General features: G+C 70.5%; 49 protein-coding genes, 1 tRNA gene and 1 riboswitch (2 of these 51 cut by a window edge). Of the genes, 32 read left to right on the top strand and 18 right to left on the bottom strand.

Translation table 11 applies throughout. The features are described from left to right. Positions 1–3031 carry the 3' portion of a transcription-repair coupling factor gene (mfd, locus tag ABT367_RS05365; RefSeq protein ID WP_352249798.1) on the top strand. The gene continues 515 nt to the left of window position 1, outside the view, so the window shows 3031 of its 3546 coding nt (coding positions 516–3546); its start codon lies beyond the left edge, outside the window; the stop codon is at positions 3029–3031. A 43-nt stretch (positions 3032–3074) separates the two neighbouring features. On the opposite strand, the gene ABT367_RS05360 is transcribed toward mfd, so the two are convergent. Further along, a complete protein-coding gene (locus ABT367_RS05360) occupies positions 3075–3674 on the bottom strand; it encodes a TetR/AcrR family transcriptional regulator (protein WP_352249796.1) in 600 nt (199 codons plus the stop codon). Positions 3675–3770: 96 nt separating this feature from the next. Between ABT367_RS05360 and ABT367_RS05355 the strand changes: the two genes are divergently transcribed. Further along, positions 3771–4652: an SCO6745 family protein gene (locus ABT367_RS05355; RefSeq protein WP_352249794.1), complete on the top strand. Its 882-nt coding sequence runs from the start codon at positions 3771–3773 to the stop codon at positions 4650–4652. A 105-nt stretch (positions 4653–4757) separates the two neighbouring features. On the opposite strand, the gene ABT367_RS05350 is transcribed toward ABT367_RS05355, so the two are convergent. Further along, complete coding sequence (locus ABT367_RS05350; protein WP_352249792.1) at positions 4758–4952, bottom strand: antitoxin; 195 nt, start codon at positions 4950–4952, stop codon at positions 4758–4760. Positions 4953–5209: 257 nt separating this feature from the next. On the opposite strand from ABT367_RS05350, the gene ABT367_RS05345 reads away from it, so the two are divergent. Together ABT367_RS05345 and ABT367_RS05340 are read left to right on the top strand one after the other, a co-directional pair. Further along, a complete protein-coding gene (locus tag ABT367_RS05345; protein ID WP_434975405.1) occupies positions 5210–5872 on the top strand; it encodes an HNH endonuclease family protein in 663 nt (220 codons plus the stop codon). 211 nt (positions 5873–6083) lie between these two features. After that, positions 6084–6833, top strand: a complete 750-nt coding sequence (locus tag ABT367_RS05340; RefSeq protein ID WP_352249790.1) for an N-acetyltransferase — start codon at positions 6084–6086, stop codon at positions 6831–6833. A gap of 98 nt (positions 6834–6931) precedes the next feature. Here ABT367_RS05340 and ABT367_RS05335 read toward each other — a convergent pair whose 3' ends face one another. Then, positions 6932–7705, bottom strand: a complete 774-nt coding sequence (locus ABT367_RS05335; protein ID WP_352249786.1) for a hypothetical protein — start codon at positions 7703–7705, stop codon at positions 6932–6934. A gap of 123 nt (positions 7706–7828) precedes the next feature. Beyond that, complete coding sequence (locus tag ABT367_RS05330; protein ID WP_352249784.1) at positions 7829–8647, bottom strand: hypothetical protein; 819 nt, start codon at positions 8645–8647, stop codon at positions 7829–7831. A gap of 226 nt (positions 8648–8873) precedes the next feature. On the opposite strand from ABT367_RS05330, the gene ABT367_RS05325 reads away from it, so the two are divergent. From ABT367_RS05325 to ABT367_RS05255, 15 genes are all read left to right on the top strand, one after another. Then, on the top strand, positions 8874–10913 hold the full coding sequence (locus ABT367_RS05325) for an N-6 DNA methylase (protein ID WP_352249782.1): 2040 nt from the start codon (positions 8874–8876) through the stop codon (positions 10911–10913). A 231-nt stretch (positions 10914–11144) separates the two neighbouring features. Beyond that, a complete protein-coding gene (locus ABT367_RS05320) occupies positions 11145–11840 on the top strand; it encodes a hypothetical protein (RefSeq protein WP_352249780.1) in 696 nt (231 codons plus the stop codon). Then, positions 11837–13357, top strand: coding sequence for a serine/threonine-protein kinase (locus tag ABT367_RS05315; RefSeq protein ID WP_352249779.1), 1521 nt, complete (start codon positions 11837–11839; stop codon positions 13355–13357). Before ABT367_RS05320 ends, ABT367_RS05315 begins: the two co-directional genes overlap by 4 nt. Before the next feature lie 148 nt (positions 13358–13505). Continuing rightward, positions 13506–14156 (top strand): SurA N-terminal domain-containing protein, encoded by a 651-nt coding sequence (locus ABT367_RS05310; RefSeq protein ID WP_352249777.1) that lies wholly within the window; start codon positions 13506–13508, stop codon positions 14154–14156. Between the two features lie 60 nt (positions 14157–14216). Continuing rightward, positions 14217–14903, top strand: a complete 687-nt coding sequence (locus ABT367_RS05305; RefSeq protein WP_352249776.1) for a DUF4230 domain-containing protein — start codon at positions 14217–14219, stop codon at positions 14901–14903. A gap of 67 nt (positions 14904–14970) precedes the next feature. Further along, a complete protein-coding gene (locus ABT367_RS05300) occupies positions 14971–15969 on the top strand; it encodes a nucleoside triphosphate pyrophosphohydrolase (RefSeq protein ID WP_352249774.1) in 999 nt (332 codons plus the stop codon). Further along, positions 15966–17321 carry a cytochrome P450 family protein gene (locus ABT367_RS05295; protein WP_352249772.1) on the top strand — a complete coding sequence of 452 codons (1356 nt, stop codon included), beginning with the start codon at positions 15966–15968 and terminating at the stop codon, positions 17319–17321. The genes ABT367_RS05300 and ABT367_RS05295 overlap by 4 nt, the downstream gene beginning before the upstream one ends. Before the next feature lie 204 nt (positions 17322–17525). Then, positions 17526–18578: a transglycosylase family protein gene (locus ABT367_RS05290; protein ID WP_352249770.1), complete on the top strand. Its 1053-nt coding sequence runs from the start codon at positions 17526–17528 to the stop codon at positions 18576–18578. A gap of 206 nt (positions 18579–18784) precedes the next feature. Further along, positions 18785–18993: riboswitch (cyclic di-AMP (ydaO/yuaA leader) on the top strand. 3 nt (positions 18994–18996) lie between these two features. Continuing rightward, positions 18997–19686, top strand: coding sequence for a transglycosylase family protein (locus ABT367_RS05285; protein WP_352249768.1), 690 nt, complete (start codon positions 18997–18999; stop codon positions 19684–19686). A gap of 329 nt (positions 19687–20015) precedes the next feature. After that, complete coding sequence (gene eno / locus ABT367_RS05280) at positions 20016–21302, top strand: phosphopyruvate hydratase (RefSeq protein WP_352249767.1); 1287 nt, start codon at positions 20016–20018, stop codon at positions 21300–21302. Positions 21303–21444: 142 nt separating this feature from the next. Beyond that, positions 21445–21936 (top strand): FtsB family cell division protein, encoded by a 492-nt coding sequence (locus tag ABT367_RS05275; protein WP_352249765.1) that lies wholly within the window; start codon positions 21445–21447, stop codon positions 21934–21936. A gap of 48 nt (positions 21937–21984) precedes the next feature. Continuing rightward, on the top strand, positions 21985–22530 hold the full coding sequence (locus tag ABT367_RS05270) for a DUF501 domain-containing protein (protein ID WP_352249763.1): 546 nt from the start codon (positions 21985–21987) through the stop codon (positions 22528–22530). Further along, on the top strand, positions 22527–23468 hold the full coding sequence (locus ABT367_RS05265) for a Ppx/GppA phosphatase family protein (RefSeq protein ID WP_352249761.1): 942 nt from the start codon (positions 22527–22529) through the stop codon (positions 23466–23468). The genes ABT367_RS05270 and ABT367_RS05265 overlap by 4 nt, the downstream gene beginning before the upstream one ends. Before the next feature lie 423 nt (positions 23469–23891). Next, positions 23892–25301, top strand: a complete 1410-nt coding sequence (locus ABT367_RS05260) for an NAD(P)/FAD-dependent oxidoreductase (protein WP_352249759.1) — start codon at positions 23892–23894, stop codon at positions 25299–25301. Positions 25302–27221: 1920 nt separating this feature from the next. Continuing rightward, entirely contained in the window at positions 27222–28505 is a 1284-nt protein-coding gene (locus tag ABT367_RS05255; protein WP_352249757.1) for a cyclopropane-fatty-acyl-phospholipid synthase family protein, read from the top strand. Positions 28506–28572: 67 nt separating this feature from the next. Here ABT367_RS05255 and ABT367_RS05250 read toward each other — a convergent pair whose 3' ends face one another. Both ABT367_RS05250 and ABT367_RS05245 read right to left on the bottom strand, forming a co-directional pair. After that, entirely contained in the window at positions 28573–31125 is a 2553-nt protein-coding gene (locus tag ABT367_RS05250) for an ABC transporter permease (protein ID WP_352249755.1), read from the bottom strand. Positions 31126–31172: 47 nt separating this feature from the next. Continuing rightward, on the bottom strand, positions 31173–31943 hold the full coding sequence (locus ABT367_RS05245) for an ABC transporter ATP-binding protein (protein WP_165336266.1): 771 nt from the start codon (positions 31941–31943) through the stop codon (positions 31173–31175). A 471-nt stretch (positions 31944–32414) separates the two neighbouring features. On the opposite strand from ABT367_RS05245, the gene ABT367_RS05240 reads away from it, so the two are divergent. The 3 genes from ABT367_RS05240 to ABT367_RS05230 all read left to right on the top strand — a co-directional run bounded on the left by ABT367_RS05240 (position 32415) and on the right by ABT367_RS05230 (position 34602). Further along, a tRNA-Leu gene (locus tag ABT367_RS05240) sits at positions 32415–32497 on the top strand. Positions 32498–32621: 124 nt separating this feature from the next. Then, a complete protein-coding gene (locus tag ABT367_RS05235) occupies positions 32622–33830 on the top strand; it encodes an NADH:flavin oxidoreductase (protein ID WP_352249753.1) in 1209 nt (402 codons plus the stop codon). Positions 33831–33939: 109 nt separating this feature from the next. After that, on the top strand, positions 33940–34602 hold the full coding sequence (locus ABT367_RS05230; RefSeq protein WP_352249751.1) for a GOLPH3/VPS74 family protein: 663 nt from the start codon (positions 33940–33942) through the stop codon (positions 34600–34602). A gap of 118 nt (positions 34603–34720) precedes the next feature. On the opposite strand, the gene ABT367_RS41430 is transcribed toward ABT367_RS05230, so the two are convergent. Continuing rightward, positions 34721–34795, bottom strand: coding sequence for a 50S ribosomal protein bL37 (locus ABT367_RS41430; protein ID WP_374194360.1), 75 nt, complete (start codon positions 34793–34795; stop codon positions 34721–34723). Between the two features lie 219 nt (positions 34796–35014). Between ABT367_RS41430 and ABT367_RS05225 the strand changes: the two genes are divergently transcribed. Next, complete coding sequence (locus ABT367_RS05225) at positions 35015–35911, top strand: Bax inhibitor-1/YccA family protein (protein WP_352249749.1); 897 nt, start codon at positions 35015–35017, stop codon at positions 35909–35911. A gap of 95 nt (positions 35912–36006) precedes the next feature. On the opposite strand, the gene ABT367_RS05220 is transcribed toward ABT367_RS05225, so the two are convergent. Beyond that, positions 36007–36237, bottom strand: a complete 231-nt coding sequence (locus tag ABT367_RS05220) for a DUF4287 domain-containing protein (RefSeq protein ID WP_165333705.1) — start codon at positions 36235–36237, stop codon at positions 36007–36009. Between the two features lie 116 nt (positions 36238–36353). Between ABT367_RS05220 and ABT367_RS05215 the strand changes: the two genes are divergently transcribed. After that, complete coding sequence (locus ABT367_RS05215) at positions 36354–36665, top strand: hypothetical protein (protein ID WP_352249747.1); 312 nt, start codon at positions 36354–36356, stop codon at positions 36663–36665. Between the two features lie 114 nt (positions 36666–36779). Here the strand turns inward: ABT367_RS05215 and ABT367_RS05210 are convergent, their stop codons facing one another. The 4 genes from ABT367_RS05210 to ABT367_RS05195 form a co-directional block, all read right to left on the bottom strand. Then, complete coding sequence (locus tag ABT367_RS05210; RefSeq protein ID WP_434975404.1) at positions 36780–37664, bottom strand: hypothetical protein; 885 nt, start codon at positions 37662–37664, stop codon at positions 36780–36782. A 284-nt stretch (positions 37665–37948) separates the two neighbouring features. Further along, positions 37949–39169 (bottom strand): acetyl-CoA C-acetyltransferase, encoded by a 1221-nt coding sequence (locus tag ABT367_RS05205; protein ID WP_352249745.1) that lies wholly within the window; start codon positions 39167–39169, stop codon positions 37949–37951. Between the two features lie 245 nt (positions 39170–39414). Continuing rightward, complete coding sequence (locus ABT367_RS05200) at positions 39415–39831, bottom strand: SgcJ/EcaC family oxidoreductase (RefSeq protein ID WP_352249743.1); 417 nt, start codon at positions 39829–39831, stop codon at positions 39415–39417. A gap of 18 nt (positions 39832–39849) precedes the next feature. After that, positions 39850–40899, bottom strand: a complete 1050-nt coding sequence (locus tag ABT367_RS05195) for an SGNH/GDSL hydrolase family protein (RefSeq protein ID WP_352249814.1) — start codon at positions 40897–40899, stop codon at positions 39850–39852. Between the two features lie 175 nt (positions 40900–41074). Between ABT367_RS05195 and ABT367_RS05190 the strand changes: the two genes are divergently transcribed. Beyond that, the gene (locus ABT367_RS05190) at positions 41075–42469 is read left to right on the top strand and encodes a cystathionine beta-synthase (RefSeq protein WP_352249741.1); all 1395 of its coding nucleotides are present in this window, start codon (positions 41075–41077) and stop codon (positions 42467–42469) included. A 359-nt stretch (positions 42470–42828) separates the two neighbouring features. Here the strand turns inward: ABT367_RS05190 and ABT367_RS05185 are convergent, their stop codons facing one another. Further along, entirely contained in the window at positions 42829–43293 is a 465-nt protein-coding gene (locus tag ABT367_RS05185; protein ID WP_352249739.1) for a VOC family protein, read from the bottom strand. 246 nt (positions 43294–43539) lie between these two features. Between ABT367_RS05185 and ABT367_RS05180 the strand changes: the two genes are divergently transcribed. Further along, on the top strand, positions 43540–43971 hold the full coding sequence (locus ABT367_RS05180) for an excalibur calcium-binding domain-containing protein (RefSeq protein ID WP_352249737.1): 432 nt from the start codon (positions 43540–43542) through the stop codon (positions 43969–43971). 133 nt (positions 43972–44104) lie between these two features. On the opposite strand, the gene ABT367_RS05175 is transcribed toward ABT367_RS05180, so the two are convergent. Continuing rightward, positions 44105–44533 carry a hypothetical protein gene (locus tag ABT367_RS05175; protein WP_352249735.1) on the bottom strand — a complete coding sequence of 143 codons (429 nt, stop codon included), beginning with the start codon at positions 44531–44533 and terminating at the stop codon, positions 44105–44107. A gap of 236 nt (positions 44534–44769) precedes the next feature. On the opposite strand from ABT367_RS05175, the gene ABT367_RS05170 reads away from it, so the two are divergent. From ABT367_RS05170 to ABT367_RS05155, 4 genes are all read left to right on the top strand, one after another. Further along, positions 44770–46407, top strand: coding sequence for an ABC-F family ATP-binding cassette domain-containing protein (locus ABT367_RS05170; RefSeq protein ID WP_352249734.1), 1638 nt, complete (start codon positions 44770–44772; stop codon positions 46405–46407). Positions 46408–46525: 118 nt separating this feature from the next. Next, the gene (locus tag ABT367_RS05165; protein ID WP_352249732.1) at positions 46526–48013 is read left to right on the top strand and encodes an aromatic amino acid ammonia-lyase; all 1488 of its coding nucleotides are present in this window, start codon (positions 46526–46528) and stop codon (positions 48011–48013) included. A gap of 45 nt (positions 48014–48058) precedes the next feature. Beyond that, positions 48059–48898 carry a MurR/RpiR family transcriptional regulator gene (locus tag ABT367_RS05160; protein ID WP_352249730.1) on the top strand — a complete coding sequence of 280 codons (840 nt, stop codon included), beginning with the start codon at positions 48059–48061 and terminating at the stop codon, positions 48896–48898. A 249-nt stretch (positions 48899–49147) separates the two neighbouring features. Then, positions 49148–49576, top strand: coding sequence for a VOC family protein (locus tag ABT367_RS05155; protein ID WP_352249812.1), 429 nt, complete (start codon positions 49148–49150; stop codon positions 49574–49576). Positions 49577–49585: 9 nt separating this feature from the next. Here ABT367_RS05155 and ABT367_RS05150 read toward each other — a convergent pair whose 3' ends face one another. Then, positions 49586–50794, bottom strand: a complete 1209-nt coding sequence (locus ABT367_RS05150) for a hypothetical protein (RefSeq protein ID WP_352249728.1) — start codon at positions 50792–50794, stop codon at positions 49586–49588. Further along, positions 50787–51881, bottom strand: coding sequence for a HesA/MoeB/ThiF family protein (locus tag ABT367_RS05145; protein ID WP_352249810.1), 1095 nt, complete (start codon positions 51879–51881; stop codon positions 50787–50789). Before ABT367_RS05145 ends, ABT367_RS05150 begins: the two co-directional genes overlap by 8 nt. A 317-nt stretch (positions 51882–52198) precedes the next feature. On the opposite strand from ABT367_RS05145, the gene ABT367_RS05140 reads away from it, so the two are divergent. Next, entirely contained in the window at positions 52199–53461 is a 1263-nt protein-coding gene (locus tag ABT367_RS05140) for a M14 family zinc carboxypeptidase (RefSeq protein ID WP_352249726.1), read from the top strand. Between the two features lie 73 nt (positions 53462–53534). Here ABT367_RS05140 and ABT367_RS05135 read toward each other — a convergent pair whose 3' ends face one another. Further along, the gene (locus ABT367_RS05135) at positions 53535–54899 is read right to left on the bottom strand and encodes an APC family permease (RefSeq protein ID WP_352249724.1); all 1365 of its coding nucleotides are present in this window, start codon (positions 54897–54899) and stop codon (positions 53535–53537) included. Positions 54900–55095: 196 nt separating this feature from the next. Here ABT367_RS05135 and ABT367_RS05130 point away from each other — a divergent pair, with 196 nt between their 5' ends. Beyond that, the gene (locus ABT367_RS05130; protein ID WP_352249722.1) at positions 55096–56346 is read left to right on the top strand and encodes an LPXTG cell wall anchor domain-containing protein; all 1251 of its coding nucleotides are present in this window, start codon (positions 55096–55098) and stop codon (positions 56344–56346) included. Between the two features lie 68 nt (positions 56347–56414). On the opposite strand, the gene ABT367_RS05125 is transcribed toward ABT367_RS05130, so the two are convergent. Then, positions 56415–57671, bottom strand: the 3' portion of a protein-coding gene (locus ABT367_RS05125) for a diaminopimelate decarboxylase (RefSeq protein ID WP_352249720.1). 129 nt of this gene lie beyond the right edge of the window; 1257 of the gene's 1386 nt are visible here — the last part of the coding sequence; its start codon lies off the right edge, out of view; the stop codon is at positions 56415–56417.

Raw genomic sequence — 57671 nt, 5'->3', positions numbered from 1 at the left:
CGCGCGGGTCGAACTGGTCGAGAAGCGCGGCGAGTTCGCCGTACGCGGCGGCATCCTGGACGTCTTCCCGCCGACCGAGGAGCACCCGCTCCGGATCGAGTTCTGGGGCGACGACGTCGAGGAGATCCGTTACTTCAAGGTCGCCGACCAGCGCTCCCTGGAGATCGCCGAGCACGGTCTGTGGGCCCCGCCCTGCCGTGAGCTGCTGCTCACCGCGGACGTACGCGCGAGAGCGGCCGAGCTCGCCGAGCAGCACCCGGAGCTCGGCGAACTGCTCGGCAAGATCGCCGAGGGCATCGCGGTCGAGGGCATGGAGTCCCTCGCGCCGGTGCTCGTCGACGAGATGGAGCTCCTGATCGACGTCCTGCCCAAGGACTCCATGGCCGTCGTCTGCGACCCCGAGCGCGTACGGACCCGTGCCTCCGACCTCGTGGCCACCAGCCAGGAGTTCCTGCAGGCCAGCTGGGCCGCCACGGCCGGCGGCGGCGAGGCCCCGATCGACGTGGGCGCGGCCTCCCTGTGGGGCATCGCGGACGTACGGGACCGGGCGCGCGAGCTGGACATGATGTGGTGGTCGGTCTCGCCGTTCGCTGCGGACGAGGACCTCGGCTCGGACACCATCAAGCTCGGCATGCACGCTCCCGAGACCTACCGCGGCGACACCGCCCGCGCCCTCGCGGACGCCAAGCAGTGGAACGCGGACGGCTGGCGCACGGTCTTCGTCACCGAGGCCCACGGCCCGGCGACCCGTACCGCCGAGGTCCTCAGCAGCGAGGGCATCGCGGCCCGCCTCGACAAGGACCTCGCCACGAAGGCCGACCTCGCGCCGTCCGTCGTGCACGTCTCCTGCGGCTCGATCGACTACGGCTTCGTCGACCCGAACCTCAAGCTCGCGGTCCTCACCGAGACCGACCTGACCGGCCAGAAGGCGGCCGGCAAGGACGGCGCCCGGATGCCGGCCCGCCGCCGCAAGGCCATCGACCCGCTGACCCTGGAGCCGGGCGACTACATCGTCCACGAGCAGCACGGTGTCGGCCGCTACATCGAGATGGTGCAGCGCACGGTCCAGGGCGCCACCCGCGAATACCTCGTCGTCGAATACGCGCCCGCCAAGCGCGGCCAGCCCGGCGACCGGCTCTACATCCCCACCGACCAGCTGGAGCAGATCACCAAGTACGTGGGCGGCGAGGCCCCCACGCTGCACCGGCTCGGCGGCGCGGACTGGACGAAGACCAAGGCGCGCGCCAAGAAGGCGGTCAAGGAGATCGCCGCCGACCTGATCAAGCTCTACTCCGCGCGCATGGCGGCCCCCGGCTACGTCTTCGGCCCGGACACCCCCTGGCAGCGCGAGCTGGAGGACGCCTTCCCGTACGCGGAGACGCCCGACCAGCTGACCACCATCGCCGAGGTCAAGGAGGACATGGAGAAGTCGGTCCCGATGGACCGTCTGATCTGCGGCGACGTCGGCTACGGCAAGACGGAGATCGCGGTACGCGCCGCCTTCAAGGCCGTCCAGGACGGCAAGCAGGTCGCCGTCCTGGTGCCCACGACCCTCCTCGTACAGCAGCACTTCGGCACGTTCTCCGAGCGCTACTCCCAATTCCCGGTCAAGGTGAAGGCGTTGAGCCGCTTCCAGACCGACACCGAGGCCAAGGCCACGCTCGAAGGCCTGCGGGACGGCTCGGTGGACGTCGTCATCGGTACGCACCGGCTCTTCTCCTCCGAGACCAAGTTCAAGGACCTGGGCCTGGTCATCGTCGACGAGGAGCAGCGCTTCGGCGTCGAGCACAAGGAGCAGCTCAAGAAGCTCCGCGCCAACGTCGACGTCCTGACGATGTCCGCGACGCCCATTCCCCGTACGCTCGAAATGGCGGTCACCGGCATCCGTGAGATGTCGACCATCACCACCCCGCCCGAGGAGCGCCACCCGGTCCTGACCTTCGTCGGGCCGTACGAGGAGAAGCAGATCGGCGCGGCGATCCGCCGTGAACTCCTGCGCGAGGGCCAGGTCTTCTACATCCACAACCGCGTCGAGTCCATCGACCGCGCGGCCGCCCGTCTCCGCGAGATCGTGCCGGAGGCCCGGATCGCCACCGCGCACGGCCAGATGTCGGAGACGGCCCTGGAGCAAGTGGTCGTGGACTTCTGGGAGAAGAAGTTCGACGTGCTCGTCTCGACCACGATCGTCGAGTCCGGCATCGACATCTCCAACGCGAATACGTTGATCGTCGAACGCGGCGACAACTTCGGTCTCTCGCAGCTGCATCAGCTGCGCGGCCGCGTCGGCCGAGGCCGAGACCGCGGCTACGCGTACTTCCTCTACCCGCCGGAGAAGCCCCTCACCGAGACCGCGCACGAACGGCTCGCCACCATCGCCCAGCACACGGAGATGGGCGCGGGCATGTACGTGGCGATGAAGGACCTGGAGATCCGAGGAGCCGGAAACCTCCTCGGCGGCGAGCAGTCGGGCCACATCGCGGGCGTCGGCTTCGACCTGTACGTACGCATGGTCGGCGAGGCCGTCGCCGACTACCGCCGGCAGCTGGAGACCGGCGAGATCGAGGAAGAGGCGCCGCTCGAGGTCAAGATCGAGCTGCCCGTCGACGCGCATGTCCCGCACGACTACGCGCCCGGCGAGCGGCTGAGGCTCCAGGCCTACCGCGCCATCGCCTCCGCCAACTCGGAAGAGGACATCAAGGCGGTACGGGAGGAACTCACCGACCGCTACGGCAAGTTGCCCGAACCGGTCGAGAACCTCTTGTTGGTCGCCGGACTGCGGATGCTGGCCCGCGCGTGCGGCGTCGGCGAGATCGTGCTCCAGGGCACCAACATCCGCTTCGCGCCCGTGGAGCTCCGCGAATCCCAGGAGCTGCGCCTCAAGCGCCTCTACCCGGGCACGCTCATCAAGCCGACCACGCACCAGATCCTCGTCCCGCGCCCGAAGACCGCGAAGGTCGGCGGAAAGCCGCTGCTCGGGCGGGAGTTGCTGGGGTGGACCGGGGAGTTCCTGACGACGATTCTGGGGTCGTAGCGGGACCGTCTGGCATTCGGGACCGGGCATCCGGTCCCGAATGTCAGACGGTCCGGCCCGGTCCCCCGCCCGGCAAGAGGCCGGTCAGCGACCGGAAGTAGGCCTCGGGATCGCCGCCGGCCAGCGGCCCCTCCAGATTGCGCGTCAGAAGCAGGGTCGTGAAGCCGTGTGCGAGCGACCACGCCGCGATGCCGGCGGCGCGTGCGTCCGCGTCGCCGTCCGTTGCTGCCGTCACGGCCGACCGGAGTTCCGCGCCTGCTCGTTCACGGGCCGCGACGAGCGCCGGATCGTCCGTGCGCAGCAGCTCCGGAGTGAACATCACCTGGAAGTGCGCGGGGTGCTCGATGCCGAACCGCACGTAACGCACGCCCCGTTCGCGCAGCTCCGGCGCATGGGCGAGGGCCTCGGCGAGCAGTTCGTACCCCTGGGCGGCGATCGCCGTGAGCAGCCCGGTGCGGTCCTTGAAGTGATGCGCGGGCGCCGCGTGCGAGACCCCGGCCCGGCGGGCCAGATCGCGCAGGCTCAGCGCGCCGGGGCCGTCGGCGGCGATCACATCGAGGGCGGCCGTGAGCAGGGCCAGGCGCAGATCGCCGTGGTGGTACGCGCCTCGTGAGGGGGCGGGGGACTTCGCTGAAGCGGCCATGGGGGAAGCGTACGCCCAATCTAGGCATTGACAAGTTTGCCGGGCGAGAGGAATCTAGTCACTGTCAAGTTCGTCCGTGCCGTGAGTGGAGGAATCGTGTCCGAAGAGACCCCTGGGATCGCGCTCGGCCGTGTACGGCAGCTCTGGCACCTGACCGAGCCCCTGCACGCCGTCCTCTACTACGCACCCGAGGCCTTCGAGGAGGCCGCCGCGCTCGGCTTCAAGACCGATGAGCGGTGGCCGAGTTACTTCCCCTGGCGCGCGGCTCCGCTCGGGGCGGTGGGCAAGGAACTGGTGACGGCGACGTTCTACAGCTTCGCGCCGGAGATGGTCGCGCGGTACGTCGACGGGGCGTGGGAGACGGCGTCCCCCGAGGCCGTGCTCGCCGCGCGCGTACGGTCCGTGGACCGTGCGTACCGCTCCTTGTTCGGCGACCGCGTCGACAGTCCCGAACTCGCCCGCGCCGCGGCGCTCGCCCGGCGGGCAGCCGAGGCCGCACCGCTCGCGGGCCGGCCGCTCGCCGCCGCCAACTCCGCGCTGTCGTGGCCGGATCAGCCGCATCTCGTGCTGTGGCAGGCGGTCACGATCCTGCGCGAACACCGGGGCGACGGACATCTCGCGGCCCTGACCGTGGCCGGGTTCGACGCGGTCGAGGCGCTGGTGTCGTTCGCGGGCATCGGGGCGGCGTCCGTCGAGCGCTTCGAGAGCCGCGGCTGGAGCGCGCAGGAGTGGGCCGCCGCCCGTGAACGGCTCGTGGCGCGCGGCCTGTTGGACGCCGACGGCATCGCGACCGAGGCCGGACGCGCGCTGCGCGCCGAGGTCGAGCGGCACACCGACGAAGCCGCCGCCGCACCCTGGCGAGCGCTCGGGCCCGCCCAGGTGGACGAACTGGCCGAGCTGCTCGGCGAGTTCTGGGTCGCCGTGATCGGCTCGGGGCTGCTGCCCGGGGAGACGACTCTGGGGATCGGCAAGGTCTGAGCGCGTACGAGAAGGCCGTCCGCGCGCGTACGAGAAAGCCGTCCGCGGTGGTGCTGGACCGCGGACGGCTCTGTTTCTCGCAGTGGTTCGGTGGGGCCCGGTGGATCAGCCCTGCTTGCCGTCGAGCTTGTCGATCTGCTCGGTCGCGGCCTGCTGGGCCTTGTCCACGTGCTCGGCGTACTTGCCGCCGGTCTTCTCGTCGACTTCGTCACCGACGTTCTTGACGACCTCGTTGGCCTTGTCCTCGGCCTGGCCGCCGAACTTTTCCTTCATTTCATTGATCTTGTCGCCGAGACCCATGCCTGGGCTCCCTTCGGGGGCGGGGGGCGTAGGGAAGGTGGCACATATGCCACATTTCGCCCCGTCACTTCCGACCATACGCCCGCCCCGCGAGGAATGCCCACCGATGCCCGGGGAACCCCCGGGGGTAAGGTCTGGCCGGTTGCATGGACGGCGTGACGTCATAGGGAGGGGCAGGGGTGGGGCGGGTTCGTACGGTGCCGGGGTCCGCTCGCACGCGGACGGTGGTGGGGTCGGTGCTGCTCGCGGCGCTCGCCGTGGGCTGTACGCCCGCGCCCGAGGAGCCGGCCGGGGGACAACCGGCCGGGGGCGCCGAGCCGGGCTCCGCACTCGCCGCCGTCGACGAGCTGACCGTGAAGGGCCGCGCGCCCAAGACCGGCTACGAGCGGTCCCGCTTCGGCAGCCCCTGGGCCGACACCGATTCCAACGGCTGCGGGACCCGCGACGACATCCTCGCCCGCGATCTGGAACGCCTGCGCATCGTCGACGACTGCAAGGTCGTCTCCGGACTGCTCGCGCCCGATCCGTACACCGGCAAGGACATCCCGTACGAACGAGGGCGCAGCAAGATCGACGTCGATCACATGGTGGCGCTCTCGGACGCGTGGCAGAAGGGCGCGCAGCAGTGGAAGCCGGGCAAGCGCATCGCGTTCGCCAATGATCCGCTCAATCTGCGCGCGGTCGAGGCGAGCGTGAACCGCTCCAAGCGGGACGGCGATGCGGCCACGTGGCTGCCGCCCGTGAAGGCGTACCGCTGTACCTATGTGTCGGTGCAGGTCGCCGTGAAGCGCAAGTACGGGCTGTGGGTGACCGCCGCGGAACGGGACGCGATGCGCCGTATCCTCGGCGGCTGCCCCGAACAGGCCCTGCCGGTGGGGAAGGCACCCACCATGGCGCCCGACCGGTTCCACGCGGACTGATCGACGACGTGGGCTGACGGCGGGCTGATCGCCGACGCGGACTGATCGACGACGCGGACTGATCGACGACGTGGGCTGACGGCGGACCGATCGACGACGCGGACTGTCCGCCGACCGCAGACCGACCGGAACTGCCGCGGACCGATCGAGCCCACCTGAGCTGCGCGGAAAACCCCTTGGCGGCCCCCGGGGGCCCGGCTACGTTGCCCGCATGAGCGACATCACGGTCACCACCCTCGCCGAACGCCCCCACCTCCAGGGCGCCATGGACGAGATGCCCGAAACCTGGAACGAGTTCGTGCGCCACGACCTCGTCGGCTGGTCGCACTACCCGCGGATCGCCGACGAGCTGCCCGACTACACCCTCGTCGCGACCGACGGCAGCGGCGCCGTGGTGGCCAAGGCCATGAGCGTGCCCTTCGCGCTGAACGCACCCGGGCGCGGGGAGCTCCCGCCGGGCGGCTGGGCCAGGGTGCTGCAGTGGGCGTTCTCCGACCTGAAGTACGGACGCACGCCCGACACCGTGAGCGCCATCGAGATCAGCGTCGCCAACGGGCAGCAGGGCAGGGGCCTTTCGCACACGATGCTCGGTGCGATGCGCGACAACGCGCGAGCCCGCGGCTTCTCGGAGGTCGTCGCCCCGGTGCGGCCCAACGCCAAGCATTTGGAGCCGCTCACCCCGATCGAGGAGTACGCACTGCGCGTACGCGACGAGGACGGCCTGCCGACCGACCCCTGGCTGCGGGGCCATGTACGGGCCGGCGGTGTGATCGAGAAGGTCGCGCCCGTGTCGATGTGCGTGAACGGCACGCTCGCCCAGTGGCGCGAGTGGACCGGGCAGCCCTTCGACAAGGGCGGCGAGATCGAGATCCCCGGCGCCCTCGTGCCGGTGCACTGCGTACCCGAGCGGGACTACGCGGTGTACGTGGAGCCCAACGTCTGGGTGCGGCACGCGCTTTAGGCATACGCAAAAGGCTCCGGGCATACGTGAAGGGCTCCGGGCGTACGGGATGGGCCGCCCTCTCCGCGGAGGACGGCCCTTCCCGTACGTACCGGTGACTACATCTTGTCCAGGTCGAGCACATCACCCGAAGGCGCCTTCGCGTCCACCGGCTTGTCGTAGTCGGTGAAGGTCAGGTCCTCGCCCTCCTTCGCCGCGTCCGAGGTGAGCTTGAGCAAGTACGGCTCGCCCTTCGTCGCCACGTAGATCGTGTAGGTCTCCGAGCCGTCCTTCTCCGTGAGCGTGATGGCCTCCTGGCCGTCGACCGTCGTCACCTTCCCCTTGCGGGCCGCGGAGTCCCCGCCCTTGAACTCGCCGAGCAGCTGGTCGAGATCGCAGAAGGCCTTCAGGTCCTCGGAGCCCTCGCCGGTCGCGGAGGTCTTCACCCAGCGGTCGCCCAGCATGTCGACGGCGGCGTCCACCTCCGCCTTCGCCTCGCCCTTGCTCTGGGCGCGCAGGAAGGCCTCGTCGTACTTCATGTAGACGGTCCTGCCGTCGTTGACGATCTCGGCCTTGCCCTGGCCGCCCACGGACATGGAGCCCGCGCAGACGCCCTTGGTGTCCATGGCCATGTCGAGGGTGATCGCACCCAACTCGGCGTCCGGAACAGTGCCCTTGACGCGCAGGGACTTCGCGGAGCTGGTCGCCTCGACGGCCTGGTCGGCGATCTCGGGCCCTGATACGTCGGCGAACGGCTCCTTGCTCCTGTCGGCGCCGGTGCCGGCGTTCTTGCCCTTGTCCGGCGAACTGCCGGACTTCTCGGACCCGCAGGCGGTGAGCGCGAGAGCGGCGCTCAGAGCGAGGGCGGCGGTGGTGAGGACGGTGCGGCGCATGGTGGTTCTCCCCCCGGAGAAAGTGGATGTGGGGTGGGTGAGCGGGTGTGGGGTGGTGGGACGGCGAGGGACGGGGCTCCGGGTGAGGTGTTCAGCCCGTCCGGTCCGGTCCGGCCGGGCTGATCAGCCCGTCTTCTTCCAGTCCTGGCAGCCGGTCGTCTTGAAGTAGGCGTCCTTCGCGGTGATCGTCACGATCCCGTTGCCGTTGACGTTCTCGTTGGCCGCGATGGACTCCAGGCCGTGCTCGGCGTCCTTCGAGCGCTCCCAGTAGCACATGTCGTCCGTGTTCCCGCTGGACTTGTACGTGCCCGGGGCGATGTCGACGCCGACCTTGAACATGCCGCCGTCGCCCTTGATGCCCCCGCCCTTCGGCGAGCCCTTGGCGGCCTCGTCGACCGCGGTCCAGCCGTTGCAGTCCGAGGACTTGAACAGCTTGTCGCCGGGCTTGATCGTCACGTACGACGTGCCGGTCACGTTGTCGTTGGCCAGGATCGACTCGAGTTCGCCCTTGGAGTCCTTGAGGCGCTCCCAGTAGCACATGCCGTCGTCGTTCCCGGTCGTCTTGTACGTGCCGGGCTTGACGTCGGCGCCGACCTCGAAGTCCCCGTCGCCGTCGATGGCGACCTTGTCCTTGGCGGCGTCCTCGGCCTTCTGCGGCTTGTCGCCGTCCTTGGCCTTGCTGTCGCCGCCGGTGCCGGACGACACCGAGGCGGAGTCCTTCGAGCCGTCCGAACCGTCGTCGCCACCGGCGCCGAGCGCCCCGCCGATCCCGACGACCACGACGATCGCGCCGATCGCGGTGAGCACCTTGTGGCGGGCGACCCAGCTCCGTCTGGGCGGCGGCTGAGGGGCGGCGTGCTGGGGGCCGTACGAACCGTGCGAGCCGTACATCGGCTGCTGAGGCTGCTGGGACTGCTGCGACCACTGGGGCTGCTGAGACATGTGAAGCACCTTTCGTGCACAAGGGGAACAGTCGTAGACCGGCTGTGAGCCCGTGAACTCGGTGGGCTGTGAACCGCTGGGTCAATAAGAGCAGAGGCTGTGAACCGAGTCAACACGGTTCACGGGATCTGGTCCGTTCACGGGTGTGAGCGATAGGATCCAGCGCATCCGCAGCGCCGAGCCGTATCGATGCGCATGGGGCCGTATCCAGAGGGGAGCCAGCCGGGTGCCTACGAGTGCGACAGAGGTGACCGCCGCCGGAATCGCCCGGCTCGCCGGGGTGGGCCGGGCCGCCGTGAGCAACTGGCGCCGCCGGCATGCCGATTTCCCCAAGCCCGTGGGCGGCACCGAGACCAGCCCGTCCTTCGCACTCCCCGAGGTCGAGGACTGGCTGCGCCGCCAGGGCAAACTCGCCGAGGTCCCGCTGCGCGAGCGCGTCTGGCAGCAGCTCACCGGACACCCCGAGGGCCCCGCCACCGCGCTGCTGCACATCGGCTGTGAACTGCTGCTCGTGCACGAGCGCCCCACCGACTGGCTCGACCTCAACGCGCTCTCCGACCGGCGCCTGGCCGAACTGCTCCCGGACGCGTACGACAAGGTGCTCACCGACCGCTTCGGCGCCGGGCGCCACCGAGCGATCCAGGTCCCGTCCACCGAGGCCCTGCACGCCTCCGTACCGCTGCTGCGCGCGACCGCCCACCTCGCCGCCGAACTGGGCACCCGGCAGACCTTCGAGTTCCTGCTCGGCCGCCATCTGGACGCCAACTCCCGCCAGTACACGCCCACTCCGGCAGGACCCGCCGAGCTGATCGCCCGCCTCGCCGGGCCCGTACGCTCCGTCCTCGACCCGGCCTGCGGCACCGGCGCCCTGCTCAGAGCCGTCGCCGACCGCCCCGACCTGGAGCTCCACGGCCAGGACTCGGCGCCCGAACTCGCCGCGCTCACCGCCCTGCGCCTGGCACTCGCCGGCCACGCACGCATCCGCACCCGGGCCGGCGACACCCTGCGCGCCGACGCCTTCCCGCAGCTCAGGGCGGACGCGGTGGTCTGCCACCCACCGTTCAACGAGCGCAACTGGGGTCACGACGAGCTGGCCTACGACCCCCGCTGGGAGTACGGCTTCCCCGCCCGCACCGAATCCGAGCTCGCCTGGGTCCAGCACGCGCTGGCCCGGCTCGCCGACGGCGGCACCGCCGTCCTGCTGATGCCGCCCGCCGCCGCGTCCCGCCGCTCGGGCCGCCGCATCCGTGCCGACCTGCTGCGCCGCGGAGCATTGCGCGCCGTGATCGCGTTGCCCGCCGGCGCCGCACCCCCGCACAACATCCCGCTGCACCTGTGGGTGCTCCGCCGCCCGGGCCCGGCCACCCGACCTGCCGCCGAGCTGCTCCTGATGGAGACCGCCTCGCTCGTACCGGAAGGGCAGCCCGAACTGCCCTGGCCCGCCCTGCAGTCCGCGGTCACCGAGGCCTGGGAGGCGTACGAACGCACCGGCACCGCCGAGGAGCAGCCGGGCCTCGCCCGCGCCATCCCGGTGATCGACCTGCTCGACGACGACGTGGACCTCGCGCCCGCGCGCCACCTGCCCCCGTCCGCGGCCGGCGGCGGCATCGAACAGCTCACCTCCGTACGGGAGAAGCTCACCGACACCCTCAGGCTGACCGCCGAACTCACCCCGCCCGCAGCCGAACCGGCCCCCGACGCACGCTGGCCGCTCACCACCATCGGCGAACTCGCCCGCGCGGGCGCCCTCACCCTCAGAACCGGCAACGCGGCCGTGGCGCTCGGCGGCACCGTCCCCGTCCTCACCGACCACGACGTGTTCACGGCCGCCGCGCCCTCCGGCACCCTGCCCGAGGACCATGAAGCCCCCGAACTCACCGAAGAGGGCGACGTCGTCGTCCCCGTCCTCGGCGCCGGCAGCGTCACCCGGGTCATCGACGCCGCCACCGCCGGCGCCGCACTCGGCCGCAATCTCAGCCTGCTCAGACCCGACCCGGCGGCGCTCGACCCCTGGTTCCTCGCGGGCTTCCTGCGCGGCACCGCCAACAACCGCCAGGCCAGCAGCTACGCCTCGACCGCCACCCGCCTCGACGTCCGCCGCCTCCAGCTGCCGCGCCTGCCGCTCGAGCAGCAGCGCGCGTACGGGGAGCGGTTCCGCGCCCTCGCGGCCTTCGAGGACACCCTGCGGCAGGCGACGCGGCTCGGGGAGCAGCTGGTCCAGGGGACGTACGACGGGCTGACGGACGGGACGATCGCGCCAGGGTGAGCCGGACAGACCCCTCCCTCCCGGGGGCCGAGCCCCAATGAGGCTATCGAGCCCCACCGACAAAGCGGACTCGCAGACTCCGTGGCCGGATCGTGCCCGCCGTGACCGGATCGATTTCCTCGATCACGTACAACCCCGGGCCGGTTGTCCTGGTCGCCTTATACGCTCGTCTCTGCACGTCCCGACTCGGCATCCCGTTCGGTTCCGGAATTCGCTTTCAGGAGCAGCCCCATGCACGGCCCCGGCTACGCACCACCGCCACGCCGCCGTCCCTCAGACGCGGCGCTGGTGACCCTGCGCGTGGTCTTCGTCGTGCTCGCCATCGGCTTGTGCGGCATGCTCGCCTGGGCGCCGCTGATCCGGGTCGCCGTCCTGACCAAGAAGGCCAAGGACTGGGTGCTGTTCGCCCTGGCCCTGGTGGTGGTCGTGCTGTCCCTCTACCTCATCGGCAACGAACCGACCGATGACATCGACACCAACCAGGAGTGGTTCGGCCTGCTCCTGCTGCTCGGCAACCTCATCGCCTGTGTCACGTACTACCTGTACGCCGACATCAAGCACTTCCACGGCTGGAGCGGCCCGGCCACCCTCGGCTACCCCTCCCTGCAGAAGCAGCCCCCGGCCTACGGCTACCCGCCCACCGCCCCCACCGCGTACGGGCAGGGCCTCCCGCACCAGGGGGTCACCGCGCCGATGCACCCGCAGCAGCAGCAGCCGCCGCCCCTGCCGACCCCGCCGCAGCAGCCGATACCCACCCCGCCGCCGGCCGCGCAGCGCCCCGCGCCCGCGCGTATCGACCAAGTCCGCGCCGAGCTCGATGAGTTGAGCAGCTTCCTGCGCGGACACGACGAACCGTCGAACGGGCGTGATTTCCCGCCGCCGAACAGCCCCAACGACCGTGACCGCCGCCCGGAGGACAACAGGTGAGCGTTCCCGGACGCGTCATCGCCGGCCGCTACGAACTGTCCACGCTCATCGGTCAAGGCGGCATGGGCCAGGTCTGGACGGCATACGACCAGCGCCTCGACCGCCGCGTCGCCGTCAAGCTCCTGCGCCCCGACAAGGTCGCGGGCCAGGAGGCCGACGAGCTGCGCCGCCGCTTCGTGCGCGAGTGCCGCGTCACCGCCCAGGTCGACCACCCCGGCCTCGTCACCGTGCACGACGCGGGCAGCGCGGACGACGACCTCTACCTCGTCATGCAGTACGTCGACGGGTCCGACCTCGCCGACCACCTCGCCGAACACGACCCGTACCCCTGGCCCTGGGCCGTGGCCGTCGCCACCCAGCTGTGCGCGGTGCTCTCCGCGGTGCACGCGGTGCCGATCGTCCACCGCGACCTGAAGCCGCGCAATGTGATGGTCAAGCCCGACGGCACCCTCACCGTCCTCGACCTGGGCGTCGCCTCGGTGATCGACTCCGACACCACCCGCCTCACGCACACCGGCTCGCCGATCGGCAGCCCCGCGTACATGGCACCCGAGCAGGCCATGGGCGGCGCCGTCGGCCCGTACACCGACATCTACGCACTCGGCGTCCTGCTGCACGAACTCCTCAGCGGCAACGTGCCCTTCGCCGGCACCACCGCACTCGGCGTCCTGCACCGGCACCTGTACGAACCCCCGCTGCCCGTACGCCAGTTGCGCCCCGAGACCCCCGAAGCGCTCGAAGCCCTGGTGCTGCGCATGCTCGCCAAGGACCCGCAGCACCGCCCCGCCTCCACCCAGGAGGTGTACGAAGCGCTCGTCCCGCTGCTGCCCACGCGCGGCAACCCGAGCGGACCGCTCGACCCGACCCGCCCGTTCCTGCGCCCCAGCGCACCCTGGCCGGACCGCGCCCGCACACCCGCCGCGCAGCCCACGCCCATGGAGTCCACGAGCAAGCGCCCCGACGTCGCCCAGGCCGTGGACGACGTGAAGCGGCTGCTCGGCGAGGGGCGTATCACCCAGGCCGTCGACATCCTCGGCGCGATCCTGCCGGCCGCAGCCGCGCAGCACGGCGAGCACTCCCCGGTCGTACGCACCCTGCGCAAGCAGTACGCGGCGACCCTGATGGACGACGGCCAGTACCGCCGCGCCCTGCCCGAGCTGCGCCGCCTCGCCGACGAACGCGCCGCCGAGGCGGGCGTCGCCGATCCGGCCGCCCTGCAGTTCCGCTATGACGCCGCCCAGTGCCTCGAGCAGCTCGGCGAGCCGGCCGCCGCCCTCACCGAATACCGGGCGCTCCTTCCGTACTACGAGAACCAGTACGCGACCACCGACCGCGAGATCGCCCTCGAAGTCCGCCGCCGCATCGGCCACTTGCTGCTCGCCCTCGGCGACCGCGCCGCCGCCCACGACATGCTGCGCGCGCTCCTGTACGACGCGGAACGGGTGCACGGACCGGCCCACGCGTTCCCGGGCGAGATCCGCCGCACGCTGCACTGGCTGGGGCAAGTACGGGGCTGACAGCGCACCGGTATGGACGCGCATCCCGAACTGCCCATGAATCGTTGGTCGAACCAGTGGCCGAACACCAGGTCCACTGCCTAACATCGATCACCGCAAGGCTTGTGCACTGACGCACAATCTCGCCGCAGCCGCCGGGAGGCCCCCTTTGCACCGCCGCCGTCGCACCGCGCTCACCGTCTCCGCTGCCCTTCTGGTCGCGGCGCCCCTCCTGGCCGCCTGCTCCAACGAGGCCCATCCCGGCGCCGCCGCCGTCGTCGGCGAGGAGCGCATCTCCATGGCGCAGCTCCAGTCCCGGGTCAACGAGGTGCGCAGCGCCCAGCAGGCGGCCACGGCCAAGACGGACAACTACGCCCAGGCGGTGGAGAAGACCGGCGGCCTCACCCGCGACACCCTCCAGTCGATGGTCCTCGACCGCGTCCTGCACCAGGCCGCCGAGGACGCGGGCGTCACCGTGACCCGCAAGGAGATCCAGGGCCTGCGCGGCGAACTGGTCAAGCAGGCCGGCAGCCAGGAGGCCCTGGAGGCGGGCTGGCTGCAGCAGTACAACATCCCGCCGTCGCGGATCGACGACTCCCTCCGTACGGAGATCGAGGCCCAGAAGCTGTACCAGGCCCTGGGCGCCGACCCCCAGACCGAGACCGGCCAGCAGGCCTTCTGGAAGGCACTCTCGGACGCCTCCCGCTCCCTGGACGTGGACCTCAACCCCCGTTACGGAACCTGGGACATGACCAAGAGCCGCCGCGCGGACACGGTGACCCCGTGGCTGCGTCAGGTCTCAGGGGCCAAGGAGGCGTAAGCGCCCGCTGCTGCGGCCCGCCCGCGGTGTGCCCCGGCCCACCGCGGGAACCCGGCCCGTATGACAACCACCGAGACCGAGCCCCGGCGGCCGCTCGGCAAGGAACGCTCCGCACGCAGGCTGCCTTGGTGGATCAAACTCCCGGCCGCGCTCGTCGTGGTCCTCGTCCTCGTCCTGCTCGCCGGACAGCTGCGTCTGCTGCCCGGCCTCGACGACATCTTCGGTTCCGAGACCAAGGACCGCTCAGGACCCGCCGTGCTGAAGTCGCTGCGGGACATGAGCCGTTACGAAGGGGCCGCCGGCTCCTTCCAGGTCGTCGTCGACCTGGAGAAGGACGCCAAGTTCCTGCCCGACGCGATCCGCGGCACCCGCACCCTGTTCGTCGGCTCCGGCACCGCCAGCGCCTACGTCGACCTCGGTGCCCTGAAGGAGGACAACGTCCGCGTCGACAAGGAACGCACCGCGGCCACCCTCGTCCTGCCGCACGCGAAGCTCGCCAAGGCCACGCTCGACCCCGACCGCTCCTACACCGTCTCCAAGCAGCGCGGACTCCTCGACCGGCTCGGTGACCTGTTCTCCGACAACCCGGCGGGCGAACAGGCCGTGAACAAGCTCGCGGTCCGGCATATCTCCGCCGCCGCGAAGGACAGCGGTCTGACGGCCCGCGCGGAACGCAACACCACCGCGATGCTGGAGGGCCTGCTCACCTCGCTCGGCTTCGAGAAGGTGACGGTGCGCTACGCGTGAGTGCCTGGCGAAGGCGGCTCAGGGCACGGGTGAATCCCCGACGCGGGCGCGGGGTACGTTGGCCGACGTGAACGCTCCCGACGCCCCCGGCCGCCTCGTCCTGCTCACCACGACCCATCGCGTGGCCCCCGGCCTCCTGTCCTGGCCGGCCTGGCAGGCCCTGCACAGCGCCGATCTCGTCCTGTGCGCCGACCCGGGCCACCCCCAACTCCCGTACCTGCGCGAGGCGGGCGTCACCGTGGAGCAGCGCACCCCCACCGCCGAGGAACTCGTCGACGCCTGCGCCGGCGCCCGCACCGTGATCGTGCTCGCGAGCGGCGAGGGCGACCCCCGGCTCACCGACGGGCTTGCCCGGCTCGCGGGCTCGGGCCGTGTGCAGATGCCCGACCTCGAGCTGCTCCCCGGCTCGTACGACCTGCCGGGCGCCCGACTCCTCGACCTCGTCCAGGTCATGGACCGTATCCGCCGCGAGTGCCCCTGGTCCTCGCAGCAGACCCACAAGGGCCTGGCGAAGTACGGCATCGAGGAGGCGTACGAACTCGTCGAGGCCATCGAGGACGGCGACCGTACGGAGCTGCGCGAAGAGCTTGGTGACGTACTCCTCCAGGTCGTCTTCCACGCACGCATCGCCGCCGAGGACGAAGAGGAACCCTTCGACATCGACGACGTCGCGGGCACCATCGTCACCAAACTGATCCACCGCCACCCCCATGTCTTCGGCGACGACACCGCGCAGACCCCCGAAGAGGTCAAGGCGCACTGGCTGCGCACCAAGGCCGAGGAGAAGCAGCGCGACTCGGTCACCGAGGGCGTCCCGCTCGGCCAGCCCGGCCTCGCCCTGGCCGCCAAGCTCGCTTCACGCGTCCGTACGGCAGGGCTCGACGTCCCGCTGCCGCAGGGCGCGGGTCTCGGATACGAGCTGCTCGCCCTGGCCGTACGCGCGGAAGCCGAGGGAATCGACCCGGAGGCCGCACTGCGGGCTGCGGGACGGGCGTACCGGGACGCGATCAGGGTCGTGGAGGCCGGCGAGAAGGGGAGCGAAGGGGCGGATACGGTCGAGGGGTGACCAGCACCGCCCCTGACGGAACCGCCCCGACCGGAACCACGCCGACCGGAACCGCCCCGACCGGAACCACGCCGACCGGAACCGCCCCGACCGGCAGCACTCCGCCCGAACTCTTCACCTGGGAGTTCGCCACCGACCCGTACCCCGCCTACGCCTGGCTGCGCGAGCACGCCCCGGTGCACCGCACCACGCTGCCCAGCGGGGTCGAGGCCTGGCTGGTCACCCGGTACGCCGACGCCAAGCAGGCGCTCGCCGACCAGCGGCTCAGCAAGAACCCGGTGCACCACGCGGGCGATGAACAGACCAAGGGCAGGACGGGCATCCCCGGCGAACGCAAAGCCGACCTGATGACCCATCTGCTCAACATCGACCCGCCGGACCACACCCGGCTCAGGCGGCTGGTCTCGAAGGCGTTCACGCCGCGCAGGGTCGCCGCGTTCGCGCCCCGGGTGCAGGAGCTCACCGACCAGCTCATCGACTCCTTCGCGCAGAAGGGGAGCGCGGATCTGATCCACGAGTTCGCCTTCCCGCTCCCCATCTACGCGATCTGCGATCTGCTCGGCGTACCGGCCGAGGACCAGGACGACTTCCGCGACTGGGCGGGCATGATGATCCGTCATGGCGGCGGGCCGCGCGGGGGAGTGGCGCGCAGCGTCAAGAAGATGCGCGGCTATCTCGCCGAGCTGATCCACCGCAAGCGCGCCGAACTGCCCGAACACCCCGCGCCGGACGAGGACTTGCTGTCCGGTCTCATTCGCGCGAGCGACCACGGCGAGCACCTCACCGAGAACGAAGCGGCCGCGATGGCCTTCATCCTGCTGTTCGCCGGCTTCGAGACCACGGTCAACCTGATCGGCAACGGGACCTATCAGCTCCTCCGTCACCCCGAGCAGCGCGCCCGCCTCCAGGAGGCGCTGGCCGCGGGGGAGCGCGGCCTCCTGGAGACGGGAGTCGAGGAACTCCTGCGCTACGACGGGCCGGTGGAGCTCGCGACCTGGCGTTTCGCCACGCAGCACCTGACGATCGGCGGCCAGGAGATCGCCGTCGGCGACCCCGTCCTCGTCGTCCTCGCCGCCGCCGACCGCGACCCCGAGCGCTTCGAGCAGCCGGACACGCTCGACCTCTCCCGCCGTGACAACCAGCACCTCGGCTACGGGCATGGCATCCACTACTGCCTCGGCGCACCCCTGGCCCGACTGGAAGGACAGGCGGCGCTCGCCACTTTGCTCACGCGTCTGCCGGATCTCCGGCTTGCGGGAGAAGAGGGTGATTTGCGGTGGCGTGGGGGACTCATCATGCGTGGATTGCGGGCGCTACCGGTCGAGTTCACCCCAGAACGCCCTGCCTCGTAACGCGCTGAAGACGCCTCGTAACTGACGGACCGTCAAAACTGTGACTTTCACGTGATCTGCGCTGCATCGACTTGTGACTGACGTTCGAATGCGGCTACGTTCACCGCTTAGCTCAGCTACCACTGGGGACCCAGGACCTGACGTACGTACGGGCCCGAATTCCCCGTGGTCCCTCAGCAGTGCAGTCACGCGAAAGGCGTTCACATGCTTTCCGGGAACGGTCGTCACCGTCGGCCCCGCCAGGTCCCCGGCCTGGTCGTCGCAGCCGGCGTCACCGGCTCAGCGCTCGCCCTGCCGCTGTTCGGCGCCACGGGCGCGAGCGCGGCCGACGGCTCCAGCTGGGACCGTCTCGCCGAGTGCGAGAGCGGCGGCGTGTGGAGTGCGAACTTCGGCAACGGGTACTACGGCGGGCTGCAGTTCGACCAGGCGACCTGGGAGGAGTTCGGCGGGCTCGACTATGCGCCGACCGCCGATCTGGCCAGCCGTGGCGAGCAGATAGCCGTGGCCGAGAAGGTCGTCGCGGCGCAGGGCCCGCAGGCCTGGGCCACGTGCGCGCCGATCGCCGGGCTCGTGACGTCATCGCCGAGCGCCACGCCGGACAGCGAGCGGGGCAAGACCCAGGACGGCAAGGGCGAGTCCGGCAAGCCGGACAAGTCCGAGCAGGCGGACGGCGGCGCGACCTCGGATGCGGACGGGTCGACCGCTTCGCCGGAACCCTCCGCCTCGACCTCTTCCGACCCTTCCGCCTCGGCGACGCCCGACCCTTCCGCCTCGGCCACTCCCGGCTTCGGTGACCTGCCGCTGTTCGGCGAGAGCGACTGGAACCTCGGCGGCTCCTCCGTGTCCCCCTCGTCCCCCTCGGATGATTCCGGCATTCCGGATGGCCTGCCCACTCCGGGCACCACGGAGGGCGGCGGCGCGGCCGGAAGTGACGAAACCGACAACTCCGGCGGCGATTCCACCACTTCGCCCGACGGGTCCTCCGGCCGCCACCGCGGCGACCGCGCTCCCGACGACACCGCCGAAGCCGACCGCGGCTCCTCCGGCCGGCACGCCTCGCGTGACGACGCGGCGCGCGATGAGGGCGCCGAGGGTGACGCGTACACCGTGCGGCCCGGCGACAGCCTCTGGGGCATCGCGGACGACCAGCAGGTCGAGGGCGGCTGGACTTCCCTTTACGCCGGCAACCGCATGGTCATCGGCGACGACCCGAACTTCATCGTGCCTGGCCAGGACCTCGCGCTCGGTCAGAACTGACGCGATAACAGGGGTGTGGACATAGGCGAGTTCGGCCGCGAATGTCCGTAATAAAGGAGCTTCGGGCGAAGTGAGAGATGGGTCTCACCACCCCTGATCCTCTTTGAAATTCGGGCGTTTGCCTGTTTACGGTCGTGACCGCTCGCCATTGGTGAGCCCCGACGACCGCACGCCGAATCCTGCCGGCGGACGTACGGGAACAGTCGTCGCGTCATGCGCCGTAGGCAGGAGCGGGGGACCCAAGGTTTGCGCCGTGGGCGGCGGTTGAGAGACCGCCAACCCGGCTTGGGGTGAAGTGTCCGATATCGATACGTGGATACACGTGCATTACGTGGATACGCGTGCATATCGGACACCGGGTACTCACTGCACCCGAACCCGACAGCTCACCTCGCAGGCGTCGGTGAGGGGAAACTCCATGCTGTTTTCGGGCAAGGGCACTGGCAAGCACCGTCGTCTGACCAAGGGCGAGAAGGCCGTTCGCGCCGTCACGCTGGCCGGTGTCGCCGGCACCGCGATCGCCGCGCCGCTGATGACCGCCGGCACCGCCTCCGCCGCGACCACCTCCGAGTGGGACCAGGTCGCCCAGTGCGAGTCGGGCGGCAACTGGTCGATCAACACCGGCAACGGCTACTACGGCGGCCTGCAGTTCTCGGCCTCCACCTGGTCCGGCTACGGCGGCACGGCCTACGCGCCCACTGCCGACCAGGCCACCAAGGAGCAGCAGATAGCCATCGGGGAGAAGGTCCTCGCGGGCCAGGGCAAGGGTGCCTGGCCGAGCTGTGGCGTGGGCCTGTCCAACGCCTCGAACGACGCCGGCGCCGCGCAGGAGGCCGCCCCGCAGCAGGAGGCCCCGAAGCAGGAGTCCGCGCCGCAGCGCGAGTCCGCGCCGAAGGCCGACCGCTCGCAGCGCACCGTCGAGACCCCGACCGGCAAGAAGGTCAAGAAGGGTGACGGCGAGTACAAGGTGAAGTCCGGCGACACCCTCTCGAAGATCGCCGAGGCGCATGACGTCAAGGGCGGCTGGGAGAAGCTCTTCAAGCTGAACGACGACATCGTCGACGACGCGGACTTCATCTTCCCGGGGCAGCAGCTCCACTTGAGCTGAGCCGTCGGCTCCACCTGAGCCGGCCACCCCGGGCGATTCCCCCCACGCCCCCACACTCCCGCCCCGGCGCGCTCTCCCCCGTGCGCGTCGGGGCGGGTTCCTTTTGCGCGCCAGGCGAACAAACCCCTGCCCGATATGCCCGGCCCGTTCCGTACCGGCCGGTAATAAAGCCGCCCGACCAGAGGCCCTTCTGCCCCGTATTACGGGCCTTCGGGCCTCTTTTCGTCCCAGGGGACGGGCGGTCGGCTGGCCGATGCCTCAGAGCCGGTTAGGCTCTTGTCGCAAGGCCAAAGCGACCCTGCACTTCTAGCGTCACATCCCAGAAGGAGATGCTCGTGCCGTCCATCGACGTCGTCGTAGCCCGGGAAATCCTGGACTCCCGAGGCAACCCCACGGTCGAGGTCGAGGTTGGCCTCGACGATGGCAGCACCGGCCGTGCTGCCGTTCCGTCCGGTGCCTCCACCGGTGCGTTCGAGGCTGTGGAGCTCCGTGACGGAGACGCCAACCGCTACCAGGGCAAGGGTGTCGAGAAGGCCGTTCTGGCCGTCATCGAGCAGCTCGGCCCGGAGCTCGTCGGCTACGACGCCACCGAGCAGCGCCTCATCGACCAGGCCATGATCGACCTGGACGCCACCGACAACAAGGGCTCCCTCGGCGCCAACGCCATCCTCGGCGTCTCGCTCGCCGTCGCGCACGCCGCCTCCGAGGCCAGCGACCTTCCGCTGTTCCGTTACCTCGGCGGTCCGAACGCGCACCTGCTGCCCGTTCCGATGATGAACATCCTCAACGGTGGCTCCCACGCGGACTCCAACGTCGACATCCAGGAGTTCATGATCGCCCCGATCGGCGCGGAGTCCTTCTCCGAGGCCCTTCGCTGGGGCACCGAGGTCTACCACACGCTGAAGTCCGTGCTGAAGAGCAAGGGCCTGGCCACCGGCCTCGGCGACGAGGGCGGCTTCGCCCCGAACCTGGACTCCAACCGCGAGGCCCTCGACCTGATCGTCGAGGCCATCAAGCAGGCCGGTTACGTTCCCGGCCAGCAGATCGCGCTCGCCCTGGACGTCGCCGCCTCCGAGTTCTACAAGGACGGCAAGTACCAGTTCGAGGGCAAGGAGCTCTCCGCCGCCGAAATGACGGAGTACTACGAGGAGCTCGTGTCGAGCTACCCGATGGTCTCCATCGAGGACCCGCTGTTCGAGGACGACTGGGCGGGCTGGAAGGTCCTCACCGACAAGCTGGGCGACAAGGTCCAGATCGTCGGCGACGACTTCTTCGTCACCAACCCGGAGCGCCTGGCCCGCGGCATCGAGGAGGGCTCCGCGAACGCCCTCCTGGTGAAGGTGAACCAGATCGGTTCGCTCACCGAGACCCTCGAGGCCGTCTCGCTCGCGCAGTCCAACGGCTACAAGTGCATGATGTCCCACCGCTCCGGCGAGACCGAGGACGTCACCATCGCCGACCTGGCCGTCGCCACCAACTGCGGCCAGATCAAGACCGGCGCCCCGGCCCGCTCCGAGCGCGTCGCCAAGTACAACCAGCTGCTTCGTATCGAGGAGATCCTCGACGACGCCGCGGTGTACGCCGGCCGCAGCGCCTTCCCGCGCTTCAAGGGCTGAGCACCGCTCTTCCCGAGCTGATGAATCGGCCCGTCAGGGCTGATCACAGCCCTGGCTAGCCAGTCGTCCGTACGTCCCCGCACCCGGTCCCGTACCGTGTGCGGGGACGTCGGCGTATAGGGGAGCAGGGGAGGCGGGAGAGATGGCCGGGAAGGACCACCGGGACCGGTTCTCCACCACGACGAGGCTGCGGCTGCTCGGTGAACAGACCGCCGCCCGCGTCTACCGTTCCCAGACCCGCCGCCAGGCCCGTCGCTCCCGGCTCACCGGCCGCGCGGCACTGCTCGCGCTGGTCGTCTGCTCGCTGATCGTGGCGCTCGCCTATCCCATAAGGCAGTACGTCGCCCAGCGCGCCGACATCGCCGAGCAGCAGCGGCTCCTCGACGAGGAGCGCGCCGAGACCGAGCGGCTGCGCGACGAGAAGGCCCGCTGGCAGGACCCGGCCTACATCGAGCGCCAGGCCCGCGAGCGGCTGCACATGGTGCACCCCGGCGAGACCGGCTACACCGTGGTCGACCCGTCCGCCGCCCGCGAGCGCCGCAAGGACACCAAGGCGACCGCCGACCGCGCCTGGTACGTGAACCTCTTCGACGGCGTCGACACCATGGACCGCGCCGGCCAGGCCGCCGACTGACCCACCCGCTCTTTTGCTGTTCCGCTCTCTTCAATGGAAAGACCAGGCATGGAAACCCCGCCGCCCTCCACCCCGCGCACCGAGCCCACCGACGCCGACGTCGAGGCCTTCAAGCAGCAGCTCGGCCGGCCGCCGCGCGGTCTGCGGGCCATCGCGCACCGCTGCCCCTGCGGCCAGCCGGACGTCGTCGAGACCGCGCCGCGGCTGCCCGACGGCACGCCCTTCCCGACGCTGTACTACCTGACGTGCCCCAAGGCCTCCTCGGCCATCGGCACGCTCGAGGCGAACGGCGTGATGAAGGAGATGACCGAGCGCCTGAAGACGGACCCGGAGCTCGCCGCCGCCTACCGCGCGGCGCACGAGGACTACATCAAGCGCCGCGACGCGATCGAGGTGCTCCAGGGCTTCCCGTCGGCGGGCGGTATGCCGGACCGCGTGAAGTGCCTGCACGTCCTGGTCGGCCACTCGCTCGCGGCCGGTCCCGGTGTGAACCCGCTCGGCGACGAGGCGCTCGCGATGCTGCCCGAGTGGTGGCGCAAGGGCGCGTGTGTGACGCCCGACGGGTCCGCCGATGACGCGGAGGACGCGCAGTGACCCGTGTCGCCGCCATCGACTGCGGTACGAACTCGATCCGCCTCCTGGTCGCCGACGCCGACCCCGCCACGGGTGAACTCGTCGACCTGGACCGCCGGATGACGATCGTCCGCCTCGGCCAGGGCGTCGACCGCACCGGCCGCCTCGCCCCCGAGGCCCTGGAGCGCACGTTCGCCGTGTGCCGCGAATACGCCGCCGCCATCAAGGAGTTGGGCGCCGAGAAGATCCGCTTCGTGGCGACCTCGGCCTCGCGGGACGCGTCGAACCGGGATGATTTCGTACGGGGCGTCCTGGAGATCCTGGGGGTCGAACCGGAGGTCATCAGCGGTGACCAGGAGGCGGAGTTCTCCTTCACCGGCGCGACCAAGGAGCTGACCGGCAGCAGCGACCTGGCGAAGCCGTACCTCGTGGTCGACATCGGCGGCGGATCCACGGAGTTCGTGGTCGGCGGCTCCCGCGTGGAGGCCGCCCGCAGCGTGGACGTCGGCTGCGTGCGCATGACCGAGCGCCATCTCGTCGTCGGCGGTGAGGTCGTCGACCCGCCGACCCCGGACCGTATCGCCGCGATCCGCGCCGATATCGCGGCCGCACTCGACCTCGCCGAGCAGACCGTCCCGCTGCGCGAGGCGCGCACGCTCGTCGGCCTCGCCGGCTCGGTCACGACGGTCGCCGCGATCGCGCTCGGGCTGCCCGAGTACGACTCGGCCGCGATCCACCACTCCCGTATCCCGTACGGGCAGGTCGCGGCCGTGGTCGAGCGCCTGACGGCCGCGACGCACGACGAGCGGGCCGCGATCCCCGTGATGCACCCGGGGCGCGTGGACGTCATCGCGGCGGGCGCGCTGGTGCTCCTCATGATCATGGAGCGGATCGGGGCGTCCGAGGTCGTCGTCAGCGAGCACGACATCCTCGACGGGATCGCCTGGTCGATCGCCTAGTTCGCTCGTCGATGCCCTTGATCGATTGCCTCAGGGGCCTTGGAATCCACGGAAGTCGGGCCGGAAGGGGGCCTTCCGGCCCGTCGTCCACAGGAACTTCGTGAAGTTCTTCACAAGGAAATGGCGCCCCTTGGGTGAACAGGGCGGCCCCGGAGTCCGAATCGGGGACATGATCATGGTGCGCGCGTTGATTCCGGGGCGTTCCGCGTCTGTGACGCCGAGGTGAACGCGGGCAGTGGTCCACTGTGTGGATCCCCGGGAAACCCAGCTCAATAGGGGTGAACAACGTTCTCCCGTACCCCATGGTTCCCTCGCGTGACCATGAGCTGCATCACGCGAGCCGCGCAGTGTAGCAGAGGGTCCCGGCAACCTTGTGAAGGGGCGCACGAGCGACCCCTGCCGACCGGGTGGATACTCGATGGCATGAGCACCACGGAGCGTCCCAGGATCCTCGTAGTAGGTGGCGGGTACGTAGGCCTGTACGCAGCGCGACGCATTCTCAAGAAGATGCGTTACGCGGAAGCGACCGTCACGGTCGTCGACCCGCGCTCGTACATGACGTATCAGCCCTTCCTCCCCGAAGCTGCTGCCGGCAGCATCTCGCCGAGGCACGTCGTCGTACCGCTGCGACGCGTTCTGCCCAAGGCCGAGGTGCTCACCGGTCGCGTCACGAACATCGACCAGGACCGCAAGGTCGCCTCCATCGCCCCGCTGGTCGGCGAGGCGTACGAGCTGCCCTTCGACTACCTGGTCATCGCGCTCGGCGCCATCTCCCGCACCTTCCCGATCCCCGGCCTCGCCGAGCAGGGCATCGGTATGAAGGGCATCGAGGAGGCGATCGGCCTGCGCAACCACGTCCTCGAGCAGCTCGACAAGGCCGACTCCACCAAGGACGAGGAGGTCCGCCGCAAGGCGCTGACCTTCGTGTTCGTCGGTGGTGGCTTCGCCGGAGCCGAGACGATCGGCGAGGTCGAGGACATGGCCCGCGACGCGGCCAAGTACTACAACAACGTCAAGCGCGAGGACATGCGGTTCGTCCTCGTCGACGCCGCGGACAAGATCCTTCCCGAGGTCGGCCCGAAGCTCGGCCAGTACGGCAAGGAGCACCTCGAAGGCCGCGGTATCGAGGTCTACCTGTCGACGTCGATGGACTCCTGCGTCGACGGCCACGTGGTCCTCAAGAACGGCCTCGAGGTCGACTCCAACACGATCGTGTGGACCGCGGGCGTCAAGCCCAACCCGGCGCTGCAGCGCTTCGGTCTGCCGCTCGGCCCGCGCGGCCACGTCGACACCCAGACGACCCTCCAGGTCCAGGGCACCGACTACATCTGGGCCGCGGGCGACAACGCCCAGGTGCCGGACCTCGCCGTCGGCGAGGGTGCCTGGTGCCCGCCGAACGCCCAGCACGCGCTGCGTCAGGCGAAGGTCCTGGGCGACAACGTGATCTCCGGTATGCGGGGCTTCCCGCAGAAGGAGTACAAGCACGCCAACAAGGGTGCGGTGGCGGGCCTCGGCCTCCACAAGGGCGTCGCGATGATCGTCATGGGCAAGATGAAGATCAAGCTCAAGGGCCGTCTCGCCTGGTACATGCACCGCGCGTACCACGGCATGGCGATGCCGACGTTCAACCGCAAGATCCGGGTCTTCGCGGACTGGACCCTCGCGATGTTCCTCAAGCGCGAGGTCGTCTCGCTCGGTGCCCTCGAGGCCCCGCGCGAGGAGTTCTTCGAGGCGGCGCGCCCCGCCCCGGTGGCTCAGACCTCCGCGGAGCGGCCCCCGGCCGCGGCCGCATCGTCGTCGACCTCGTCGTCGGAGAAGGCCAAGGCCTCCTGACGCCGTAACGGCTCCAGCTCACGCCCGAAGGGGCCGCCCGCCATCCGTGGTGCGGGCGGCCCCTTCGGCGTTGGGGGCTTCGGCGGATGGGGCCCTTTGGCGGGTCGGGCTCCTTCGGCGTTGGGGCCCTTTGGCGTTGGGGTGACCGCGGCTTCGGCGCTTGGGGCTCCTTCGGCGTTGAGGCGACTAAGGCTTCGGCGTTGGGGCCCTTTGGCGGGTCGGGCTCCTTCGGCGTTGGGGCCCTTTGGCGGGTGGGGGCGACTGCAGCTTCGGCGTTGGGGTGCTCATCGGTGGGTGGGGCGACGGCGGGTTTGGCGCTGGCGGCTCTTCGGCGGGTGGGGGGGGGCGACTGCGGCTTGGGTGTTGGGGGGCTCTTCGGCGGGTGGGGCTCCTTTGGTGTTGGGGGTCCTTTGGCGGGAGGAGCCCCTTCGGCAGGAGGAGCCGCTTCGGCGCCGGGGCAACTGGCGGCTGCGTCGGCTTCGTTGTGGACGCGGCCGGGCCCCGTCGGTGGCACGACTGGGGGACCTAACGTCCACGCGATGTCCGATTCGCCCCATACGGCGTGCACAAATGGTCCCCCTTTCGGAGCTGAGCCTGGTTGCGGGTGGGGGGGCTCTGACCGGCATCGGCGAAAGCCAGCCACGACGGCGGGGCAGTCGGCCGCGGCGATAGCGGGCCAGCGCAACCACCCACGGGCCTCAGCCGAGACTTCACAGAACCCGCCTCAGCCGTGACGGGCCCGCAGCCGCCGACGTTCGCCCGCCTGCCACCCACCTGTGGCTCGGTGCCCCGGCGTTCGGTTCCCCTGTCCCGCGTCTCGGGGCGTGACGGGCCCGTATCTTCCGCCTCAGCCGTGACGGGCCCGCAGTCGCCGACGTTCGCCCGCCGGCCGCCCACCTGTGGCTCGGTGCCCCGGCGTTCGGTTCGCCTGTCCCGCGTCTCGGGGCGTGACGGGCCCGTATCTTCCGCCTCAGCCGTGACGGGCCCCTAGTCGCCGACGTTCGCCCGCCGGCCGCCCACCGTGGCTCGGTGCCCCGCGTTCGGTTCGCCTGTCCCGCGTCTCGGGGCGTGGCGGGCCCCTAGTCGCCGACGTTCGCCCGCCACCCACCTGTGGCTCGGTGCCCCGCTCTCCTACGTCTCGGCCGCGACGGGTCCGCAGTCGGGTGCCCGTCTCGCCCCCGCCCCGCGTTCAGTTCGTCTCTCCCGCGCCTCAGCCGCCCGCCCCCGCCCCGCGTCCAGTTCGTCTCTCCCGCGCCTCAGCCGCCCGCCGCCGCCCCGCGTCCGGTTCGCTTCTCTTCCGTCTCGTCGGCGGGTTCAGCTCGGTGGCCAGTTTTTCTGTGCAGGTCGTGGTTGCGGTCCGTGGGTGGTTGCGGTGGCCCGTGGGGTCGGTGGGTGGCTTTCCCGCCGTCGGGGTTTCCTTTCGTCGGTTGCGGTCAGATCGGGGCGGGTTGTCGGTCGCGGCAGGGTGCATGGGGGGGTCCTGGGCGTCCTGGAGGTCCTTGGGCCGCAGTCCTAGACCCGCCCCGTCGCGGAGGGTCCGGGGGCGGAGCCCTCGGTTTCGGGAAGGGGCGGGTAGGGGAAACGCCCGCCGCAGGCACCCACCCGTACCCCCACCCGCCCGCACCGGGCTCCCCACGCGCCCACCCGCAGGCACCCCCCCCGTGAACCCACCCGCCAGCCCGTAACCCCGCCCGCCCGCACGGGCCCCTCGCCCGCCCGCAAGGGCCGCTCGCCCGCCCGCACGGGCCTCCCCCCACCCGCCCGCACACCCCCGCCCAAGCCCTCACCCCACCGCCCCCCCCAGCAGCACCCCCGTCGGAACACCCGAACCAGCCCCAACAGCCCTCTCGGGCTTGAAATCGACGCTTGCGGTGTTTACGTGAAGGAGGAACCGTTCCGAGACAGGGAAGGTGATCCACCATGCCGGACGCCGCGCAGCGGCTGACCACACTCGCCGAGCAGCTCCTGGGGGCCGAGCTGCCCCTACGGCTGCGCGCCTGGGACGGCAGCGAGTACGGCCCCCCGAACACTCCCACCCTCGTCATCCGCCACCGCCGCGCCCTGCGCCGCATCCTGTTCAGGCCGGGCGAGCTGGGTCTCGCCCGCGCCTGGGTCGCCGGTGAGATCGATGTCGAGGGCGACCTGTACGAGGCGCTCGGCGCCATCGCCGGCCTCGTCTGGGAGCGCGACGACCTGCCGGGACCGTCGCTGCGCGATGCGCACACCCGCGCCGCCGTACGCGAACTCGTCCGGCTCGCGGGCCCGTTCCCGCCCCCGCCCCCACCGCGCGAAGAGGTACGCCGCCGCAGCGGCGCCCTGCACACCAAGATCCGCGACCGCCGGGCCATCAGCCACCACTACGACGTCGGCAACGACTTCTACGAGCTGGTCCTCGGCCCCTCGATGGTCTACTCGTGCGCGTACTGGACGGACGGCGGCACCCTCGAGGACGCGCAGCGCGACAAGCTCGAACTCGTCTGTCGAAAGCTCGACCTCACGCCGGGGCAAAGACTCCTCGACGTCGGCTGCGGCTGGGGATCGATGGCGATCCACGCCGCACGCGAGCACGGCGTACGCGTCGTCGGCATCACGCTCTCGCGCGAACAGGCCACGTACGCGAGGAAGCGCATCGCCGACGAGGGCCTCACCGACCAGATCGAGATCCGCGTCCAGGACTACCGCGACGTCCGCGACGGCCCGCACGACGCGATCTCCTCGATCGGGATGGCCGAACACGTCGGCTCGGCGCGGTACCTGGAGTACGCGCGCGACCTGCACGCCCTGCTCAAGCCCGGCGGGCGGCTGCTCAACCACCAGATCGCGCGCCGTCCGCTGGCCGATGAATCGGCGTACAGCATCGACGAGTTCATCGACGCGTACGTCTTCCCGGACGGCGAGCTGTCACCGGTCGGCAGCACGGTGACCCAGCTGGAGACCGCCGGTTTCGAGGTACGCGACGTGGAGTCGATCCGTGAGCACTACGCCCTGACGCTGTGCCGCTGGGTGGCGAACCTGGAGGCGAACTGGCCGCAGGCGGTCCGCCTTTCGTCCCCGGGCCGCGCCCGCGTCTGGCGCCTGTACATGGCGGCGAGCGCGCTGGCCTTCAGACGCAACCGCATCGGGGTGAACCAGGTCCTGGCGGTACGGACGCCCGCGTCGGGTACGTCGGGGCTGCCGCTCAGGGCGCGTACGTGGAAGGGCTGAGCGCATGAGCCGAGGGCCCGGCTCCCCTTCACGGGAGCCGGGCCCTCACCTCGTACAGCCGAAGGAATCACTCGGCCTTGATGGCCTCCAGCATGTTCAGCTTCGCCGCCCGGCGCGCCGGCCACAGCGCCGCGAGGACACCGACCACACCGGCCAGGGCGAGGAAGATGCCCATCCGGCCCCACGGGATGACCAGGGTGTACGTGGTCAGCGCGGACTTGAGCAGCTCGCCCGTGGCCCAGCCGAAGAACAGGCCGAGGCCGATGCCGAGCACACCGCCGAAGACCGAGATCGCGATGGCCTCGAGGCGGACCATCCGCTTGATGCCCTTGCGGTCCAGGCCGATCGCCCGCAGCATGCCGATCTCCTGACGGCGCTCGAACACCGACATGGCCAGGGTGTTGATCACGCCGATCACGGCTACCAGGACGGCCATCGCGAGCAGCCCGTACAGCATGTTCAGGATCATGTTGAAGATGCCGCCGATGGCCTTGGAGATGTCGGCCTTGTCGTCGACGGCGATGGCCGGGTTCTCGCCAAGTGCCTTGACCAGCTTGTCCTTCGTGGCCTCCGAGACGCCGTCCGAGGTCTTCAGCATGACCTGGAAGTCGGCCTCGGTCTTCATGTGCGGCGCGAGGACCGAGGTGTCGACCATCAGGCCCTTGATCATCTCGTTGCCCTCGTAGACACCGACGATGTTCAGCTTGCCGCGCTTGCCGTCCTCGTACATGACGTCGACGCTCTGGCCGTTCTTCCAGCCGTACGCCTTGGCGGTGTCGGTGTCGACGACCGCGTTGTCACCGGTCAGATTCCAGCCGCCGGCCGCGAAGTCCAGCTTGACCAGTTCCTCGATGGTCTTGCCGTTGACGCCGATCAGCTGGTCGGCGCGGGAGCCGCCGTCGGTCGTGTAGACCTCGGTGGGCGACATCCGCAGCGGCGTGGTCGCGGTGACGCCGTCCGTCTTCGCCAGGGTCTTCTCGACCTCGGGGGAGAGCGGGGACTGGTTGGTCATGGAGACCACGTAGTCGCTGCGCAGCGCCTCGGTGGCCATCTTGTCGATGGACTTCTGCAGGGTGCCGGCGATGACCGTGATGCCGGTGAGCAGCGTGAGGCCGATCATCAGCGCCGAGGCGGTCGCGGCGGTACGGCGCGGGTTGCGCACCGCGTTCTGCCGCGACAGTTTGCCGGAGATGCCGAAGGCCTTCAGGAGCGGTGCGGCAACCCCGATGACCGGCCGCGAAAGGAGCGGGGTCAGGACGAAGATGCCGATCACCAGGAGCGCGGCGCCCAGACCCATCGGGAGCTTGGCGTCGGAGGCGGCCATCGTGCGGCCGTACAGGACGGCGGCGATACCGAGGCCGCTGAAGACGGCGCCGATGGTGTTGCGGACGACCAGGCCCTTGGTGGTGGGGGTGGCGTGCAGCGCGTTCATCGCGGCGACGGGCGGGATCTTCGCCGCGCGGCGGCCGGGCAGCCAGGCCGAGAGCATCGTGACGATGATGCCGACGGCGAAGGCGGAGATCACGGTGGCCGGGGCGATGACGGTCGGGCCGTCGGGCAGCCCGACGTTCGTACCGAGGATCGAGCGCATCCCGACACCGATGCCGATACCGGCGGCCAGACCGACCACCGCGGCGACCAGACCGACGAAGAACGCCTCGGCCAGTACGGAACGGGTGATCTGCTTACGGCTCGCGCCCACCGCGCGCATCAGCGCGATCTCCTTGGAGCGCTGGGCGACCAGCATGGTGAAGGTGTTGGCGATGATGAAGATGCCGACGAAGAGCGCGACTCCGGCGAAGACCAGCATGAAGGTCTTGATGCCGGAGGTCTCGGCGTCGATGTCCTTCTCCTGGTCGGCGACGAGCTTGTCCGCCGTGTCCAGGTCGGCCGTCTTCGGCACGGCCGTGGCCAGCGCGTCGCGCAGCTCGGCCTGGCTGGTGCCGGGGGCCGCGCTCACCTGGATCTGGTCGTATTCGCCGGGCTTCGCGAACTGCTTCTGGGCCGTGGCGTTGTCGAAGGTGACCAGGGTGCCGCCGGCGGAGACCGAGCCGTTGTCGTCGGCGTCGAAGATGCCGGTGATCTTCGGGGTGATCACCGGTCCGTTGACGGAGAGGCGGACGGTGTCGCCCACCTTGTAGCCGGCGCGCTCGGCGGTCTTGGAGTCGAGCGCGATCTCGTTCGCGTTCTTCGGACCGGTGCCGGACTCCATCGGGTAGCGGTCGTCCTTGCCGTCCTTGCCCGGCAGGTAGTTGGTGCCGGTGGAGGCCCACCCGTCACCGACGAGCTTGCCCTTCTTGTCGGCGACGGCGGTGTAGCCGGAGATCGAGCCGGTCGCCGACTTCACGCCGGTGGTGGCCTCGACCTTGTCGAGCAGGTCCTGGGTGAGCTTCGGCGCCTGGCCGGGCTTGCCCTCTTCCTGGTTGCGGCCTTCCTTGGGCGTGATGACGACGTCGACGTCCTTGTAGTTCGTCGACGCGTTGTTCTTGATGGCCTGGGAGACGGAGTCGGTGAAGACCAGGGTGCCGGACACGAAGGACACGCCGAGCATCACGGCGAGCACGGTCATCAGCAACCGGGCCTTGTGCGCGAAGACATTGCGCAAGGCAGTACGGAACATGTGAAGTCTCTTGTCTCTGTACGGAGTTGACTGCTGGTCTCGGACGCTCAGCTGGTGCGGCCCTTGGCGTCGAACCGCTTCATGCGGTCGAGCACGGAGTCGGCGGTCGGCTCGTACAGTTCGTCGACGATGCGGCCGTCGGCGAGGAAGACGACGCGGTCGGCGTAGGCGGCGGCCACGGGGTCGTGGGTCACCATGACGACGGTCTGGCCCAGTTCGCGTACGGAGTTGCGCAGGAATCCGAGTACCTCGGCGCCGGAGCGCGAGTCCAGGTTTCCGGTCGGCTCGTCACCGAAGATGATGTCGGGCTTGGAGGCGAGCGCGCGGGCCACGGCGACGCGCTGCTGCTGGCCGCCGGAGAGCTGCGAGGGGCGGTGGGAGAGGCGGTCCTTGAGCCCGACCATGTCGATGACCTGCTGCACCCACTGCTTGTCGGGCTTGCGGCCGGCGATGTCCATGGGGAGCGTGATGTTCTCGTACGCGGTGAGGGTGGGCAGCAGGTTGAAGGCCTGGAAGATGAACCCGATCTTGTCGCGGCGCAGCTTGGTGAGCTGCTTGTCCTTGAGCGATCCGAGTTCGGTCTCGCCGATGCGTACGGAGCCGCTGCTGAAGGAGTCGAGTCCGGCCACGCAGTGCATCAGGGTGGACTTGCCGGAGCCGGAGGGGCCCATGATCGCGGTGAGCTGCGCCTGGCGGAAGTCGACGGACACGCGGTCCAGGGCGACCACCTGGGTCTCGCCCTGGCCGTAGACCTTGGTCAGCTCGGTGGCCCGGGCGGCTACGGCGGTGGCCTGGCTGGCGAGGGGGGTGGTGGTCACGGGGGCGGACTCCTGTTCGGGACGGGGAAAGGGACTCTTTCGAACTCGTCCCATCGTCTCCGCGTAAATCCCGTGTGAAGTCAGCCGCAGCTCTGGTTCCAGCGGCCCTCTTGAGGCTGATGGTCAGACCCCTGGCTCATCCCCAGGTATGAGGGTCGACCCTGAGTTGCTGGTCCTTCGGGTGGTGAGGGGAGGGGGCCGGGCCTCGGGCCTCGTGGGGGTCGGGCTTCGGATCGGAGGGGGACGGAAGGGGTCCGCTTGGGCAAGGGGCGGGTTTCCGTCAATCCTGTGCGGGCCGGGGTGCCCCCGTGGGGTGAGCGCGTACCGCACGCACCATGCAGACTCGACCATCCGTCACATCTGACGCACCGTCAGTCGTCAATAAAATAAGACAACATCGGTCTGTCGTTGCGCTGTTCGGGGGAAGTGTCCGGATAGGCTCGGACTCCGCTTCAGGCGATCCCGCGGCCTGCCCGGATGGTGGAATGCAGACACGGCGAGCTTAAACCTCGCTGCCCCTCGGGGGCGTACCGGTTCAAGTCCGGTTCCGGGCACCTTCGCAGGGTGCGGATTCGGGTGCGGGTGCGGGGAGGCCGCCCCCTGAGCGAGCACCCCACAACCTCGCCGGATCCCGCTTCGGGTGCTGACGGGGTGTCAGGTGTCTGGGATGCTGCCGCCATGACAGACGTCCCGGGAGTGAGTGATGGCGCGTTCGCGGTGCCGGACATCTTTGACGCGGCGCGCATAGGTCCCCTGCGGCTGCGGAACCGGATCATCAAGGCGGCCACCTTCGAAGGGGTGGTGCCGGAGGGGCTGGTCACCGATGGGCTGATCGACTACCACCTGGGGCCGGCGGCCGGTGGTGTGGGGATGAGCACCGTGGCGTACTGTGCGGTGGCGCCCGAAGGGCGTACCCAGCGTGGGCAGTTGTGGATGCGGCCCGAGGCGGTGCCCGGGCTGCGACGGCTCACCGAGGCGGTGCACGGGGCCGGGGCCGCGGTGGCGTTGCAGCTGGGGCATGCCGGGCCCGTGGCCGACGCGCGGTCCAACGGGGTGCGCGCGCTGTCGCCGATGGGGGAGTTCAGCCCGGTGAGTCTGCGGCGGAACCGGGCGGCCACCGTGGAGGACCTGGAGCGCGTCGCGCGGGCGCATGCCGATGCGGCCTGGCAGGCCGCGGAGGCCGGGTTCGACGCGGTGGAGATCCACCTCGGCCACAACTATCTGGCCAGCGCCTTCCTCAGCCCCCGCCTCAACAAGCGGACGGACGACTACGGCGGCTCGTTGCGCAACCGGGCCCGGTTCTCCCTGGCCGTCGCCGCGGCGGTGCGGCACAAGGTGAAGGACCGGATCGCCGTCACGGCGAAGCTGAACATGACCGACGGGGTACGGGGCGGGCTGACCGTGGAGGACAGCCTCCAGGTCGCCGCGTGGCTGCAGGAAGAGGGCTCGGTGGACGCGCTGACGCTCACCGCGGGCAGCTCCCTGCTCAACCCCATGTACCTCTTTCGCGGCGGCGCACCGGTCAAGGAGTTCGCCGCCCGGTTCCCGCAGCCGCAGCGCCTCGGCATCCGCCTGGCGGGCCGGTCGTTCCTGCGCGCGTACCCGTACGAACCCCTGTTCCTCCTGGAGCACGCCCGCCGGTTCCGTCGCGAACTGACCTTGCCCCTGGTCCTGCTCGGCGGCGTCACCGACCGCGAGGGCATGGACAGGGCGATGGCGGAGGGCTTCGAGTTCGTGGCGATGGCCCGGGCGCTGCTGCGCGAGCCCGGCCTGATCCACCGCATCCGCAGCGACTCCGCGACCCGCTCGCTCTGCATCCACTGCAACCGCTGCATGCCCACCATCTACACCGGCACCCACTGCCCGCTGATCCCCGCCGCCACGTGAAGGTCGCGATCACTTGAACTTCGTACGGTGCGGGCATCAGGATCCTGAGTGACCAGCGTCGGACACGGCGCGCACGCACATAGATGCACACGCACAAAGGGGTACGGGGATGACCATCACGCTGGCCGAAGAGATCATGCTGCTGTCCTTGGACGACGAGTCCGGGTCCGCCCAGCAGAAGCAGGCCGCCGCCTGGGCGGTAGCGGGCGGGATCCTGCTCGAGCTGGTGCTCGCCGGGCGGGTCTCGGTGAGCGGGAAGCAGCTCGCCGTCGTGGACGCGGCGCCGACCGGGGAGCCCCTTCTCGACGGGCGCCTCGAGCAGATCCGGGCCTGGATCGGGGACCGCGGCAAGCGGCGCGTGAACGACTGGCTCATGAAGGAGCAGGGCAAGGTCATCGCCCCGACCGTCGAGCGGCTGTGTGCGCGAGGTGTGGTCGTGGAGGAGAAGCGCAAGGCGCTGGGGATCTTCCCCGTACGCCGCTATCCCGAGGCGGACGCGACGGTCGAGACCGAGCTGCGGGAGCGCCTGGGTGCCGTCGTGCTCGAAGGCGCCGAGCCGGACGCGCGCACGGCGGGCCTCGTCGCCCTGATCCACGGCGCCGGTCTGCACGCGTCGGCCTTCCCCGGCCGGCGCCGCAAGGAGCTCGCGCCCCGGATGGAGAAGGTGGCGGCCGGGCAGTGGGCGGGCGAGAGCGTCCGGGCCGCCATCCGTGACATGCAGGCGGTGATGGCCGCGGTGACGGCCGCCACCGTGGCGACTGCGGTCAGCTAGCCCTCGGCGGTCGTCAGCCGGTCACCAGACCCCCGGCAACTGCACAGCGCACGGCCCGGCACGGACGAAGGACCGCGTCCCGAGAGGGACGCGGTCCTTCCAGTGGGTGAAGCGCGGCTCAGGTATTGGGGCGCTTGCCGTGGTTGGCCTTCTTCTTCTTGCGGGCCCGGCGCTTGTTGCCTCGTGCGGACATGGGTGGCCTCCCTTGTTGTGGGGGTTGGGGCGGTTTGCCCATGCCTTAGTGAGTGTAGGGGCGAGGGGTGCGACGGGCTCGGGGGAGCGGATTGGAACACCGGGCGGGTGGGACTCGTTGAGAGGGATGGGAAAGATCCTCCCTGAGCACTAGGGTGCATCTTTTGCTAACGCATTACTCTTGACCTAAGGCCACGCAGGGTGGCCATGGAGGAGTGAAATGAGGAGCAGCAACCCGGTCTTCTCGCGACGGGGGTTCAGCCGCGACAACGGCCAAGCGGGCTTCAACGCCGGGCCGCAGGCCGGGGGCCCCGCCGTAGGCACGCAGGGCAACCCGTACGCGGGTGGTAGCCCGTACGGTCAGCCGACCGCCGCGCCTACGAACCCCTACGCGCAGAACCCGTACGCGCAGCAGGACCTCCAGCACGGCGCCCCGCAGGCACCGGTCACCACCGGCAACCGCATGACGATGGACGACGTGGTGTCCCGTACGGGCATCACGCTCGGCCTGGTCATCGCCGGCGCCACCGTCGCCTGGGTCACCAACCTGAACCTCGGCCTGGCCGTCGGCGCCGGTCTCGTGGCGATGGTCCTGGCCCTGGTCCAGTCGTTCAAGCGCAAGCCGATCCCGGCCCTGATCCTGACGTATGCCGCGCTCGAGGGCCTCTTCCTCGGCGCGATCAGCAACTACGTCGACACGTTCGTCGCCCCCGGCGCCGCCATGCAGGCCGTCCTCGGCACCATGGCCGTGTTCGTGACGATGCTCGTGCTCTACAAGACGCGCATCGTCCGGGTCACCGCGCGGTTCACGCGCTACCTGATCATCGCGACCACCGCGTTCCTGGTCCTGACCGCCGTGAACCTTCTGTTCATGGTGTTCGGCGGCGGCGACGGCCTCGGCTTCCGCAGCGGCGGCCTCGGCATCGTCTTCGGCATCGTCGGCATCCTGCTCGGCGCCTTCTTCCTCGCCCTGGACTTCAAGCAGGTCGAGGACGGCATCGCCTACGGCGCTCCGCGCGAGGAGTCGTGGATGGCGGCCTTCGGCCTCACCATGACGCTGGTGTGGATCTACCTGGAGATGCTGCGGCTGATCTCGATCCTGCAGGGCAACGACTGACCGCAGGACCAGTAAGGCAGTAACCACATGAAGGGGCTCCCGGTGCGAACCGGGAGCCCCTTCACGTATGCAGGCGTCAGTCTCGTCGGTCGGTCTCAACGCAGCCTGCGCGCGGCCCTCCTCATGTCGTGCTCATGGATGATCGCTTTGGCGTGGCCATACGCGAGGTCGTACTCATGGCGGAGCCAGCTGACCTTCTCGTCGAAGCGGAGAAACGCGGGGCCGTCGTCAACGGCGCGCAGCCAGTCGGACACTTCACGGCCGGTGCAGTGGGGGATGCGGGCGAGCAGGTTGCGATGGGTCTCCTCGGAGAAGACAAGGGACATCGGCGCCTCCGGACGCTGGCGTATCGGGCGTGTGGGGTCGGCAGTCCTCTTCACGCCACCGTGCCTGAGCGTTTCCGTGTTGGCAATGCCCCGTAGGAGGCGCATAGGGTCGCTCCGTGCTTGATACGACGCCTCTGAACGCTGCCGTGGACCGCTTCGCCGACCATCTGCGGGCCGCGCCGCAGAGCCGGCTGCAGAGAGGCGCGGCGACCGAAGCGCTCGCTCTGGCCAGCGAGTTGGCACGGCGTGCCCAGATCATCGAGGGCGTCGAGGGGGAGCCGTACGCGATGCCCGACGCCGGGATGTTCGCCGTTGCCGATCAAGTCACCGTCGCCGGGCGGGACTTGGCTCTCGTACTGAAAAATCATGAGGAGCTGGCGGAAGCGGTCGCGCTGGTTGAGGAGGCGCAGAAACGCGCCGGTGTGTGAGCGGTGAACAGCAGTGCGCCGGGGTGCCCTTGAGGGGGCGCCCCGGCGCACTTGCCGTATGGGGGTCGAGCTCGGATCACGCAGCAGCGAGGACGTCACACAGGAGGAGTGACCTCACGCAGAGGCGATGACGCGGTCCGCCAGGATGTAGACGTTCTCGTCGCCGCACGCGAACGTCAGCGAATAGGCGCCGGAGACTCCGGAGCCGCCGAGCAGCACCGGGGTGTCGCCGCCCTGCAGGGCGGCGGCCAGGCGCTCCGCCGTCTCACGGTGACCGGGGGTCATGCAGAGCGTGGTGCCGTCGGTGAAGACATAGACGTCGAGCGTGCCGAGCGGACCCGGACGGACGTCGCACAGCGCGGTACGGGCGTCGGCGAGCGCCGCGAGACGGGCCGCCGTGTGCTCGTGGTCGCCGCCCAGGGCGGCGCTCTCCTTGGCGGGACCGACCGACTGCACCGGGACGAAGTCCGGGTGCGAGGGGTGGCGCCGGCGGGCCGCGGCGAGCTCCGGGGAGTCGCCCGGGTACTCGTCGGCCGTGGCCGGCTCCTCGGCGGTCTCGGCCAGTTCGAGCTCGAAGCCGAGCTCGCGCTCCAGGCCCGGGAAGTCCGACTGCTCGAGGCCGGCGAAGTCCGCCTGGCGCGGCAGGAACAGCTCCTCCGCCAGGTTCGGCGGCAGCGTGCCGAGCAGCGAGGGGGCGTCGGCGGCGTCCCGCGCCTCCTGGGCGGCCCAGAACGCACGGGCCTCGGCCAGCTCACGCTCGCGCTCCTCGGCCAGGGCCTCGGCGACAGCGCTGCGTATCGCGGCGACATCGGGGGCGTCCGCGGCCGAGCGGGCCATGGGCACCCGGGCCTGGCCGGACGCGGCGCGGTCTGCGGCCAGCTCGGACCGCAGTGCCGTTATCTGCTTGTTCAGGCCCCGCACGCTGTGCAGCGCCGCGGCGCCGACCATGGCCGTGGCAGCGGCGATGGCGAGCAGCAGGACACTCAAGGTGACACTCACTGACGTACTCCTGGTTTCAAAGTCGACCCCCGACTTCCTACATCAGCTTGTCGTGCAGCCTTAAAGCTTGTCAGTGGAGAAGGTCACGAATCGGACGGGTCCTTGGACCTCACCCATACGGGTGTAAGGCTCTGACCTGGGGAAATGTCGCTCCCCCAGGACATTGGTCACATCCTGGGGGAGATTGGGTCACGGCCCGAGCTCGGTCGTGGCAGGTCAGGGACCCATCGTGACCGCACGGTGACTGGCTGAGTGCGCGGTGACCGGCCGGGGTGCCTCGGTGACTAGCTGAGGCGCTCGATGACCATCGCCATGCCCTGGCCGCCGCCGACGCACATGGTCTCCAGACCGAACTGCTTGTCGTGGAACTGCAGGCTGTTGATGAGCGTGCCGGTGATGCGGGCGCCCGTCATGCCGAAGGGGTGTCCGACGGCGATGGCGCCGCCGTTGACGTTCAGCCGGTCGATGTCGATGCCCAGATCGCGGTACGAGGGGATGACCTGCGCCGCGAAGGCCTCGTTGATCTCGACCAGGTCGATGTCGCCGATGGTCAGACCCGCGCGCTTGAGGGCCTGCTTCGAGGCCTCGACCGGGCCGAGGCCCATGATCTCGGGGGACAGGCCGGTCACGCCCGTGGAGACGATGCGGGCGAGCGGGGTCAGACCCAGCTCGCGGGCCTTGGTGTCGCTCATGACGACCACGGCCGCGGCCCCGTCGTTCAGCGGGCAGCAGTTGCCCGCGGTGATCATGCCGTCGGGGCGGAAGACGGGCTTGAGGCCCGAGACGCCCTCGAGGGTGACGCCGGCGCGCGGGCCGTCGTCCTTGGAGACGACCGTGCCGTCGGGGGTGGTGACCGGGGTGATCTCGCGCTCCCAGAAGCCGTTCTTGATGGCTTCCTCGGCGAGGTTCTGCGAGCGGACGCCGAACTCGTCCATGTCGCGGCGCGTCACGCCCTTGATGCGGGCGAGGTTCTCGGCGGTCTGGCCCATGCCGATGTACGCGTCGGGCAGCAGGCCGTCCTCACGCGGGTCGTGCCAGCTCGCGCCGGTGGACTGGGAGACCTCGACGGTACGGGCCTCGGCCTCGGCGAAGATCGGGTTGTGCGTGTCCGGCAGGCCGTCGGATGAGCCCTTGCCGAAACGGGAGACCGTCTCGACACCGGCCGAGATGAAGACATCGCCCTCGCCGGCCTTGATCGCGTGCAGCGCCATCCGGGTCGTCTGCAGCGAGCTGGAGCAGTAGCGGGTGACGGTGCAGCCCGGCAGGTGGTCCATGCCCATCTGCACGGCCACGATCCGGCCCAGGTTGTGGCCCTGCTCGCCGCCCGGCAGACCGCAGCCGAGCATCAGGTCGTCGATGTCCTTGGGGTCGAGCTCGGGGACCTTGGCCAGGGCGGCCTGGATGATCGTGGCGGTCAGGTCGTCCGGGCGCAGGTCCTTCAAGGAGCCCTTGCCGGCGCGGCCGATGGGGGAGCGGGCGGTGGAGACGATCACGGCTTCGGGCATCACGGGCTCCGGTTCTCGGGGGGCGGCGGCGGGCGTCGGGGCGGCTCGTGCTTCTGACTCCCGCTTCGGGCTTGGCCGAGGGGGAAGTTACCCGTACGTACGGTCAAGGTCACCGGGTACGGGCTGTGACGCCTGCCTCTTTCTGAGCGTGCGCTTAGACGTGCGTTCCTAAGCGTACGCTCAGGAGGCGGCTTTGCGGTATGGGTGCCGCCCACGCAAAACCGCCTCCGGGCCCGTGGCCCTGGTCACCCCGGCAGCTGTTCCGTGTTCTGGTTGGCCGTGAGCAGCCAGCGGCCGTCCTCCTTGGCCATCACGTACATCGGGGAGGTCGGGTTGCCCGTGGGTTCGCCGTCGAGCGTCAGGTACTGGCCGCGGGCCTTCACCGCGGCGACGTCGGGGCGGATGAACAGGACGTCCACCAGCTCGTAGCGGACCGAGCCGTTCGCCATCGAGCCCGGCAGCGCCTTGTGCGTGAACTCCGCGATCTCCTTCAGGCCCCAGAGCACCTTGCCGTGCGCCGTCGTCCAGACGGCGTCGGCGCGGAACAGGCTCAGGAACTCTTCCGGGAGCTCGTTGACCTGTGAGTGCTCGATGGTGTCGATGACCTGCTCGATCGCCTTCAGGTCGGCCTGCGTGTCTGTGTTCGCTGTCTTCGTGTCCATGCCGAGCAGCCTCGTACCTCAATCAAGCTTGAGGTCAAGCGAGTTGGTGTACGAACTCTGCGCGGGTGTCGGCTCCGGCTCCTCGATCCGCTGACGCCGCCGCCGCTTGAGCAGGGCCCACGGACCCCGGGGCCCGGTCGGCATCGCCGCGGTGACCTCCGTACCGCCCTCCGAAGCCGCCTCGGCCGCGGCGCGCGCGACCGGCAGGAAGCCCTCGTTGCGCGTGACGTCCGGGCGCTCCTCCTCCGCCGGCCACAGGCCGAGCGAGGCGCAGACCGTGGGCAGCACCGCCATCGCCGCGGTCGCATAGCCCTCGGCGGACGGGTGGTAGTTGTCGAGCGAGAACATCTCGCGCGGATTCGCCGAGAACTCCGGGCCGAGCAGATCGCCCAGGGACACGGTGCGGCCGCCCTGTTCGACGGTGCCGATCGTCTGGGCGGCCGCGAGCTGACGGGAGACCCGGCGGGCCAGCCACCGCAGCGGCTGGTACACCTGCTCCACCGAGCCCAGGTCGGGGCATGTGCCGACCACCACCTCGGAACCCGCCGTACGAAGACGCCGTACGGCCGCGGCGAGATAGCGGACGGACTTGGTCGGGGGCATCCGGTGCGTCACGTCATTCGCACCGATCATGATCACGCAGACGTCGGGGGCCGGATCGCTGTTGGCGAGCACCAGCGTCACCTGACGGTCCAGATCGTCGGACTGGGCGCCCGGCAACGCCACGTTGACCAGCTCGACCGGGCGCTCCGCCACCGCCGCGAGCCCCTGCGCGAGGAGTGCACCCGGAGTGTGCCGGGCGCGGCGCACGCCCTGGCCCGCCGCCGTGGAATCACCCAGCATCGTCAGGCGCAGCGGGCGCGAGCCGTCCTCGTACGAACGCCCGTACACACCATTGGCGCGCGGCGGGATGGGCGCGACCCCATTGCCCACCGAACGCTTCGCCAGCTGGACCTCCGCGAGCACCAGGCCCACCGTGGCCGCGCCCACAAGTCCGATACCTCCGCCGCCGAATGCCGCACCCGCGGCGATCCGCCGTGCCACCCTCGCCCTCGACATGGACCGCAGCCACCTCCCTTTCACACGCCGGCGTCGCACACCGCCGTACAAGAACTGCTTGCCCCGTCGGCCAGGTCGCCCAATCTCGGTCGAGCAGAGTGTCCCTCCCCGCGCTTGACGGAGACTTAAGCTGACGGCCGTCCCAGGCAAACACCGCAGAACGCCGCAGAACCCGGAGACAACGGTGCAATTCCACGACTCGATGATCAGTCTCGTCGGCAACACCCCGCTGGTGAGGCTCAACAAGGTGACCGAAGGCATCAGGGCGACCGTCCTGGCCAAGGTCGAGTACTTCAACCCGGGCGGCTCCGTGAAGGACCGCATCGCGGTACGGATGATCGAGGCCGCAGAGAAGAGCGGTGAGCTGCAGCCCGGCGGCACCATCGTCGAACCCACCTCGGGGAACACCGGGGTTGGCCTGGCGATCGTGGCCCAGCAGAAGGGCTACAAGTGCATCTTCGTCTGCCCGGACAAGGTGTCCACGGACAAGATCAATGTGCTGCGCGCGTACGGGGCGGAGGTCGTGGTCTGCCCGACGGCGGTCGACCCCGAGCACCCCGACTCGTACTACAACGTCTCCGACCGCCTGGTCCGTGAGACCCCCGGCGCCTGGAAGCCCGACCAGTACTCCAACCCCAACAATCCGCGCTCGCACTACGAGACCACCGGTCCCGAGCTGTGGGAGCAGACGGCCGGAAAGATCACCCATTTCGTCGCAGGCGTCGGCACCGGCGGCACCATCTCCGGCACCGGCCGCTATCTCAAGGAGATCAGCGACGGCCGGGTGAAGATCGTCGGCGCGGACCCCGAGGGCTCGGTCTACTCCGGCGGATCCGGCCGCCCGTATCTGGTCGAGGGCGTCGGCGAGGACTTCTGGCCGACCGCGTACGACAGCGAGGTGACGGACCGCATCGTCGCCGTCTCCGACAAGGACTCCTTCCAGATGACCCGCCGCCTCGCCAAGGAGGAGGGCCTCCTGGTCGGCGGCTCCTGCGGCATGGCGGTCGTGGGCGCGCTCGAGGTGGCGCGCGAGCTGGGCGAGGACGATGTGGTGGTCGTGCTGCTGCCGGACTCGGGGCGCGGGTATCTGTCGAAGATCTTCAACGACGAGTGGATGGCGGACTACGGCTTCCTGGAGGACTCCGGGGCGTCCGCGAGCGTCGGCGACGTGCTGCGGTACAAGGAGGGCGCGCTGCCGCACCTCGTCCATATGCACCCCGAGGAGACGGTCGGGGAGGCGATCGAGGTGCTGCGCGAGTACGGGGTGTCGCAGATGCCCATCGTGAAGCCGGGCGCCGGTCACCCCGACGTGATGGCCGCGGAGGTCGTGGGCTCGGTGGTGGAGCGGGAGCTGCTCGACGCCCTCTTCGCCCAGCGCGCCTCCCTGAGCGATCCCCTGGAGAAGCACATGTCCGCGCCGCTGCCGCAGGTCGGGTCCGGTGAGCCGGTCGGCGATCTGATGGCGGTCCTCGGCGCGGCGGCCGGAGCGGATGCGGCGATCGTGCTGGTGGAGGGGAAGCCCAAGGGAGTGGTGAGCAGGCAGGATCTGCTGGCGTTCTTGGCGGGTGGCGCCAAGTAAGCGGATTTTTTACGGAGTTGGGTCCGGCGTCGTGGAAAAGTGCACGCACGCGACATGTGTGCGCAGCACGCGCTTAACACGCGTCCGGCATTGTTCTGGGTGTCGGCAGGAACGGGGAGCGGCTCCCCCGGACCAGGCCGGCACCGAGCGGCGCAGGACCTCCGGAGCGGCTCCCGGACCTCCTCGACGCCATGGGCGCGATACGCCGGCCCTGACCCGGCCCGCGTCCGCTCGCGGGGACCGCCGTCGTCCCGCCCCCCGTCACACGGGGGTGCGGCGGCCCCCGCGAGATGCTCTGTCTTTTTGCGGCTGATCCGCCGCCGCTCTCGCGCGCGAGCCCCATTCCCGCCGTCCTCGCTCTAACAGCCGTCGCCGAATGCCGTCTCGTCGATGGCCGGCATCGGGGTGCCGCCGGGGTTCCAGGTCTCGAGGAAGCCCGGCTGCAGGGCCAGGTCGAGGAGTTCGACGCGGGCGCCGACGGAGTCCATACGGTGGTACGCGAAGGCGCGGCCGTAGGGGCAGCCGTTGAACTCCTCGGGGAATCCTTGCCGTTCGAGCCGGGCGGCGCCTTCGGTGAGCGACGTCGTCCAGAAGCCGAGGTGGTCGAAGCGGGGCCCGTCCGAGGCGTCCCAGGGGCTGCCGGGCGGGCCCTCGATCAGCTCGATGAAGGGCGCGTCGCCTCGGGTGAAGGTGAGGCGGTAGTCCCAGTCGCCCAGGCGGTGGGTGCGCGGTTCGTGCCACTCGACACCCGCGGCGAGCGTGAAGTCACGTATGGCGGGCTCTAGTTGGGGCACGACGAAACAGACGTGGTAGAAGGCGGTCATCAGGGCAGCATGGCATCCGCGTGCTGTGGATACCGGTACGTTCGGACAGGTCGCCCCGGGGCTTTGGGCCCTTGTGAAGGGACGTTCGCCCCCGTCTGCCGGGCATCGCGTATGCCTAGATTTGGGAGGTTCTTACTCCCCGCTTACAGAAGGCGTGCCGGCACCGTGACCACCCCGAACTGGAACCAGACCCCCGACTGGAATCGGAACCCTTACGACGGCCCTCGGCCCGGATCCGCGCGTGGCATGAGCAAGCGCCGGTGGATCACCGTGTGCGCGGGCGGGGCGGTGGCGGCGTTCGTTCTGGGGGCGGTGGCCGGCGGTGGAGGGTCCGCCACGGCGGGCGAAGCCGAGCCGGCGCCGACCGTGACACGGACGGTCACGCAGACCGCGACCGCGACACCGGATCCCGCCCCCACGGTCACCGTGACGCAGACCGCCGAGCCGACGGCGACCCCTACGGTGACGGAGACCGTCACCGAGGCCCCGGCTCCGCGCACGGGCACCGGGAGTTCCGTATCCGGTGGTGATGCGGGAGCAGGCGTGGGTGGGGGAGGCGCCGTGTACTACAAGAACTGCTCGGCGGTCAGGGCGGCGGGCAAGGCGCCGATCCACCGCGGCGAACCGGGGTACGCCCGCCACTTGGACCGGGACGGCGACGGAGTGGGCTGCGAATAGGGCGGCGAAACGCACTCGGCCGGACCGAGCACCGCTCGGCCCGGCCGGTCCGCGTCCTGAGGCCGTTCAGTCCGGCCGGTCCGCGTCCTGAGGCAAGGCCGTTCAGTCCGACGGCCCGCCTCCTGAGCGCTGCTCAGTCCTCCCAGTCCGAGTCCTGCCCCCGCGACCGCCGCTCCCGTCCGAAGCTCGGGAACCTGTGCATCGCGTGGACCGCGTTCACTCCCACGATGCCGAGCCATGCGACGAGCAGGCCCGGCAGGTCGGCGTTGACCGCTGCGATGGCCGAGAGGGGGATGGCGAGGATCAGGGAGACGATCGCGAAGCCGAACCGCTCGCCCCAGGCGTCCACCGAGCCGCGCGGGCCGCGGGCCTCGCGGGCGACGGCCATCTGCTGTTCCGCCATCAGACGGCGCATCCGGCGGTCGACCGTGGCGTCCAGGCGGTCCTCGACCTTCGCGAGGAACGACTCGACCAGCGCGGGTTCGTACTCCTCGCCGAGCTCCCTGCGCGTGTGCAGGGTCGCTTGGAGTTCCTTGTTGAGCTCAGCGTCTCGGGCTTCCATAAGAAGAAACGGTACGAAGCGGGGGCGCGGAACGCAGTGGGGCTAGCCCCCCGATTCGGGGTCGGGCAGACCCGCCGCCGGGGCGGGCCTCGGAGCCCGGTGCGCCCGGCCGGGCAGAGGGCCGCGCGCATAATCCGGGCAGGGCCGCGCGCACAGTCCGGGCAGGGTCGCGCGCACAGTCCGGGCAGGGCCGCGCGGATAAGCCGGGCAAGTCGCGCGGATAAAGTGGCCCGACTATGACTGCCACTCTCGTCGCCAGGAAGCTCACCGCCGCGCACGGCGAGCGCACCCTCTTCGCCGATCTCGACCTCGTCGTCGCGCCCGGCGACGTCATCGGTCTGGTCGGTGTCAACGGCGCCGGGAAGTCGACCCTGCTGCGGATGCTCGCCGGGCTCGACGCCCCCGAGACCGGCGAGCTGCGTCTGTCCCCGCCCGGCGCCGCCGTCGGGCACCTTCCCCAGGAGCCCGAGCGGCGCGAGGGCGAGTCCGTACGCGACTTCCTTGCCAGGCGCACCGGTGTGGCCGCGGCGCAGACCGAGCTCGACGCGGCCACGCAGGGTCTCGTGGACGGGACGCCGGGCGCGGACGACGCGTACGCGGACGCCCTCGACCGGTGGCTGAACCTCGGCGGCGCCGACCTGGACGAGCGGGCCCAGGAGGTCGCCGACGACCTCGGCCTCGCGGTCGGCCTCGATCTGCCGATGACCGCGCTGTCGGGCGGTCAGGCCGCCCGCGCCGGGCTGGCCTCGCTGCTCCTGTCGCGCTACGACGTCTTCCTGCTCGACGAGCCGACCAACGACCTCGATCTCGACGGTCTCGAGCGGCTCGAGAAGTTCGTGCAGGGGCTGCGCGCCGGCACGGTCGTCATCAGCCACGACCGCGAGTTCCTCACCCGTACGGTCACCAAGGTCCTCGAACTCGACCTGGCGCAGCAGCAGATCAACCTCTACGGCGGCGGATACGAGTCCTATCTGGAGGAGCGCGAGCGCGCCCGCGACCACGCGCGCGAGGAGTACGACGAGTACGCCGGCAAGCGCTCCGCCCTGGAGAGCAGGGCCGCGATGCAGCGCGGCTGGATGGACAAGGGCGTCAAGAACGCCCGCCGCAAGGCCCCTGACAACGACAAGATCGGCAAGGCCTTCCGCAGCGAGGCGAGCGAGAAGCAGGCCTCCAAGGCCCGCCAGACGCAGCGCGCGATCGAGCGCCTCGACGTGGTCGAGGAGCCGCGCAAGGAGTGGGAGCTGCGCATGGAGATCGCGGCGGCCCCGCGCTCCGGCTCCGTGGTCGCCACGCTGCGCGACGCGGCAGTACGGCGCGGGGAGTTCGGCTTCGGCCCGGCCAGCCTGCAGATCGACTGGGCGGACCGGGTCGCCATCACCGGCGCCAACGGGGCGGGGAAGTCGACCCTGCTCGCGGTGCTCCTCGGCCGCCTGTCCCCGGACTCCGGCTCCGCGTCCCTCGGCTCGGGTGTGCTGGTCGGCGAGGTCGACCAGGCCCGCGGCCTGTTCCTCGGTGAGGAACCGCTCCTCGACGCGTTCTGCGCCGCCGTACCCGACACCGAGCCGGCCGAAGTGCGCACCCTGCTGGCCAAGTTCGGCCTGAAGGCGGCGCACGTGACCCGCCCGGCCGCCACGCTCTCTCCCGGTGAGCGCACCCGGGCGGCGCTGGCGCTGCTCCAGGGCCGCGGGGTGAACCTGCTGGTCCTCGACGAGCCCACCAACCACCTCGACCTGCCGGCGATCGAACAGCTGGAGTCCGCTCTGGAGGCCTACGAGGGCACCCTGCTCCTCGTCACGCACGACCGCCGGATGCTCGACGCGGTCCACGTGACCCGACGCCTGAGGGTCGCGGACGGAAAGGTCACCGAGCTCTAGGGCCCGTTCTGCCCGGGGGGGTCGGCTTCGCCGGAGTGCCAGGTCCCTTGCCTCCACTGCATATGTTCATGCAGAGTTCCTGGTCACTGAATAGTTCGGCCGGACCGGGGAGGGCGTGGTGGAGCAGCACAGGCTGTCGCAGGCGTCGCAGCCGACGGCTTCCGTCGTCCTCGACGGCCGCGGCCTGGCCGTCGCCGATGTCGTACGGCTCGCCGAGGGCGCGGCGCGTCCCGTCCCCGCCGCCGACGCCCTGCGGCGGGCCGAGGACGCCTGGTCCGCCGCCCGTGAACTCGCCGTGTCCGGCCGCGTCTACGGCCGTTCCACCGGCGTCGGCGCCAACCGGAACGAACACGTGCCCGCCGAGGCCGCTGCCGAGCACGGCCTCAGGCTGCTGCGCTCGCACGCCGGAGCGATCGGCGCACCGCTGCCGGCCCGTGAGGTCCGCGCGATGCTCGCCGTACGCGCCAATCAGCTGCTCGCGGGCGGCGCGGGGCTGCGGCCCGCCGTCGTCACCGCGCTCTGCGACGTCCTGGCGAGCGGCGCCCACCCCCTGGTCCGCGAGTTCGGCTCGGTCGGCACCGGCGATATCGCCGCCCTCGCCCAGACCGGGCTCGCCCTCGCCGGCGAACACCCCTGGGCTGCGGGACCCGCGCCCGAGCCGCTCGCGCTCGACCACAACGACGCGCTCGCGCTGATCAGTTCCAACGCGCTCGCGCTCGGCCAGTCCGCGCTCGCCCTCGGGGAACTGCGGCGCCTGGTCAGGGCCACCCAGGTCGTCGGCGCACTCTCGCTGCTCGCGGTCGACGGCTCGTACGAGGCGTACGCGCAGCCGGTGCACGCCGCCCGCCCGCACCCCGGCTCGGGCGGCGTCGCCGCCCGCAGCCGCCGCCTCCTCGGCGCGCCCGCGCGCCCGGCGCCGCCGCCCGGCCGAATCCAGGACCCGTACGCCTTCCGCTGTCTGCCGCAGATCCACGGCCCCGCCGAGGACGCCGCCGACGCCCTCGAAGCGACCCTCGCCATAGAGCTCAACGCCGCCGCGGAGAACCCACTGATCCGCGCCGACGAGCCGGCCGCGTACCACCACGGCGGTTTCTATCTGGCCCAACTCGCCCTGGCGCTCGACCACTTCCGGCTCGCGCTGATGCAGGTCGCGCACCTGTCGGCCGCGCGTCTTTCGGCGCTCAACGAACCGGGCCTCACCCGCCTGCGGCCCTTCCTCGCCGCCGATGAGCCCGCCTCGTCGGGCGTGATGATCCTCGAATACGCGGCCACGGCGGCCCTCGGCGAGCTGAGGTCCTTCGCGCACCCCGCCTCCCTCGGCCATGCGGTGCTCTCCCGGGGCGTCGAGGAGCAGGCCAGCTTCGCCTCGCTCGCCGCCCGCCAGACCCTGCGGTCAGCGGCTCCGCTCCGGCTCGTGGTGGGCTGCGAACTGGTCGCGGTCATACGGGCGCTGAGGATGCGCGGACTGCGCCCCGACCCCGGGCTCCCGGTGGGCCGGGCCTGCGCACTCGCCGAAGACCTCCTCCACGGGGGTCTCCAGGACCGCCCGCTCACCGATGATGTGACGGCGGCAGCGGAGCTGCTCGACCGGTTCGCCGACCTGTAGAGCTCCGAACAGAAACCAGCAGTAGTCCGTGTCGTACGAGGGGCCATGACCATGACCGACACCCCGGCCACCCGCCTTCAGGAGCTGTTCGAAGGCCACCGTCTGACGCCCACCCAGCGCCGGATCGCGCACTGCATGGTGCGCCGTGCCGCGGACGTGCCGTTCCTGTCCTCGGTGGAGCTCGCCGAACTGGCCGGCGTCAGCCAGCCCTCGGTGACCCGCTTCGCCGTGGCCCTCGGGTTCGACGGCTATCCGGCGCTGCGCAAGCATCTGCGGGACGTCGCCCCGGCGGACGCGGGCGGGAGCGCCGAACTCAACGAGTACCAGCAGGCCGTCGAGGCCGAGATCGAGAACCTGCGCCATCTCGCCTCGGTCCTCGCGGACCCCGCGCCGGTGGAACAGGCCGGCGCCCTGCTCGCCGCATCCCGCCCGCTGCCGGTCCTCGGTCTGCGCGCGGCCGCGTCCCAGGCGTACGGCTTCGCGTACTTCGCGGCCAAGGTGCACCCGGACGTACGCCTGCTGCACGAGGGCGGCACCATGCTGGCCGACCGTCTGGAGGCCGCGGCCCGCGCGGGCGCCACGGCCGTCCTGTGCTTCGCGCTGCCGCGCCATCCGCGCGAGGTCGTCGAGGCACTCACGTACGCGAAATCCCTCGGCCTGACCGTCGTCACGGTCGCCGACTCGGCCTTCGCCCCGGTCGCCAAGGTCTCCGACCTGCTGCTCCCGGCGGCGGTCGGCACGGGCCTCGCCTTCGACACGGTGTGCGCGCCGATGCTGCTCGGCCGGGTCCTCCTGGAGGCCATGTGCGACGGCCTTCCGGAGGCGCAGGCACGGCTCGAGGCCTTCGATACGCGGGCGGCGGAGCGAGGACTGTTCGTCGAGTAACACTCGTACGGCATGCAGGAGTTGGGTTCCGAAGGGGTGATCCATTCGGTGCTTGACCTGAACCAAACTTGAGCTTCTAGGTTTCTTGTCAGCACCGCAGGAACTGTTCCGGCGGAGCTTTCAAGGAGGTTCGCCATGACCGGGAACGCACCCCGCACCCAGACCGCGCAGAGCACCGCGACCGCCTCGACCGCCGCGCCGGCGACGGAGATCCCCGACCGCTACCGGTACGCCGTGATCCCGCACATCATGGTCGACGACGCCGCCGCGGCGATCGAGTTCTACGGGCGGGCCTTCGGCGCCCGTGAGGACTTCAGGATCGACGCCCCGGGCGGCGGGGTCCTGCACGCCGAGATCGCGGTCGGGCAGTCGGCCCTGATGCTGGGCGACGCCGGCGTGGACGAGGCGGACGGCGCGGGGCTCGCCTCCTTCTTGGCGCCGGCCTCGCTCGGCGGCGGCACCTCCGTGACGCTGCATGTCTTCGTGCCGGACGTCGACGGCCTCGCGCAGCGGGCGGCGGCTGCGGGCGCCGAGATCCTCGTACCGCCGGAGGACACCTTCCACGGTGACCGGTCCACCATCCTCAAGGACCCCTTCGGGCACATCTGGGTGTTCCTGACGCACATCGAGGACGTCTCCGAGGAGGAGATCCAGCGCCGTCTGGCCGCCGCCGGATGAGCGCGTCCGTCACTGCCGGCGCCTTCGGCGGCGCGTGCGTACCCAGGTGACCGCCCACAGGACGTGCAGCCCGCCGAGGAACACCAGGACCGCCGCCGCGTCCAGGTTGGCGGAGACCGGTCGGCCGGGTCCGAGAGCGGACACGGCGCCTGACAGCAGCGTGAGGTCGGCGGGCAGGGTGATCGCGGCCAGGAAGCCCAGACACGCCACTGTGCCGACCACGAGGACCACGGTGTAGACCCGTACCGCACGCCGTTCGTGGCGGGGCAGCGAGGCGCTCGGATCGCCGGCGGGCGATCCCGGGCGGGGCGTTCGGCGCAGCAGGCGGCGCCCCACATAGGCGGCGTACGCCACGCCCTCGCCGTAGAGGTCACGGCAGCCGGTCAGGTCCTGCAGCACGAAGTACAGGTCGGTGCGCATGAAGACCATCAGCTGGAACGGCAGGGGCAGCAGCGCCGTCAGCGCGAGAGCCAGGAGGACCCGGTGCGGGAGTGTCCCGGGCACCACCGCGGCCGCGCCCAGGACGGCGAGCGCGAACATGGTCAGGTTGACGGCGATACCTGCCAGATAGGCGGTCAACCGATGCCGGCGCGGGGCCAGTTCTATGCCGCTGATATCGGTCTGCAGCACCAGGAACTGCAGTCTCGTGCCCAGCTCGATGCGGCCGGGGACCCCGGTGGCCCGGGCGGTCAGCAAGTGGGCGAGTTCATGGACGAAGAGCAGTGTCCATCCGGCGGCAGCGTGCAGCGCGAGGACGAGGCTGCCGTGCGAAGTCCACAGCAGGGTGCGGAAGTCGAGGGCGAGTTCCGGCCGGGTGGCGATGAGGAAGAGCGCCGTCGCGACCAGCGCCCCGGCCGTGACCGGGAGCGCGGGGTGCAGCGTCCAGCGCACATGGCGGGGGCGCAGCCGGGCCAGCGGAGGTGGTTTCGGCTCGGTGGCGGGCACAGGGTGTCCGTCCACCTCGGCGACGAACTCCAGGTCGATCAGGGCTGTCACGAATTCCGGTACGTCGACGTCCTCGCCCGTCTCCTGCCGCAGGCGTACGCCGACGTCCGGGACGGTCAGGCCTTCCTGGAGCAGCTCTATGACGCGCTTGCCGGCCGCGGGCAGGGCCACGAACCGCCCTGTGGCCATCCGGCCGACGATCCACTCGTCACGATCGTGCCGGCAGGCCAGCTCGTGCAGCCGGACCGCGGTCGGCGTCCTGACGTCAGCCAAGAGCGTTCCCGCAGGCCGGGCAGTCGGGAAGGCGCTCGAACCGTTCGAGGACCGGGTCGCCGGGCACCATGAGGTTGATGCCGAATCTGAACCCGGGCTCCATGGCGGGCACCCCGGTCAGCAGGGCGAGGGCGGCATGGGTCTGCAGGGTGCCGGACAGGGCCGCCGTGACGGCGTTGGCGGGGTTCCAGTCAAAGCGCGGCGATGCGACCTCCTCGTCCTGGCCGGGTCCGACCCGCAGATCGCGGCGTGCCACTTCGCCCGCTCGGTGGCATTCCCAGCAGGGACCGACTCCGGGCATGTGCACGCCCACCGTGACCAAGGGGCCGTGATATCCGGCGTCGACCCAGGGGGTGCCCGTGGCCAGGCAGACGCGATTGGCCCACCTGCGGATGGCCGGCGGCCGGTCGGCCGCGAGGAGCAGCAGGTCGTAGCCCGGGCTCAGGAGATCGGCCAGGTCGTCGCGATCACGCACTTCACGGCGCTCTCCGGTGACCGCCACATCGGAGTTCCTCGCCCGCAACGCCTCAAGGGCGGCGTCGAGTTTGGGCAGTCCGACGTCCTTCTCCACGAAGAGCGGCTGCCGGTTGAGATTCGACGCCTCCACCACATCCGGCTCCACGCAGTGGATATGTCCGACGCCGGAGGCGACCAGGGTCTGGGCCGCGTATCCGCCGGTGCCGCCCAGGCCCAGGAGGAGGACGCGCGCCTTGCGCAGCTTCAGCTGTACGTCCCAGGGGCCGGTGCGGGGCGTGAGATCCATCCACCGCTGCAAGGGGATGCTGCGGCTGTAGCGGACCTGCTCCCGCTCCGAGAACTCGGGCGGGATCCGGGCGGCGGCGTCCTCGAGGAACCCGGCCGACAGGAGGTCGGCCACGGCCTCGCGAAGGTCCTCCGCCGGCACCTGCGGGTGTGCCTCCCGCACCGCGGCGAGGACCGCGCCGAGGGACCGGGTCCCGTCCATGGCCTCGATCAGCGGCCATACCCAGCCGTCGGGGTCGAGGATCTCGGCGCCGATGCCGTAGATCACGCTTCCGATGCGGACATGGCCGTCGGCGGTCCGGTAGGCCCGGTGCTCCGGCTTCACCCGGGGGCGCTCGATGCTGTGCAGGCCGACTGTCACAGAGACCCCTCCGGTTGGCGATAAGCGCTCTTGACACTCTGACCACGGCTGCAACCCTTGGCAAGGTGCCGTAGCGCTCGTGGCTTCGGTAACTACCGTGTACATCAGTCGAGTTGAAGGTGGGGATCTGTATGGCTACCAAGATCGTGATTCGCCCGCTGGACAAGAAGCAGACGACCGGAGAGAGCAACTCGATCGGATCCTGATCCGGCGACACCGGATCCTGATCAAGCGACGTCGGACCCTGATCCGACGGAGTACCGGAGGCAAGGGGGTGGGCAGTGCCTGAGCACGGCTCGGCGGTGTACGGATATCCGGCCGCCGAAGATGTGGAGTGCGCTGTCCGCCGCCTTGCCGAGGAACGCCCCGGGCTCCTGCGGCTGAGGGAGGTGGGCAGGTCCGGGGACGGACGCCCGCTGCTGCTGCTCTCGGCGGGAGACGGGGCCCGAAACGTACTGACCGCGGCCGGAGCGCACGCCAACGAGCCGGTCGGCGGAGCCTGCGTACTGGCGCTCGCGCGACAGTTCGCCACCGACCCGCGATGGCTCGCGGAACTGGACTGCACCTGGCACGCGCTGCTCTGCCTCGACCCCGACGGGGCGCGGCGCCACCAAGGCATGGAGGGGCCTTCGCTCCTCGGATACCACCTCGGGTTCTACCGGCCGAAGTTCACCCGGCAGCCGGAGTTTCTGCCGGGCGCGGGTGACGAGCGGCCGGTCATGCCGGAGTCGCAGGCGCTCGTGGACGTGCTCGACGAGCTGCGGCCCACACTCCAGTTCTCGCTGCACGGCAATGAAGTGGGCGGTTCCTTCCTCCAGTTGACCGCTCCGCTCGCCGGGGCGGCGGGAGCCTTCCGGGGCGTGGCCGGGGACCTCGGCGTACCGGTGGAGTTCCGCCCCTTCGACGGGATCGACTGGGTGGCGGACAGCCCCGGGGTGCTGCAACTTCCGGCGGATGGGCAGGACAAGGAGGAGAAGGACCCCTCAGGGTTCCTCTCCCGGGCGACCTGGACGTACCCCGCCCGGTACGGGACCGTCTCGGTGGTGCTCGAGGCCCCCATGTGGGCCACGCCGGCCGTGAGCGACCCCACCCCCGTGGCCGACCCCGCGGGTGAGCTGCACAAGGTGGGCGACCTCCTGCTGGGGCGGTTGCAGCAGGTGTCCGACGCGCTCGCCGGTGTGCCCGAGCCTTCGTCCCCGTGCCAGGCCGCCGCCCGTGAACTCCTCGATGTGGCCCCCGAAGTGGCCGTCACCTGGCGGCAGTACGCACCCGGTACGTCGGGCATCGCGGCAACGGCCGGGAGCAGCGCCTCCATGGGCATCGCCGCCCGCCGTATCCCGTTGCGGGCGGCGGCGATGATGCGCCGGGCCCTCCTCGACGAGGGGCGGACCGCGGCGGCGCAGAATCTCGAGTGGCTGGTACGGGAGTGGTGCGCGGAGCTGTCGGCGGAGTTCGGGCCGCGCTGGGTGCCGGTATCGGCTCAAGTCGCCTTGCAGACACGGGTGATGCGGGAGATCGTCCGGCTCTCGCCACCGCTCGGCTGAACCACGATCTCCCGCACCGCACCGCACCGCACCGCACCGCACCGCGCCCCTGTGCCTCGGCCGGCAGGCGGTGTCAGGCGACCTCCTCGCCCCGGGTCCTCATCACCACCTTGTTCAAGGCCCACAGCGCGATACCGATCGCGAGCAGCACCCCGGCCCGGATGTAGACGTCCGCGGGACGGTCCGCCAGCGGGCTCGCCAGGATCAGGGCCGTGATCGCACCGAGGACGGGCAGGACGGTCGGCGTACGGAAGTGGGCGTGGTCGACGGGGTCGCGGCGCAGGACGAGGACCGCGACGTTGACCACCGCGAAGACGCAGAGCAGCAGGAACGCCGTGGTGTCGCCGAGCCCCTCGATCTCTCCCGTCGACACCAGGCCGATCGCCAGGATCGACACGAAGATGATCCCGACCACCGGAGTGCGGCGCTTGGCGAGGACGCGGCCCATTCCGCTCGGCAGAATGCGCTCGTTGGCCATGCCGTAGCACAGCCGCGAGGCCATCATGATGTTGATGAGCGCCGAATTGGTGACCGCGAACAGGGCGATGAGCGCGAAGAGTTTATGCGGGAAGTCCACTCCGCCGGCCTTGACGACTTCGAGCAGCGGCCCGCTCGATCCCGAAAGCGTCTTGTGGTCGACCATGAGGGAGGACACCAGCGCCACAAGGACATAGATGGTGCCGGTGATCGCCACACCCAGGAAGATCGCCCGTGGGAAATTGCGCTGCGGATCCTTTGTCTCCTCGACCATGTTGACCGAATCCTCGAAACCGACGAAGGCGAAGAATCCCAGGGCGGTCGCGCCGAGTACGCCGGTCATCAAGGCATATCCGGTACCGCTCGCCTCGAAGTCCGTGAGCCGGGACGGTTCGCCGTCACCGCTCATGACGGCCCAGGCACCGATCGCCAAAATGATGACCAGGCCCGTGAGTTCGACGATGGTCAGCACCACATTGGTCTTCACCGACTCCGAGACACCGCGCAGATTCAGCGCGGCGAGCACCAGGATGAAGCTGATCGCGATCAGCGTGGGCGGCAGGGCGTCGCCGGTGAGCTCGCTCAGGTAGTCGCCGCTGAACGCACGGGCCGCCGCGCTCGCCGACGACAGGCCCGAACACATCACCATGAAGGCCACGATGAAGGTGATGAACGGGACCTTGAACGCCTTCTGCGTATAGAGCGCGGCACCCGCCGCCCGCGGATATTTCCCGACGAGTTCGACATACGAGGCGGCCGTGAGGATCGCGACCACGAACCCGATCACGAACGGCAGCCAGAGCGCCCCGCCGACCTTTCCCGCGACCTTTCCCGTGGTCGCGTAGATCCCCGTACCGAGGATGTCGCCGATCACGAAAAGGATCAGGAGTTTGGGGCCGATGGCGCGTTTGAGCGATGGTTCTCCGGATTGCGGGGTCGTGCTCGGTTCGGTGACGGACACGGAAGACCTCCCCCGAGAGCTGATACGTCGGGATCAGTTCTGCCCGGCATCCATGACATCAGTCACAGAATCCACTCGGCGACCGGGAGCAACCATCCCCTTCTGTCCGTTGTAAACGTCGCGCGGCCGTACGGGAACCGGGTGTGAGAGGGAAAGTGCGAGGTGAGGGGGTGTGTGGCGCGCATAAGCTCCCGGCGTGAATCTTCGACGTGTTCTCGCGGTGACCGTTGCCGCAGCAGTGACGACCCCCGCCGCCTTCGCCGTCGCGGCGCCCGCCTTCGCCTCGGCCCCCTCGGTCATACGCGCGGCCGAGCGGCCCACGTACGAGCAGCTGAAGCAGGCGTCGGCCGACGCCGAGAAGGCCTACGACCAGGCCGTCACCGCGAAGGACGACCTGTACGACGCCCTCGAGGCCGACAACTCGCCGCTCAAGCTCGCGAAGGACACCGCGGAGCAGGCGGCCGAGGACGCGGCCGACGCGAGGAACGCCGCCGAGCAGAAGGTCACGGACGCGAAGGACGCGCTGGACAGGGCCGAGACGGACGCCGACAAGGCCGAGGCGCAGAAGGCGCTCGACGCGGCCGAGGACGCGCTGGTCAAGGCCGAAGAGGCCAAGACGAAGGCCGACGAAGCGGCCAAGGCCGCCAGTGACGCGTACTACGACGAGCGCGTCGCCATGGTCCGTGACTACGAGAAGGCCAAGAAGGCGGTCACCACCGCCGAGACCGCCCTGAAGGAAGCCGAGGCCGCCCTGAAGGCCGCCGGCGAGAGCGTCCGCGAGAACGGGCTCACCTCGCTCGCGCACGGCCTGCCGTCGAAGGTCGTCGCGGGCACCGAGGTCGACTTCACCGTCCGGATCACCAACGGCACCGAGCGCACGCTGCACGTGGACCCGCTGGTCCTGGTCAGCGCGCAGGCCTACAAGGACAGCCCGGTGACGGTGCAGTGGTCCGACGGCTCCGCCTGGCACACCCTCGACTCGGGGACCCAGCACGTCAACCGCATCGAGTCCATGAAGCCGGGCGCCACCAGCGACGTGCGGCTCCGTGTGGAGTTCGACGCCAAGTCCAAGGGCGGCGACGCCCTCGCGCTCTTCGCCGCCGACGCATCGGACGAGTACAACCCCTCCATCCACGGCCCGATGAAGCGCTACGACTTCGAGGTCCTGCCCGCGGGCAGCAAGCCGGGCGATGTCGAGGACGCCGAGCCGAGCACCCCCGACGCCGACGACGACCAGCGCCCCGGCGCCGAGGACGGCAAGGGCGAGGACAACGGCAAGCAGCCGCAGGGCGACGCGTCCGAGCCGGCCACGGACGCCGAGGGCAACCTCGCCTCGACCGGCGCGTCCTCCTCGCCCACGCAGATCGCGCTGGCCGCGGCGGGCGCCGTGGCGCTGGGCGGCGGCGCGGTGTACCTGGTGCGCCGCCGCAGGACACTGGCCGGCTGACCGCTGCCGCCAGGCGATCGACTCGGGTAGCCCCCGGCCTTCCGGCCGGGGGCTACCCGTCTGTGCGGCTACATCCCTTCCAGCGCCCCCACCCGGGCTCCACCCGACTCCGCCACGATCTCCTGCACCGTCTGCGCCGTGCGGATCTCGGCGAAGCGCACCTTGCCGTCCGCTGCGGCCGAGAACCCGTGAACGGCCGGTCGGGCCAGGGAGTTGTACGCGTAGTGGTGGGCGAAGTAGTACGCGCCCGTGTCCAGTGCGGCCACCCAGTCGTCCTGTTCGAGCAGCGGCAGCGGTCGGTCCGCGGCGAGCAGATCGCCCGCGAAGCAGGCCGGGCCCGCCACGTCCTGGGCCACCTCGGGTCCGCTCTTCGGCCGGCCCTTGGGGTCGTACGCGGCGATCCGCAGCGGCCAGGAGTGCGGGGCGTACACCGTGCGCGTCGCGACCTGGGCGCCCGCGTGCGTCACGGCGACGGGACGGCCGCCCGCGGACTTGGCGTACTCGACACGGGCCAGGATCGTGCCGTGCTTGGCGAGCAGCGACCGGCCGAACTCCGTGACCAGGCCGTACGAACCGCTGAACAGGCCGGGGACGGTGCGCTGCAGTTCCCGTACGAAGGCGTCGTACGTCGGTGTCTCCTCGTCCGAGGTGAAGTTGACCGAGAGCCCGCCGCCGATGTCCAGGGTGTCGATCCGGCGGCGGCCGGCCCGTGCGTTGATCTCCTCGGCGAGTGCGTACAGCTCGCGGATGCCCTGGACGTGCAGGTCGAGCGGGATGCCCTGGGAGCCCGAGTGGATGTGCAGACGGGTCAGCCACGGCCGGTCGAGGTAGGCCCCGATCAGCCAGTCGCGGGCGCCCTCGTCCCGCAGCGCCACCCCGAACTTCGAGGTGGCGGTCGCGGTCGAGAGGGCCTCGATGGAGCCGCCACCCGTCTGCGGGTTCACGCGGATCCCGATCGGCGAGCTGCTCGGGGCCGAGCGGACCAGGGCGTCGATCCGGGCGAGCTCCTGCGGGTTGTCGGCGTTGACCGCGATCCCCAGGGCGACGGCCTCGCGCAGCTCGGCGGGCGTCTTGGCGGGGGAGTCGAGGACGGTGGCGGCGGGCCGGATCCCGGCCGCACGCGCCAGGGCCAGCTCACCCGGGCTCGCCACCTCCGCGCCCAGGCCCTCCTCGTGCAGCAGCCGCAGGACGGGCACGAGCGGGGAGGCCTTCACCGCGAAGGCGTGCAGGACCGGGGCCGAAGTGGCGGACGAGAAGGCCGACTCGAGGGCCCTGGCGGACCGGCGGATCCCGGTGATGTCCAGGAACGCCGCGATCGGGACGTC

The organism is Streptomyces mesophilus, from assembly GCF_040300965.1.
GTDB classification, from domain to species: domain Bacteria; phylum Actinomycetota; class Actinomycetes; order Streptomycetales; family Streptomycetaceae; genus Streptomyces; species Streptomyces mesophilus_A.
The sequence above is the reverse complement of the archived record's forward strand: the minus strand, read 5'-3'. Positions and strand labels throughout refer to the sequence as shown.

Excerpts from the sequence above, each read along its gene's own strand:
- ABT367_RS05360 (WP_352249796.1), bottom strand. The coding sequence starts at position 3,674 with ATGGCCGCTTCAGCGAAGTCCCCCGCCCCCTCACGAGGCGCGTACCAC.
- ABT367_RS05350 (WP_352249792.1), bottom strand. The coding sequence starts at position 4,952 with ATGGGTCTCGGCGACAAGATCAATGAAATGAAGGAAAAGTTCGGCGGC.
- ABT367_RS05340 (WP_352249790.1), top strand. The coding sequence starts at position 6,084 with ATGAGCGACATCACGGTCACCACCCTCGCCGAACGCCCCCACCTCCAG.
- ABT367_RS05335 (WP_352249786.1), bottom strand. The coding sequence starts at position 7,705 with ATGCGCCGCACCGTCCTCACCACCGCCGCCCTCGCTCTGAGCGCCGCT.
- ABT367_RS05330 (WP_352249784.1), bottom strand. The coding sequence starts at position 8,647 with ATGTCTCAGCAGCCCCAGTGGTCGCAGCAGTCCCAGCAGCCTCAGCAG.
- ABT367_RS05320 (WP_352249780.1), top strand. The coding sequence starts at position 11,145 with ATGCACGGCCCCGGCTACGCACCACCGCCACGCCGCCGTCCCTCAGAC.
- ABT367_RS05305 (WP_352249776.1), top strand. The coding sequence starts at position 14,217 with ATGACAACCACCGAGACCGAGCCCCGGCGGCCGCTCGGCAAGGAACGC.
- ABT367_RS05290 (WP_352249770.1), top strand. The coding sequence starts at position 17,526 with ATGCTTTCCGGGAACGGTCGTCACCGTCGGCCCCGCCAGGTCCCCGGC.
- ABT367_RS05285 (WP_352249768.1), top strand. The coding sequence starts at position 18,997 with ATGCTGTTTTCGGGCAAGGGCACTGGCAAGCACCGTCGTCTGACCAAG.
- eno (WP_352249767.1), top strand. The coding sequence starts at position 20,016 with ATGCTCGTGCCGTCCATCGACGTCGTCGTAGCCCGGGAAATCCTGGAC.
- ABT367_RS05275 (WP_352249765.1), top strand. The coding sequence starts at position 21,445 with ATGGCCGGGAAGGACCACCGGGACCGGTTCTCCACCACGACGAGGCTG.
- ABT367_RS05270 (WP_352249763.1), top strand. The coding sequence starts at position 21,985 with ATGGAAACCCCGCCGCCCTCCACCCCGCGCACCGAGCCCACCGACGCC.
- ABT367_RS05260 (WP_352249759.1), top strand. The coding sequence starts at position 23,892 with ATGAGCACCACGGAGCGTCCCAGGATCCTCGTAGTAGGTGGCGGGTAC.
- ABT367_RS05255 (WP_352249757.1), top strand. The coding sequence starts at position 27,222 with ATGCCGGACGCCGCGCAGCGGCTGACCACACTCGCCGAGCAGCTCCTG.
- ABT367_RS05250 (WP_352249755.1), bottom strand. The coding sequence starts at position 31,125 with ATGTTCCGTACTGCCTTGCGCAATGTCTTCGCGCACAAGGCCCGGTTG.
- ABT367_RS05235 (WP_352249753.1), top strand. The coding sequence starts at position 32,622 with ATGACAGACGTCCCGGGAGTGAGTGATGGCGCGTTCGCGGTGCCGGAC.
- ABT367_RS05230 (WP_352249751.1), top strand. The coding sequence starts at position 33,940 with ATGACCATCACGCTGGCCGAAGAGATCATGCTGCTGTCCTTGGACGAC.
- ABT367_RS05225 (WP_352249749.1), top strand. The coding sequence starts at position 35,015 with ATGAGGAGCAGCAACCCGGTCTTCTCGCGACGGGGGTTCAGCCGCGAC.
- ABT367_RS05220 (WP_165333705.1), bottom strand. The coding sequence starts at position 36,237 with ATGTCCCTTGTCTTCTCCGAGGAGACCCATCGCAACCTGCTCGCCCGC.
- ABT367_RS05205 (WP_352249745.1), bottom strand. The coding sequence starts at position 39,169 with ATGCCCGAAGCCGTGATCGTCTCCACCGCCCGCTCCCCCATCGGCCGC.
- ABT367_RS05200 (WP_352249743.1), bottom strand. The coding sequence starts at position 39,831 with ATGGACACGAAGACAGCGAACACAGACACGCAGGCCGACCTGAAGGCG.
- ABT367_RS05185 (WP_352249739.1), bottom strand. The coding sequence starts at position 43,293 with ATGACCGCCTTCTACCACGTCTGTTTCGTCGTGCCCCAACTAGAGCCC.
- ABT367_RS05180 (WP_352249737.1), top strand. The coding sequence starts at position 43,540 with ATGAGCAAGCGCCGGTGGATCACCGTGTGCGCGGGCGGGGCGGTGGCG.
- ABT367_RS05175 (WP_352249735.1), bottom strand. The coding sequence starts at position 44,533 with ATGGAAGCCCGAGACGCTGAGCTCAACAAGGAACTCCAAGCGACCCTG.
- ABT367_RS05170 (WP_352249734.1), top strand. The coding sequence starts at position 44,770 with ATGACTGCCACTCTCGTCGCCAGGAAGCTCACCGCCGCGCACGGCGAG.
- ABT367_RS05160 (WP_352249730.1), top strand. The coding sequence starts at position 48,059 with ATGACCATGACCGACACCCCGGCCACCCGCCTTCAGGAGCTGTTCGAA.
- ABT367_RS05155 (WP_352249812.1), top strand. The coding sequence starts at position 49,148 with ATGGTCGACGACGCCGCCGCGGCGATCGAGTTCTACGGGCGGGCCTTC.